Origin of the sequence: Sorangium sp. So ce726, assembly GCF_051521405.1 — a bacterium.
In the GTDB taxonomy this organism is placed as follows: domain Bacteria; phylum Myxococcota_A; class Polyangia; order Polyangiales; family Polyangiaceae; genus Sorangium.
The window spans coordinates 2,249,190-2,306,860 of record NZ_CP150349.1 but is presented as its reverse complement, the minus strand read 5'-3'; the positions used below and the strand labels follow the sequence as shown (position 1 = coordinate 2,306,860).

Here is a 57,671-nt window from a genome sequence, read left to right as displayed (position 1 = left end):
CGGCCGGCGTGTCGCGCATGCCGCGGCTGAACAGGGCGGTCGCCACGCCGATCTGCACCGCGCCCAGGAACACGAGGAGCCCGAGGTCGACGAGCCCCGGGCGGGCCGCGCCGCCCAGGGCCATCGGCAGCGCGCCGAGCCACGCGAGGACGTTGCCCCAGACGAGCACCGCGGGGTTGTCGTCCGGAGCGGCGCGGAACCTCATGATGCACAGCGCGAACGCGAGCCCGGAGAGGAGCGCCAGGGCGTTGCCGAGGAGCTGCCCCGCCGAGAGCTGATCCAGAAAGAAGAGCGCGAGGCCCAGGATGAAGATCGGGGCCGCGACCATCTCGCCGCGCGAGGGCCGCTCGCCCAGCAGCCAGGGGCTGAGCAAGAGGACGTACACGGGCGAGGTGGACTGCAGGAAGATCGCGTTCGCCGCCGTCGTCAGCTTGGTGGCCTGCACGAACAGCACCATGACGGCGGCGTAGATCGCCGCGACGCCGAGCGTGCGCCACGAGGGGAGGCGGCGCGCGCTCGGCATGGCCAGGCCCAGCGCGAGCGCCGCGATGAGCGCGCGGGCCGAGGCGACCTGCCACCCATCGAGGGAGATCAGCTTGATGGCCGCCCCTCCGGTGGACCAGAGGACCGCTGCGGCGAGGATCATCAGTCGAGAGCGGAGCATGGGCGACGAGGGCGGCGAGCCTAGCCGAACGGTCGACGAGGCGCGCAGGGGCAGATTACGCTGCTCCGCGATGCCACCCCGCCGCCCCGAGCGCGCCGACCGCGACATCGATCCTCGCTCCTGCCGCTCGGAGGAACGCCCCTCGCACGAGTCACCGTCATCGCGCGGCGCCCGCCGCCGCGCGCGGCTCCTCTCGCTCGCCGTGGCGGCGCTCGTCTCGGCAGCCCGGCCCGCGCCGCTCTCGGCGCAGCCGAGCCCCGCCGAGCAGGCGAGCGAGGCCCTCTCCGTGGCCCACGAGCGCTGGAGAGCGGCCGTGGAGAGAGACGATCTGGCCGAGGGCGCCGCCCTCGCCGACAGGTACTTTGCGCTGCTGGAGGGCACCTCCGAGCTCGATAACGAGCTCGCCCATTTCTACCTCGGCTACGGCGACTACGCGCGCGCCGAGGCGCTGCTGGTGCGGGGGCTGACGCGCGAGCAGCCCTCCTTCAACGACGAAGGGATGCTCTATGCCCGGCTCGCCAACGTCTACCTGGACCTCGGCGACCTCCAGAGCGCCGAGGAGCTCCTGAAGCGAGCCCAGCCGCTCCTCCAGGGCTGGAGCGAGTTCTATGCCGTCGACTCGCTCGCGCGGCTGTACCTGGAGCAACGCGCGCTGCGCTCCTTCGCGGAGGCGCTCGACAGGATGCGCGCGATCCTCAGAGAGGCCACCGGCGGCTCGGGGTGGGCCTACGCGATCCCGGATCTGCGCGCCGCGCAGCTCTGCTTGCGGCGCGGGCAGGTCGAGGAGGCCGAGCGGCGCCTCCTCGCGCTGCGCCCGCAGCTCGAGCCCGCGCTCCCGGCGCAGAGCGCGGTGCGCGCCGATCTGCTGGAGGAGCTCGGCGTGCTCTTCACGCGCAAAGGCGATCCTGCGGCGGAGGCGCTGCTCCTCCAGGCGCTGGTGATCCGCGAGCGGGTCTTCGCGCCGGCTCACCCGGCCATCGTCCGCGTGCTGGGGCACCTCGCGAACCTGTACGTCGCGCTGGGCCGGACCGCCGACGCCGTGCGGACGCGCGAGCGGGCCGCCGGCCTCCAGGACCGGAGCGCCCGGGTCAACCTGGCGAGGGGCTCCGAGCGGCAAAAGCGCCTGTACATGGGCCTCGTCCAGCGCGACACCGACGCGACCCTCTCGCTGCACCTCCAGGGTGCCCCGCGCGACCAGGCCGCGGCGCGGCTCGCCCTGCGGTCGATCCTCCGGCGCAAGGGGCTCGCGCTCGACGCCATCGCCGAGAGCTTCGCGTCGCTGCGGCGCAACCTCGACGCCGAGGGCCGGGCGCTCCTCGACGCCCTCACGCAGCTCGACGCGAAGCTGTCCACCGCGATCACGCGCGGCCCGATCGACATCCCCGCCGAGGAGCACCAGCGCGAGGTGCAGCAGCTCGAGGCCGAGCGCCAGAGGCTCGAGTTCCAGCTCGCCGCGCGGACGCGCGCCGCGCGCCCGGCGGACGCGAAGGAGCCGCCGATCACCGTCGAGGGCGTGCAGGCGGCGATCCCCGACGGGGCGGCGCTCGTCGAGATCGCCCAGTACCGGCCCTACGATCCGTTCGGGCCGCCGGTGAGGCCCACGTGGGGCAAGCCTCGCTACGCGGCCTATGTCGTCGGGCGGCGCGGGGACGTCACGGGGGTGGATCTCGGCGACGCCGCCGCCATCGACGCGGCCGCCGCGGAGCTCTCGCGGGACCTCTCGAACCCGGAGCGAGACCCTCGGGAGCGCGCGCGTCACCTCGATGCGCTCGTGATGCAGCCGATCCGGGGCGCCCTCGGCCCCGCGCGCTGGCTCCTCCTCAGCCCGGACGGCGCGCTGAACCTCGTGCCGTTCGCCGCGCTCGTCGACGAGGAGGGCGGCTATCTCATCGAGCGCGCCTCGTTCACCTACCTGACCAGCGGGCGAGATCTGCTGCGCACCGCGGGCGCGGTCGCGCCACGTGGACGCGTGCTGGTCATCGCCGATCCCGCGTTCGGCAGCCTCTCGGAGCTCGCGCCGGACAACGACGCCACGCGCGGCTTGCGCTCCGCCGAGCTGGCCGGGGCGCGCTTCCCGCCCCTGCCGGGCACGGAGCGCGAGGCGGAGGCGGTGCGGAGCGCGCTGGCCAGCGCGACGGTCCTGACCGGCCCGTCGGCCACCGAGGAGGCCCTCAAGCGGGCGCAGCGGCCGCGTGTGCTGCACATCGCGACGCACGGCTTCTTCCTCCCGGACCAGGGCTCCGCGGCCGATCCGGCGAACACCCGCGGCGCCGAGATCGAGGGCCACGCCTGGAGCGAGAACCCGCTCCTGCGCTCGGGCCTGGCGCTGGCCGGAGCCAACGCGCGGCGGAGCAGCTCGGACGAGGACGACGGCATCCTGACCGCGCTCGAGATCTCCTCGCTGGACCTCCACGGAACCCAGCTCGTGGTGCTCTCGGCCTGCGAGACAGGCCTCGGCGAGGTGCCACGCGGCGACGGGGTCTACGGGCTCCGCCGCGCGCTGCTCCTCGCCGGGACGGAGACGCAGGTGATGAGCCTGTGGAAGGTCGGCGACATGGCGACCCGGGATCTCATGACGTCGTACTACGCGGCGCTCGCGCGCGGCGGAGGTCGCAGCGAGGCGCTGCGGTCGGCGCAGCTCCAGATCCGGCGTGAGCGCCCGCACCCGCACGCGTGGGCCGGCTTCATCACTTCCGGCGAGGGCGCCGCGCTCGACGGCAGGCAGGTCGCGCCGAGCTTCCCGCGTGCGGCGCCGGGCCCGCGCGGGTGCGCCTGCGCGGCCGGCGAGGAGGGCTCGAGCGCTCCGCCCGCGCTCACCGCGCTCGCCGCGGCGCTCGTCCTGGTCGCACGGAAGCGCTGGCCCCGCAGGCCTGGGAATTGGTAGACGTCGACGCCGGAGCCCACCCATCGCGGGCTCGTGGAGGTCTGCATGCGTCGATCGGCGATCGTTCTGGTGCTCCCCGTCCTGACCTGGATGCTCTCCGCCTGCGGAGGCGCGCAGGCGCCCGAGCAGCCCGCTGCCAAGGAAGGCGAGGCCGAGATCTGCCCCACGGGAGATCCCAGCGTGCAGCCCTGCCCCGAAGGCTGCGTGTGGGACGAGAAGGTCCAGAAGTGCAACAAGGACCGCGGCATCATCGTGCACTACAACCCGGGCGCGGTGGCCCCCAAGCCTGTGAAGTGATCATCCCTCGTCGAGCCACGCCGCCATCTCCGGCAGGAGGCCTCGCAGGAGGCGGATGACGCGCGGGCTCGCGCGCGCACCTCCCCGACGAGCCGCCGGCGCTCCGCCTCGATCCTCCCGAGGACTCTGTCGCGCTGATCGGCGCGCGTGCCGCCTGCGCCCGGAACCGTAGCGGGGCGCGCTGCGGTCGAGCTCGTGCCCTGAGCGGCCCCGGCGCCCGCCTGCGGGGCCCCCGCGGCCCTCCTACGCAGCCACTGCGACATCCTGTGCGGCTCCGGCGCCTTCCTGCGCGGCCCCCGCGGCCCTCCTGCGCACCCGCCTTGGTGTTCTATCGTACAATCTGACGACTCCTCTGCTGCCACGACGCCCTCCTGCGCACCCAAATTTGTGTCCTATCGTACAATCTCATGGCTCCTCTGCTGCCACGGTGCCCTGCTGCGCACCCCAACTCGTGTCCTATCGTACAATCGCACGACTCCTGCTCGGTGGGTGGCTGGAGCGAATGCGCGACGGTGATGTCAGAGGCAGACCAGCGCTGGGTGCGGCGCGTGGGATGACGGTTCGGGCTCGTCTTCCTATCGCACCACGCGCTTGGAGGATCGAAGCCGGCTGATCCTTGTCGGGATCGGTCTCGCATGCGCACAAGACGGGATGAGTGACAGGGGGCGCTCGAGATGACGCATTCTCCTCGGCACCTCGGCGACAACATCCCGAGCCAGACCAACGCCCGGAGGGCGCCGTGTGCCCGCGGCTCACCGATGCGCCCCTTGTCTCGCCCTCCGCCGCCCGGGGCCCGCTCTTTCGACCCATGAACGAGGCGCCACGACGCTCGCGGGCCCGCCATTTCGGTTTGCCGCGCCACACTTCCTCGCGCTGCGATCCTGCTGCTTTTACCTGCGCGCTCAAGCGGCCTTGACGGAGGCGACCCGTTGTTCTCTTCTTCTGCTGTGTCAGCGAGATCTTCCTCGAGAGTGCATATATGCAAGAACCGATGACCCGGGGCTCTCTGATACTCAATGCAGCAGCCTACTCGGACGTGCTGTGTGACGAGGCTGGGGTCCGCCGGGTTCGTCACGGGCTCTCTCAGGAGCTCAGGAGGGCGCTGGCCACCATGTCCAGCACGGCGTGGTACCCTCGCGCCTACTACGTCGAGGTGCTGCGCGGCATCGTCCAGGTCCACAACGAGCCATCGCAGAGCTATCTGGACGTCGTGAGGTGCGGCCGGACGGTCTTCGAGAAGGAAGCGAACACCTTGATGAAGCTGCTTCTCAGGGTGATGAACACTCGGCTCTTCCTCCGGAAGTTCCCCGACTTCTGGACGCAGGATATGGTCGGCGGGATGCTGCGGGTGGATTGCTCGCAGATCGAGCGGAACGAGGTGACGATGCTCGTGACCGATGTCGCAGGGTTCGAGCACCTCGGACCGCTGAGCCTCGGTTTCGCCGGCCGTGCGCTGGAGCAGGTGACCGGCAAGCAGGTCGATGCGTCCCAGACTGGCTGGTCGTTCGAGGAGCCAGACGCTGATGAGGTCACGTTGCGCTTCTCGTGGTGAGCGCGCCGATGCGCCGGTGTGAGCGAGCGGTGACTGCCAGGCTGAGGACGCGACAACCTCCCTGAGACATAGGGCATACCAGGTCGACGCCCAGCTGGTCGACCCACGGGACGCTCTCACGCGTCGCCCGCCTGACGATGCGGTTCAGCGGCGGCATAGCGAGCGCAGCTGTCCGCTGGAGCCGCGTGCTGGGCGGGTTGGTGTTGAATCGTAAGCGCTGCATGAGGCGCCGTCGACCCCAACGCCGGTCGGCCGGTGCAGGATGGGGGCGATGGAACCGGCTCGGTCAGCTCGTCGCGCGCTGCTCCTCCGCGGGAAGCGGAGGAGGCACGGTGATCGGCCCGAGGGGAACCTTCAGCTCGTCGACGACGAGCCGGGCGCGGGTGCGCGCCCAGTACCTGGGGGCGAGTTCGAGGTAGCGCTCGCGCGACCAGTAGGGCATCACACGGATGACGTCGGCCAGGTAGGCCTCGGGGTCGAGGCCGTGAAGCTTACAGCTCGCCACCAGCGAGAAGAGGTTGGCCGCGGCAGAGGCGTGGTCGTCGCTGCCGAAGAAGAGCCAGGACTTTCTCGCGACGGCAATGGATCGCAGAGCTCGCTCGCTGGCGTTGTTCTCCAAGCGCAGGCGGCCGTCGTCGAGGAAACGCCGCAAGGGCTGCTCCTGGTTGAGGGCGTAGCCGAGCGCGGTGGAGACGAGGCCGCGCTCGCGGGGACGTGCGTGCTCGGCCCTCGCCCAGGCAAAGAACGCGTCGACCAGCGGGCGGACGACGGTGTCACGGCGCACCTTGCGCTGCGCGGGCGCAAGATCCGCGAGCTTGCGATCGGCGGCAAAGAGGGCGTTGATACGGCGCAGCCCCTCGACACCGAGCTCGTGCTTGCAGACCGCCGCCTCCCAGAAGTTGGTACGGCAGTGCGACCAGCATCCGACTTCGGTCGGAGGCGGACCGCGCTGCTCGTTGGCAGCAGCGCCCCTCGGGGGTGTGCCGCGAAAGAGGGCGTCATAGATGGCGTGGGCGTCTGCCTGAATATACCGCGAGAAGCCGCGGAACATCTCGCAGACCGCAGCGCTGGTATGCTTGGGCTGGTATTCGAAGAAGACGTGATCCTTGTCCGCGAGGACGACGAAGAAGTGACCTTTGCGGCACGGTCCGGGCTTCTTGTCCTTGCGCTCCTGGATGGATCCAGGCTGTATAGAGACCCCAGTGGCGTCGGTGGAGAGGCAGAAGGCGGTCTCGAATGCCTCGTTCCGCGCCGCTTGGACGATGGCGCCCAAGGTCGCGCCCGCGTCTTCGGCGTAACGGCACATCGTGCCGCGATCGAGCGGCGCCCCCTGAAGCTCCAGCTGCTGTTCCAGTCGATAGAACGGGACACCGAGCAGGTACTTGCTGGTGAGGATGTGCGCGATGATCGACGGTGCGAGAAACGACCGTCGGAACAGCTCCTTGGGAAGCGGCGTCGTGATGAAGGCGGTGCACGTCTCGCCCATCGGCGCCGGCTGCGGCGTGTCCAGAGTTGTGGAGGAAGCGCTCAGCTTGCCGGCCGCCGCCCTGTTCTCCGCGCTGACGCTCGCATCGGGCGTCGGCGTCTGGACTTCCTTCGCGACGACCTGCAATGGGGCGGTTTCCACTTCCCCAGAGCTGCCCACGTCCGTGACGGACCTCTCGACCTTGTACACGACACGTGCGAGCACGATGCGGCGCATTCCGCCGCGCTCGTAGCCGAGTCGCGAGGTCTCCTCGACGCCGATGCGCGTCGCCGTCGCATCGAGCTCGGGGCAGGAGAGCTCAATGCGGACGACGGGCAGGTCCGACTCGGACAGGTCGCGACGGCCCTTGCCGCCGGACCTTCGTTTCGGCCCCTTGGGGTCGTCGTGCTGCCGCTCTTCGCCGCTGTTGCGCTCGGCAGCGTCGAGCGCTTTCTCGAGACGCTGAACCTCGAGGAACATCGAGTCGAACGCGAGCTGCTCCGCGCTCACCTCGGCGCGCTCCGCCTTTGCCACGAACAGTCGATGTCGCAGAAGCTGGAGCTGCTCGAGCGCACGGGTGTAGGCGCGCCGAAGCTGCGCGAGTGCATCGCGCGCTCCCACGAGCTCGCTCTTTGCCGCGGCGAGCTCTGCTTCGAGCTGCGCGATGCGCTGCTGCTCGGGCGTCGGCCTCGACGTGTCGGCGGCGTCGTGCACGACGCCGCTCTACGAAAGTCGGGCGTCGTTGTCGAGCGGATTCGTGCGGCTCAGTGAACGCGGCGCGGTGCGCGCTTTCGCGGTTTGGACGTGGGCGCGATCTCGATGCCGTCGAGCAGCGTCTCGAGCGTGGCGTCGTCCACCTCGACGTGGGTCGCCCCCTCGGCTGGCGGGTCGGGAAGCGCGAACATGCCGCGATCGAGGCGCTTTGAAAACAGGCAGAGTCCGCTGCCGTCGAAGAAGAGAATCTTGATGGTGGTCCGCCGCTTGCCGATGAACGCGAACAGCGCCCCGCAGCGCGCCTCGTACCCCACGCGCTCACGAATGAGACCCGAAAGCCGCTCGAAGCCGTAACGCATGTCCACCGGCTCCAGCGCCACGAACACCTGCACGCCCGCCGGGATCATCGCGCCGCCCCGCCAAGGGCGCGGACCACCTCCGCCAGCAGCGTGGGGTCGAATCCCGCGGCGACTCGCACGCGCACGCCGCCGACCTCGACGACAAGCTCCGGAGCGCTGCTCGTCACGGCGGGCGCCTTCGGCACCAGACGCAGAAAGCGCGGGGGCTCGGCCCGCGACAGTCGACTCGACCAGCCGTGCAGCGTCGAGGCCGCAAAGCCGCGGCTCCGCGCAAACGCCTCCGCTGTTTCACCGCTGTCGCGCCACGCCTGAACGCGCTCGGCCCACATCGCTTCTGTCGTTCTCGTACTTGTCATGCACACCATCATGAACTGGAGCGCGCGTCCTGGGTGAGACGGCGCTTCACGCAGCGCTTACGTTGAATCGTGTGGTCTCATGGGCGTCCGGTTAGCGGAACGGGCGATTCCGCCAATAAAATCGACCGGTTGACCGTGGCCATCCGGGGACGATCGACATGACGATCGCGGGCTGCGTTCGTGACGCCATGGCGAAGCCCATCGACAAGCCCACGTCGGCGCCGCGCGCGGTGCCGGTCCCGTTCCTCGCGAAGTACCACGAACTGTTCGACGCCGACGACCTGTGGGCGGTGGCGCGGCAAATGGGAGCGGTCACGCGTGAGCGGAAGGTCGATGTAAGCGCCTTGGTGGAGGCTTCCGTCTTAGCGATGTCGGACCTGCCCGGCACGCAGACGACGATTTTTGCCAACTACCTCCAGCTGACCGGCCAGGAGCTGGCGCCATCGGCCTTCTCGGCCTTCTACGATCGGTTCACCGTACGACTTGGGCCTCACCCGCGGGGCGCGGTGCCGAGCGGAGCGAGGCTCCGCGCACCGTCGGGTGCAGGCCTTTGTTCGGCGGCCCGCGCCTTCGCCACCGTTACCGCTCTTGCGCCCCACTTCGATCTACGCAGACTCACAAGAATTGCAGGTCGAGCGCTTGCACTTTTGCGTCTCGATCACCGATGCTCAGGTTCCATCGCGCCTCCATAAACTCGAGCATAGCAATCCCTCGCCTAAGGATGCATTGCGGCGTCCAGTCCTCACCCTGGGACACATCAATTTCGGAGTAGCACCCGTACGCATACCCCTTGGTCCCAGACGTCCCAGCTTTCTTCTCGGGGAAAGGTCGATTCCCCAGAGCAGAGTTCTTCGCCGCGGAGAGCGGCAGAAGATTTCCCAGCGAATTCCGCAGAATGCCTCGCTGCCTCGCCGAAAGACGCGCAAATCGCGACTTCCAATACGAATTTGTCGCGTGCTGCGGGTAGATATGCTCAACCGTGCGAAAGTCCTGCCGGTAATCCTCGCGACGGAATTCATCCCAGTTCAGTTTGTCGCGCGTCGCTCGTGCCCTCGCCTTCAGGTGCTGCTCGTACTCGAACAAGAAATATCGCAATTGATTCCAATGATAGTAGCCCCAGCGTCGTGCCTGCTCGGCAAAGTGCATCTGAAGATTAGCGTTCCCCAGGACGGACTCCAGGTGGGAGGTCATTCTTTGCGTTACATCCGCCAGCGAGAGGACACGCGTCTTCAACCGCAGCGCCAGAGCGAGCGTGTCCAAGTCGGTCACATCAGGAGTGTAGACATCGAGAGCATCCACGAAGCGAAAGCGCTCGAGAACTTCGAGAAAATTCGAGAATTCAGGACGATGCAGCGAGTCGCAACAAACCTCAGCCGCGACGACCGTCAGCGGCAGCAATTCGCCCCAGCCAAGGCGGTTCATCCTCGTGAGCCAGATTCGCTCCGAGTCGGTAAACAGACCGTCCTGCGGATTGTATGCCTCATAGTACAGCTGCACCGCTCTCTTTAGATCATGCGCATAGTCATATAGATATCTCACAGAGAGACGGGACACGACGGAGCTTTCTACTAGAGAATCAATGTTCGCGGACGTGAATAGCTCATCAAGAAGATAGTCCTTGTATGAGTCGTCGCGGGTGTAGCGCCTGATTTGGTAGACGTCCTCATCCTCGTCCTCGTCCTCGTCCTCGCCCTCGTCTTCGTTCTCCGAGTCGCGAGTCAGTTGCGGGCCGACGTACAGGGTAAAATGCAGACGAAGAAAGTCGTCGTCGCTCAGGGGATTATGCTTATTGCGCCCCAGATAGTGATACGCCGTCTTCCATGCCTCGTTGATCACAGAACGAATCTTGTCACGCTCGGCCTCATCCGTATGAAGCCGAGTCGACAGATAGATCAATCGGTTCTTAAGGAGCTCAAGATGGGAAAGCGGCTTCCCCCTATTGTTCATCGTCTCGAATGCCACAAATACATCAATCTCCTTGGAGATTGTATAGATGTTATAAAGAAAGCGCTGTGTCAGCTTCGTAAACACGTCCTCGATCTCGCCGACGGACATGCTCTTAATCTGGTCAACCATGAAACCTTTCGCCGCGAGGAGGTTGCTGGTATAGATCGTCTCCTCGTCAAGCGAGTGATTGTCAGAGGCCTCCAAGAAGATGCGCGTCTTAAGAAACTCGTAACTCGGATTATCTCGCTCGTATCCGAATACATACGACCGTGAGACACCCTTGTCCTTGGATTCGAAGATGAATTTGCGTCTAATATCTTCGGTACTTGAATAATTGAGCTCACCAGAGGGTCCGATGCGTTCCGTGATGGCCTGAAGAAGAATGAGTGAAGTTGTAAGCCGCTGCTGGCCATCCACTACGTAATACGGTCGAAAACGCTTGGACTGGATGATCCAGAGGTCATCTGTCCAACGACGGTAGGTATCGGACTCTACATCCTCAAGCGTGAGCACCCCCGTGTAGTGATCGCGACCAGGTGCCAGCAGTATAAGATCCGTCCAAAAATCTTTGAGTTGCCTGTCCGTCCACGCGTATCCGCGCTGATAGTCAGGAATTCGGAACAGGTTTTCAGTGAACAGCTTCGAGAGTGAGAAGAGTTCCGTGTGCATATCATCCCCTTCTGGGATCTCGGTACGCGGTCTTCAGCGTAGCGGAAAGCCTTATGGTGCGGTCCACGTTGAACACGCAGTTGCGGCTGAATTTCAACGCGACGCATCACATCATGTTCGATCGGCCTACTCCGGTCTGCCGAACGTAGCGGGAGTTCAGCTGTGGCGCGAAGCGCCATCATCTGCAACTCCTTGTTGGGCAGGTGCAGACTCCACGGGCGGCCTCAACTTCGCTAGGTCCAGCCCCCATCGACGTTCCGCGCTCGCGATCGTCTTCAACAGTCCAACGTACGGATTCGCGGGGAACGCTTCCCGATCGTCGTTCACAACGCCCAGAGGCACTACATCACCGCCCAGCTTCTCGAGAAGAAACTTCATCTCGGCAGACACCGCATCGCTCGTCGCCTGCTGCCATACGCGTGCGAGCAGGTCGAGGAAGACCGTGCCTCGCGGTGTTATTTGGTAGGCTGCCGATCCTAAGGGCGCCGTAACTAGACCTGCCCCCGCCAGCAGCATGAACTTCTCTCGAATCGGTGCAGCACTGACGCCAAGATTGCGAGCCACCATGGAAAAATTCGTCGGTTCGCCTTTGACCGCTTCGCACAGGACAGCCAAGTTCAGACCCGGGATGCCGCTGGCCTTGAGAAAGAACGCGACGTCGTCGGCGCTGAGATTTCCGAGAACAACATTTAGGAGGATATCCTCCACGATCTGCGACTCCAGTACCCGCGCGACCGCCCCTCGCTCAAGCTCACTGTCTGCGTCAAAGTCAGATGGGATCCAGAGCACCTTCAACTTGAAAAGGTCCTGAGCTCGTCCACTCCGACGGTAGTCATGAATAACCTCCTCCAGTGCAAGTCGATGCCGTACTTGATCACTCGCAACATACAGCCAGATGTCAGCCTCACCGTCAGTGACCATGGTTCGAATGTCCTTCTCTAAGCCATCGGAGTGCTTCCACAGGACCTGGCCGACGAGAGGACGCTTCCAGTCACGTTCGAGCATGCATGCAAGATCGAACCGCCTACGGTCCGATTCGGTGCAGCCATAGAGGCGCAGGTGCGCAAACCGTTTCAGGACAGCGACTGTCTCGGTCTTCAAGAACGCGTGCTCAGGAGCTTCTGCCATGGCGCGTTCCAGTCACACTCTACCTAACGTCGCAACCAGCGAGGGAAAATGCCAGGAGCAGCCACCAGCCTCGCCTGGCGATACCTCTTCCCCTCCTCTCGCCCTTGCACCGATCCAGCGACTGGCCGACGGGTCCTCTACCACCTGCACGAATCGGCAGCGCAAAGGGCCGTGCACGATGCCGGACGCGGACCGCCACCTCAGCGTGGAGCGCCTTGAGCTCCGCCCCCACCCCGTCCTGTCGCCTCCATGCATCGTGGAAAGGTAGCGTACCTGACAGTTGCCCCGCCTTGTCAAGGAGACCAACGCGTTATCGTGCGGGCTCCACACCGGACGACGACGCTCGAAATCGCCGCAGTGCTTGCGCTCCAAAGGCCGACGGTGGCCACGCGGACCCCCTCGCCGGCCGCCGCGTCGCCCGCGGGGGTGCCGGGAGCGCCGCGGTGCTCGCGCCGCGCGCTTCTCCCCGGAGCGGCCGGGGCGCGGCACGCCGCCGCGAGACTACACCACGGGGCTCGCGTCGAACCTGGAGCACCGGCCCTCCGGGCCTCCGCGCTCTTCACCGAACGCGGCGAGCTCCTTCAAGGCCGCCGGATCGGCGCCGGACACGAAGAGCGACATCACGACGTCGAGCCGGAGGTCCGCGCCGTCCGCGTGGACCGCGACGGCGGCGAGCGCCGCAGGCGGGCCCCTGTCGCACGGGCATGACACCCGGCGTCGCGCCTGCGTGACAGCGTCACGACGCCGTTCCACGTTGCTCGCTCCTGATGGGCTGAAATCCGGGCGATCCGCGCCGTGCGCGCGCAGGTACGGCCAATGCACTGCTCGGAATGCGCAGGGGACCTCAACAGAAATGGAGGCGAGTATGTTGAACGATAGGCGCGTTCCGGGTGTTTTCGTCGCAGCTACGCTGCTCGCGGCAGGCTGCGCGGTCGAGGCGGGCGATGCGGGGCAGGTCTCGGAGGAGGCGTCCGCGAGCCAGGCCTCGCACGGTTTCGGGCGGGAAACGCCCCAGGAGAGCGCCGGCAACCAGCCCGCTCGGGCCATCGAGAGGATAGAGAGCAAGGTGCTGAATCGATTCGTGGTGCCGCGCGTCGGGACGGTATCGCTGATCGACGAGGATCCGAGCAGCGCGGCGCCCCAGATCGGCGTCCTGGTCGTCTCTTCGCCCGAGGACGACAAGCTCATGCCGCTCGTCCACGAGGACGGGACCGAGATCACGCCGCTCGAGTATTTGCTGAGCGCCGACGCCTCGGCCGACGTCGCGCCGCGGCTCTTCGAACAGCACGCCTCGATCACCGGCGGGACACGGATGCTCTCCGTGGTCTACGACGCGGGGCCGGAGGTGACCGCCGGGAACTGCGCAGCGGCGTCGTGGCAGAGCTATTTCGACAATGAGGCGCTCTCGTTCGGCGGCGTGGACGATTCCGAGCACCTCCCGAACATGACCACGTCATTGCCGAGCTGGACGGCGAGCGGCTACCTGGGCAAATACTCGCGCATCGTCGCGGGGGCGTGCTTCGTCAGCCAGGGCGACGGCAACGACGACCTGACGGTGAAGATGGAAAGGCGCGTCGGCGGAAGCTGGCAGACCGTGAGTGGAACGCAAGTCACGCTCAATACGACGATCAACGGCGGCAAGGATCGCTATCTTTACCTGAGCGGCTCGTATTGTTATGATCACGAACGCCGCATCACCGTCGCGGGGCGTCCCCCGGGTGGCATCTACCCGCCGGACAAGTTCCACCTCTCGGGCGCGTGGGGAGGACAGGCGAACGGCTGCTGGATCGAGTCGGGCGGCTGACGCGCGCCCGCCCCCGCGCCTTCCGCGCGAAGAACCGCCGCGCGACCCCCTCCAGAGCGCGCCCCCGTGGAGCACTCGGAGGGTCGCGCGGGGGTCCTGGAGCAGGGCGCCAGCGGTCGCTGCGGCCGAAGCACCCGCGTCAGCACAGCTGCAAGGTCACCTCGCCCAGAGCACCGAGAGATCGAGCTCGACGGCGTCGAATGGCTCGACGCGGACCCGGGCGGCGTCGCGGTGGACGACCGCAGGTCCCCAGCGGCGATCCGCGCCGAGCACGTACACCTCCAGCGTCCGCTGGATGGGGTCGACCAGCCACGCGTGCCGCACGCCCTCGCGCGCGTAGATCGGCATCTTCTCGTCGCGGTCGACGTCCTCGGTGGAGGCGCTCAGGACCTCGCAGATCCAGTCCGGGGCGAGCGCGAAGTACGCCGTCTCGGGCAGCTCGGGCATGCGCTCGCGGCGCCAGCCGGCGATGTCCGGCACGAGCGCGTCGATCTCACCTGGGGCGTGCGGGTCGGGGAAGTGCAGTTCGGGCTCGTCCAGGATCCCCCAGCCGCCGGGGCCCCCTCGCCCGCGCTGGAAGGCGCCGTGCAGGTCGGCCCCCAGCGACGACGCGGCGTTCGCATGTCGCGGCGCCGGCCGGGGCATGACGTGGAGCACGCCCCCGATGAGCTCCGCCACCTTGTTCGGCGGGACGGCCTCGAGGTCGGCGTACGTGGCGCGACGCTGCTTCTCGGCGGGCTGACCCATGACGGAAGCCTGCCCGTGGGCAGGCGGCGGGGCAAGGCGGCGAGGAGCAGGGCCAGGGCGGCGCGCCGGCCGGGTCACCGGCGCAGCGCCACGAGCGCGATCGCCAGGGCAAGCCCGAGCGCGTGCACGTGCGGATCCGGCGGCTCGATGCTGGCGACGTAGGAGCACGGGTCGGAGAGGGTCATTTCAACGCCGGCGCTGGGCGACGTCCTCCCGACGATGCCGGGATGGGGAGGGGTGAGGCACGCAGTGACGTTCGGGATGGGCGGGCCGAGGATAACTGCGTCCTGGGGCGGGAGGATCATGCGGCGAAGCTACCACGACGCAGCGCCGTTCCTCACCCTCGACGCGGTCGGAGCGCCCGCGTCAGCGCCGCGATCCCGCGGGAGCGCCACCTGTAAACCGTGCTGACCGGCGCGTCTTGCTGCTCGGCCACGTCCTCGATCGACATCTCGAAGATGTCGTGGGCAATGATCACGTCGCCCTCGTGCACGGGTAGCTGGTGCAGCGCCTCGAGGAAGGCAAGGCGCCGCTCCTCGCGCTCGATGGCCTGATCAGGAGTCGGTGCCTCGTGCTCGGCGTGGGGCGGGGTCGCGACGATCTCCTCGCGTTGCACCCGGGCACTTTCGAGGTGATGGCGGACGCGGTGATAGACCAGCGCCCGTATCCAGACACGAAGCGCTTCTGCGGGCTGCACGTCCGGGTCGGGGCGGTAGCGGTCCTCTTCGCTGGCCTCCCACGCGGCGAGGAGCACGTCCTGCGCGAGGTCTTTGACGTCCTCGCGTGTCGCCCGGCGACCTCGGAGGTAGCGCGCGACGAGAGCGCTGACGACGCCTGCTTGCGCGACAAGCTCGGCAGACGTGAGGCGCCTTGGTGCGAAGCGCCGGTTGTGAACGACGATCGCGAGAAGGAAAACGACGAGCTGAGCGAGGGTAAACGCTACTGCGTCCGTCGCCATACCGCTACCCCCTGAACAGGAACGATTGTGACGTACAGCGCGATCAGCATCGACTGCGCGAGATCCCAAGCAGTGAAGACGCCGAAGCGGTAGGGGCCCGCGAGCATCGACAGCTCGGTGATGATGATCAGGCCTGTCGCGACGTGGTGAACCTTCGCCCGCTCCCTGCCGGCGAACCACAGCAGCAGACAGCCGACGGACGTGCAAAGCGCCGCGAGCTGCAAGGCGACGTAGGCCTTGCCGAGGAGCTCACCTCGGAAGGTGGGGTATCCGGCAGCGAGGCCCGCGACCGCCACGACGTACGCGGCGAGCACTCCCCACGGGCGCCGCCGGCTGAAGATCCACACCGCGAGCGCCGCCACCCCGGCCATCCAGCCGACGAACAAGGCGCTCTCGACGTGCCCGGCGACGCGAACCCAACCCGTGAATGGGGCTCCCCCGAGCTCGGCCCGCGCCGGCTGCAAGACGTAGAGCCGGATGACCCGGCGCACGACGTCGGAGACAACCCCGTACCCGAGGAGCCATGCGATGGGGCGGTGCTCGGGGCGATACCGCGCGACGACCAAGGCCAGGGCCGCCGACAGGACGGCGAGGCCGTACAGCGAGGGGATCACCCCGCCGACGGTACGCGGGGCCTCGTTTCGGGCCAAAAACCGCGCTCCTCCGGTGCAGGAGCACGGGAGGTGTCCGGGGGCGAGCTCGCGCCTCCTACGGCTTCCGGTGGCGCCGGCGCGGTCGCTGGAGGGCTCGGGGGAGCACGGCGGTCCCGAGGCCGATGAAGACGAGGAAGTGCTGGAAGAAGCGGGCGAGGTTCAGCGGGTCGGGCGGCTCGATCGGCATGGCCGGGAGGCTATCAGCGCCGGCCCGTGGACGTCGTCCGCTTTCTTGGCCCGGCGAGTCGACCTGTGGCACGCGCGTGCGCGCGCGAGGAGCCCGTGCAGGATCAAGAGGAAAGTCGCGCCCGATCGCCACACGATCGCCGCGACGTCGCTGCATGACGAGCAGCGCGTGGGAGGCTACCAGGGCTTCCGGCCGGTGGGTGTCGATTTCGTGAGAGAAGATCCGTGGCATCCGTAAGTGGCATCGGCGCGCCACGCGGCGAGCGCCGCCGCGACAGCGACAAGGAGCTGGCCGTCGACTCCTCCTCGCCTCGCTCTGGCGGGCCGCCTCTGGGCCGCTGGCCCGCTTGGTACCCGTCGCGCCACGAGGGTGAGCGTGTGGAGGAATGCATGCTCACGCGGGCTGTTGCCCATCGCACTCCAAGGTGCGCTTGAGCGACAGCCGGACCAATCCGTTCTCTTGCAGCGCGACGCGCTCCTGCGCGATCGGAGGCCGCAGGACGTAGCGCAAGAGCGCCTCCCTCGCCGCGGCGTCGAGCCCGCCGGCGCGTGTCGCCCCATGAGTGCTCGCGCCCTGGCAGACGCTGCGTGTCAGCAGAATATTACAGCCACGGCGGATACTCACCGCCAGACGGCAGCCGGGAAGGCCTTCCGATTTTTTTCTGTAACTCCGGGGCGGGTCCGGCCACATGGGGCTCGTGGCATCGCTCTCGGAGGTCTGGATGGCGGCCCCGGCGCTCGCGGTCCAGGAGGGGGAGGATCCGGTGAGCACGCCGGTGGAGGGGGCGGAGCCCGCCGCGCGGAGGCGCGCGCTGGAGGCGCTGTACGCGGCGCACGCGCGGGCCATCCACCGCTTCCTCTGCGATCTGCTCGGGGACACGGCGGCGGCGGCCGACGCGACGCAGGAGACGTTCGTGCGGGCCATGCACCGGCTGCACACGCTGGAGACGCCAGAGCGGCCCGCGCCGTGGCTGTTCGGCATCGCCCGGCACGTGTCGCTGGAGCACCGGAGGGCGCGGCGGCGGCGGCGGCAGGTGCTCGACGACGGGCCGCTCGACGCCTGGGAGGAGCGCCCGGCCGCGTGCGCGGCGCGGGCGCCGGGGGCGTCGCGCACGCCGGAGGACGAGCTGATGGGGCGCGAGGCGCTCACGGTGCTGGCCGGGGCGCTGGATCAGCTCGGCGAGGACCGGCGCGCGGCGCTCTTGCTCCGGCTGGATCACGGCCTCAGCTACGAGGAGATCGCGCGCCTCATGGAGTGGAGCCTGCCCAAGGTGAAGGTGGAGATCCACCGCGCGCGGCAGGAGCTGCGCGCGGAGCTCGTGCGGTACGACGGAGGTGGGCGATGAGCGGGTGCCGTCCCGAGGCGGTGGAGGCGTACGCGCTCGGCGAGCTTTCGGCGGCGGAGGCGGCCGAGGTGGAGGCGCACCTCGCCGGCTGCAGCGCGTGCGCCGAGGAGCTCGCGTGGGTGCGCCGCGAGCAGGCGCTGTTCGCGGCCCGCGCGGCGGAGATCCCGGAGCCGCCGCCCTTCGAATCCATCCTGATGCGCGTGCTCGACGAGGGGCGCGTGGCGCGCGCCGAGGAGGCCGCGTGCGCGACCGCGCCGGCGGTCGACCACGCAGCAGCCCCGGCGCCAGCGCGCCGGCGCGCGGCGGGGCCCTCGGGGAGGCGGGGCAGCCGAGCGCACGCCATGAGCGCGCCGAGCCCCCTGAAGAGGTGGCTCCCGCGCGCCGCGGCCGCCGTCGCGCTGGCGCTCGGGGCCGCGCTGCTCGGGCTGCCGCGCGACGCCGCGACGCCGCTCGCGCCGGAGCCGCGCGCGGCCGCGCCGAGCATCGCCCCGAGCGCGCCGCCTGCCCCGCCGGAGATCGTCTTCGAGGAAGAGCACGGCGCGGCCTGCGGGGAGGCCTGCGATGACACGCCCGGGGGGCACGACGTCGACGTCGATCCGTCCGAGCACCCCGGCGGTGACTACCCGAGCGCCGGGCAGGCCTGCGACGACGAAATGGCGTGCGCTGATATGTCGTGTGTAACTCCCGAGCCGCAGCGGCCACAGGGGGAGTGAGGCCCGACGAAACGGCGACGCCACAATGGCGACGCGAATCCCGCGCGCCGCGGGCCGAGGAGGAACAGACCATGCGCACTTCGACCCGCTCCCCGCTCGCCTTCCCTCTCCGCGCTGCCGCCACAGCCCTCGCCCTCGTGCTCACCGCCGCGTGCAGCAATGCGCCGGACGGCACGGCCCCGATCGAGGAGGTCGCGCCGCCGGCCGCCGCGCCCCGCGCCGCGGCCCAGAACCCCGCGGCCGCGAAGGCGCCGGCACAGAAGCCCGCGGCCGCAATTGCGGCGGAGGTACCCGCGATCCACGGGCCCGGGGGGGCCTGCGATGCCGAGCCGGGCGGCGACTGCGGCTCGTGCGACGGGGCCGCAGATCACGGGCCGGAGCGTATGATCGGCGAGGAGGTCGAGCTGGTCGATATCCGCAATGCGCCGACCCGCGGCCCGGCCAATGCGCCGGTGACGCTGGTGGTCTTCTCCGATTTCCAGTGCCCGTTCTCCAGCAAGTTCGCGGGCGTGCTCGACCAGCTCGAGCAGGAGTACCCCGGCAAGCTCCGCCTCACCTTCAAGCACCGTCCCCTGCCCATCCACAAGCAGGCGCGCGTCGCGGCGCGGGCGTCCCTGGCGGCGCACGCGCAGGGCAAGTTCTGGGAGTACCAGGCGGCGCTGTTCGACAAGGCGCAGGGCGCGCTCGACCAGGCGGGCCTGGAGGAGCGCGCGGCGGATCTCGGGCTGGACGTGGCGCGGTTCGCGCGGGACATGCAGTCCCCCGCGCTGGAAGCCCAGGTGGCCGCCGATTTCGAGGAGGGCGACCGGCTCGCGATCGAGGGCACGCCCACGCTGTTCGTGAATGGCCACCGCGTCATGGGGGCGCAGCCCATCGGCGTGCTGCGCACCGCCATCGACCGCGCCCTGGCGGGGACCAAGCCGGCGAAGTGATCACCCCTCGTCGAGCCACGCCGCCATCTCCGGCAGGAGTCCCCGCAACAGGCCGATGACGCGCGGGCTCGACGCGCGCACCTCCCCGACGAGCCGCCGGCGCTCCGCCTCGCTCTTGACGAGCTGCGCGCGGCGCAGCGCCGCCCAGAGGCGCGCGCCGGCGGCGATGCTGTCGTCGCCGTGCTCCTCGGCCACGCGCCGGGCCTCCACCGCGTCCTCGAGGGCCTCCCTCACCTGCTCCAGCTCCCATTGAATCTCGGCGCGCCGGAGCAGCGTCAGCGCGTGGTATCGGTCCCCCCGCGCCCGCTGGAGCTGCTCGGCCTGATCCGCGCTCTCCAGCGCCGCGGCGGGGCGGCCTGCCCGCGTGAGCGCCGCCGCCAGGAGCGAGAGCGCCGCCGCGCGGAGCGCGGGGTCCCCGTCCTGCGCCGCGAGCTCCGCGGTCCGCTGCGCGACCTCCGCCGCCTCGGCGGCGCGCCCCTCGCGCATCAGGAAGGCCGAGAGGTTCTGCAGGAGCAGCCGGAGCTGGCCCCGCATCCCCTGCTGCTCGGCCTCGGCGACGAGCCTGCGGAGCCGGTCGATCGCCACGCCGGTCCGCCCCAGCTCGGCCTCGAGCACCGCGAGATCGCCCCCGATGTGGACCCTGTGCCACGCCGAGGCCAGCGGCGCCGCGATGCCGAGCGCGCGCTGGAGATCGCGCTCCAGCAGCTCGTGATCGCGGCGGTTCTGCGCGTAATTCAGCTCGCACCGGAGCACGCGGGCCGCGAGCTCGGCCGCGGGTCCCGCGCCCGCCGCGAGCTCCACCGCCTCGCCCGCGAGCTCCATCGCGCGATCCCCGGCCGCCACCCCTGCGAGCGCCATCCGCGCCTCGCAGCGGAGCGCAGCCTCGCCGAGCGCGTCCGCGTCGGCGAGCAGCCCCGGATCGTCGGCCCCCGCCTCGCTGAGCCCGCGCGCCACCTCGAGCCGATGGATGCGCCGGCGCACGTCGAGCGGCCCGCCGCGCGCCACGACGGCGTGCTCCGAGAGGCGCACGAGCCGCCGGCTCGCCTCCTCGAGCTTCCGTCCCTGGATGAGCGCCCGGACCGCGTCGATCTCGAGGCCGGCGCGCGCCTCGGGATCCGCCGCGAGCGCGGCCAGCCGATCCACGAACGCCGCCGCCTCCTCGAAGAGCCCTGCGGCGGCCGCTTCGGCCATCGCACGGCCGAGCCAGCGGCGCGCCTCGGCCACCGCGCCGAGCCGCTCGTAGCCCGCGCCGAGGAGCCCCGCGTCCACGCGCGCGCCCTCCGCGAGCGCGTCGAGCAGCGCCCGGTGCAGCCGCTGGAACCACGGCCGCCGCTGCGTCAGGTGGAGCGCCGCCTGCCGCAGCATCTCCTGCGGGAAGCTGTACTCCTGCGCGTCGCCGGAGGCCGTCAGCACGCCCGACCCGCCGAGCGCCTCGAGCGCCGCCTCGGCGCGCTCGTCGTCCCCCACGACGCGCAGGAGCACGTCGACGCCGAGCCCGCCGCCGCAGAGCGCCACCGCGGCGAGGGTCCGCAGGGCGCTGCGCTCGGCGGCGCTGTCGGCGGCGAACGAGGCCACCCGGGCCTCGAGCAGATCGGCCACGCCGGGGACCTCCCCCCGCAGGGCCCGATCGTCTGCGGGGCAGAGGGTCCCGTCGCGGAGCGCCAGGGCGCCGCTCTCGTGCCACGCCGTGAGCGCGTGCACGATGTAGAAGGGCACGCCTCCGGACGTCGCGACCACGGCCCGCTCCAGCGCGGGCGCGAGCGCGGCAGCGGGCGCCGCGGCCCCGCCCTGCGTGCCCTCTGGATGCAGGCCGCGGCCCACCGCCTGCGCGAGCTCGGCGGCGGCCTCAGCGTCGAGCGGCGCGAGGCCGAGGTAGGTCACGCCGGGGCACACCCGCGCGCGCACCTCGCCCAGCAGGGCGCGCAGGGGCGCCGGCCGGCTCGGCTCGCTGCGCGCGGCCGCCATCACGAGCAGCCGGCCCTGCCCCTCCGCGGCGGCGCGCCGCAGGAGCAGCTTGATCAGCTCCAGCGTCGCTGCGTCGGCCCATTGCAGATCGTCGACGAGGAGCAGCAGCGGCTCGCGGGCGCTCGCCCGCAGCAGCGCGTCCTCGATGGCCTCGACCGTGTGCGCGACCTCGTCCGCGGAGGGGAGCAGCGCCGGAGACAGCGCCCGCTCCAGCGCCGCGGGGAGGGCGCGGAGCTCGGGGAGATCGCTCTCGACGAGCTCCTCGGCGGCGCGGCGCAGCGGATAGAACGGGCTCCGTCGCTCCGGCAGGCACCGGAGCCGGACGACATGGCGCGGGTCCCAGCCGGTGCGCTCGACCGCGGCGTCGAGCAGCCGGCTGCGCCCGATCCCCTGGTGGCCGCCCACCACGATCCCGCGCACGCGGCCCTCCTGCGCGGCCTGCGCAGCGCGCGCGATCGCGTCGAGCTCGGCTCGCCGCCCGAGGAGCGGCGGCCGGCCGTCGGGCGGCGGACGTGCGGGACGTTCCTCGGGCGGCGGCCGCGCCGACCGGTCGGACCCGCGAACTGGCGGCTGCGACCCTTCCTTGCTCCCTGGCGGGGCGTGCTCGGGGTCGAGCGCGGCGAGGATGCGATCGAGCTCGCGCGCGACCTGATCGGCGTGCCGGGGGCGGCTCTGCGGATCCAGAGCAACCAGCGTTGCCGTGAGGCGAGAGAGGAGGCCGGTCGCCGTCGTCGGATCGGGCACGAGCGCCTCGAGCGGGGGAGGCGGCCGCCGCGGCACGAGGAGCCAGTGCGCGGGCTCCCCATTGCGCCGCTCGAGCTCGGCGGGGAGGCTGCCGGTCCTCAGGCGGAAGATGAGGACGCCGAGCGCGTAGAGATCGCTGGCGGGCGTGGCGGACTGGCCGACGGCACACTCTGGAGCGATGTAGCCGGGCGTGCCCGCGAGCACGGAGCCCAGCTCCCGGACGCCGCCGGCGACCACGGGCACGCTCAAGGTCATGGTCGCGCCCGCCGGCTCCTCGGCCAGCACCGTGCCGGAGTACCCGTCGACCGCCACGGTGGGCGGCGGCCCGGTGGGGGCGGTGCGCCCCCGCTCGACCCAGCTGCGCGCGTTTCCCCCGGAGATCCCGAAATCGATCAGCTTGTAGACGCCCGACCCGCGGACGACGTTGGCGGGCTTGACGTCCCGATGGACGAGCCCGGCGGTGTGCACCGCGGAGAGCGCCCAGGCGACGGCGGACGCCGCTTCGAGCACGACGCGCTCGGGGAGGCGGCCTGCCTCGCGAGCGAGCTCATCGAGGCTCGTGCCGGCCACATACTCCATCACGAGGCCGACCACGCCGAGGGCGTCGTCGCGCTGAAACGAATAGAACCGCACAACGTTCGGGTGCTCGACCCGGCAGAGCGCCTGCGCCTCGTCGAGAATCGTGTCTCGCCACGCGGCGGTCGCGTCGGGGGAGCCCGCGAGCTGCTCTGGTACGAAGAAGAGCTTGATGGCGACGTCGCGGAGCTTCCTGCCTTCGTAGACCTCCTCGGCCAGCCAGACCGGCGCGAACCCGCCGCTGCCGAGCTGCCGCACGAGCCGGAAGGGGCCGAGGCGGGCGCCCTGCCCGAGCGGGGCTCCGGAGGAATTCGGCGACAAGCTGGGCATCCGCCGCCGAGCATACCCTAGCCACCCCGGCGCTCCCGCAGGAACCGGTCGCTCACGCTCTCCCTCGTCCGCTCGTGCGTTCGTGCGCGGGCGCCTTCAGGGCGCAATCTCGCGGACGCTGCCCTTCTTGTACAGGAGTCCGTCGGAGCCCACCCCGTCGCTCCGGAAATAGACGCTGATGTTGGGCTTGCCGGTCTCCGAGCCCTCCCGGGTCGGCTCCCGCGTAAGCCTCATTGCGGGATCGATGCCCGGCCGACAGGGCTCGCCTCCCACGCCGAAGTCGGTCCCCTGGTCGACGTGCTCGTGGATCTTCACCCAGGCGCCTCCGCTCGCGCCGTCGGTCTCGTCGATCCAGAGCTCCTGCTTCACATCGCCGTTCGGCAGGTCGTAGACGAGCTGCTTGTACCCGATCCACACCTGCTCCGGCATGCCGCCTTCCCAGTACGTCTTGCTCAGGATGGCCGAGGAGGCGGGGTGATTCGTCTCCTTCTCGAAATCGATCTTGCCGTCGTAGCGCATGCGGGCGGCGATCCCGCGCGTGTCGCATTTGTTGACGTCCTCGTCGCCGATCGTGCCGTGGTTGGTGCGCGTCATGGCGACGAGGCCGCCATAAGGTGTCCCATCGTCGGCAGCCCGCAGGAAATACATCGTCACCTCGACGTCGCGCCATGAGTCGGCGAGCGCGGGGTCGTGCACGTACATCCGCGGGACGCGGCCGCTGATCTTGAGAATGCCCTGGCCATCGGTGTCATACGAGGCATCGCCGTGGTCAGCGTCGAACCAGGCATCGGCCGGGTCGATCCCCGAAAACGTGCGCGCGGCGCCGTTGTCCCAGGTCGAGAACCATGTTTTGCCCGAAGGCAGCGTGGGCCGCAGCATCGCTATCCCGAACCTGTCGCGCTGTCCCTCCTCCCCTCCCCCAGCGCCGGCCGAGCTGGACGCCTCTGCGCTGCTGGATGCGGGCGACGCCTCCGCGCCGCCGCCGAGACCTCCGCCGCCGAGGCCGCTGCCACCGAGCCCCCCGCCGCCGGAGCCGTTACCGCCCACCCCCCCGCCGCCGGATTGGCTTCCTGACGCAGGTACGTGTTCGTCCGCGCAACCGGCGCTGCTCAAGCCGACGGCAGCCGACGTGGCGGACATCGCGATCGTGAAGAAGACTCGCACGCCCTCGTGCATAACATGCTCTCAGCGGATCCGCGAGGCCATTGACGGCGAGATACCGGCTGCGACCTACCAGCCAGGTGCGTTACGGAGACAGCTAGGTTTTAGTTCGAAATTGCACCTTTCATCGTGTTTCAAGCGGCGGCATCGCGAGGGTTGTCCTCGGACGGCGATCCGTGAGGTTACCGCCTGCAATATGACGTTGGCTGCAGCGCTCCCTGTCTGCTACCTCCCGCAACACCATGGGTCAGCCGGACCTGTTCGCGAAGCGGACGTTTGCCGAAGAGACAGAGCGGGTCACGGCCGGCGCGGTGATGTGGCGGGATCCGCCCGAGATCAGGCTGGAGAAGGTGCAGGCCGACGGGCTGCTCGTGATTCGCCGCCCAGGCATCCTTGCGCATCTGCCGGCACCGTGGCCGGCCGCTCAGATGTACGAAGAAATCGTGGTGGAGCTGAAGCTCGCGGGGGACCATCTGGACATGACCGCCGTGGAGCGGGCCCTGCTTCGCCGGCAGGCCAGGCAAGTGCAACGGGTCGAGGAGCGCGCTCCGTCCTGGCCGGGCGAAACGCCGCTCTGGCTGGCGGCGCCGCACGTACCGGAGTGGCTGAGGCAGGCCCGCCATCCCGTTCGCTTCGCTCCTGGCTGCTACGCCGTGGGGCCGCTGGGGCGCTGCTTCGTGTGGGTGGCGGCGAACGAGCTCCCGCTGCGCGACGAGCTGGTGCCGTTCCTGGTCGCCCGTTCGGGGCAGCCGCTCGACGAGTTCGCCCGCTGGGTATCACAACGCCGTCCGCTTGAATGGGTGCTGTCCATGCTAAAGTACCTGCCTATGTCGACGAATATCCGCGAGGAGCTCCTGTGGAGGTTCGCGAAGACCGACGACCCGGAGATCGACGCGCGGCAGCAGCGGATCCTCGAGGTCCTGCTCGCGGCCAATCCTGGGATGAAGCAGCGGCTGGTCGACGAGGGTCGCCTCGACGAGGCACGCGCAGCCCTTCGCCGCGTGCTCGCACACCGGCAGCTCCCGCTCGCCTCGGAGGACGAGGCGCGTATCGAGGCGTGCGCCGACCTCGCGACCTTGGAGCGGTGGCACGGTCAGGCGCTCACCGCGTCCAGCGCACAGCAGGCCCTGCGCTGAGTGCCGCCGCCGGCGCTCCTCAGCACCGGAACGGCCGCGGCAGCATCAGCGGCCCTTCCGGAAAGGCCCCTCGCACCATGAGCCGCGCCGCGCCCGCACCGCCGATGGCGTCGTCGCCGTCCACGAAGACGTGCGGCTCTGCCGTCCCCGCCATGCCGAGCGCGTCCGGGCACGCGAAGAGCTCCACGCGCCGCACCGGCGCCGGCAGCCGGCGAAGGATCTCGTCGAGCGGCGGCAGCTCCGCGGCCACGACATCGTAAAGGCGCAGGACATCGCCGGCGATCTCCAGGGAGACGATGGCATCGAGATCCTGGGCGTAGAACAGCGGCCGATCCAGCTCGTTGACCACGAACACCGCGGCCGGACCGGTGACCCCCAGCCTCGTCGAGGCAGGCGCGCGGCGCGATGCGAGCCGCTGGAAGATCGCGCGATCCTCCTCATCGGCGAGCCGGAAAGGCCGCATCGGCCGCCGGTCGAGCCGCGGCGCGGTCCCGGCGACCACCTTGTGCTCGTCGACGACCCGGAAGCCGAACTGCTCGTAGAGCTCCGGCTGCGCCGTGCAGAGCAGCGCCGCCGGGTACCGCTCGTCGCAGAACGCGAGCGCCGCCCGCATGGCGGACGCATAATGCCCCTGCCGGCGGTGCGCCGGATGCGTGCAGACCGCGTGGATGCAGCCCACGTCCGTCGGTCTCCCGTCCAGCACCATGGCGAGGCACAGCACGCTGACCTGGCTCACGGGCGCGCCCTCCGCCGAGGCGACGAACGGCGTGGTCACGTCCTCCCAGGCGGCACCGAGCGCGCGCGCCCGATCGATGACCTGCGCCAGGCCGGGGAACACCGTGTCCATGAGCGCCATGAGCTGCGCGCGGAGGCCGGGTTCTGACCAGGATCTGCGCGATGTCGTCATTCGGTGCCCCTTCTAGCCATCTTCACATATCAGATCCCGGCGCGATGGCCGCGCCGCCCACATACCAGAGCACGAACAGGTCGACGCGCTCTGAAAGATGCAGAGAGCGCGATCCACCGAGACACGGAGAATCACGGCTTCAAGAGCACAGACGACCAGCGCCCGGCCTCTACTCCTCTTCCCGCCTGCCGTGTCTCTGCGGCTCGATGGCCCATGCTCGGGCCCAAGGCCCCGGTTCCAGCAGGATTGCGCCTCCGGAGCGCCCGCCCCAGGAGATCGTCAACTGCATCGCTCTGCGGGGCGGTGTGCCAAGGGGGGAACCATGAAGAGTATGCTCGTCGCCCTGTTCCTCGGCGCTCTCTCGCTGTCCGCCGTGCTGTCCAGCAGCGATGTGGCGCAAGCCCAGGACAGGGCTCGTCCGCCACGCGGCTCCTATCTCAAGACGTGCAGGAACGTCCGGACGCAGCGAGGCACGCTGTTCGCCCGCTGCGAGGATCGGAGGGGCAACTTCCACAAGACACGGATGGTGGACTGGAGGAGGTGCAGAGGAGACATCGAGAACGACAACGGCCGGCTCCGCTGCGCCCCCCGCCGCTGACGCGCGCCGCGGCCTCGCAGGGCGCCCTTCGCGAGGTGGGCTCCCTCAGCGACGAGGAAGCGGGGCCCCCGCCGGGATCCGCCCTTCCTCGACGGCCACGACGTACGGCGGCAGGCGGCCCGCCCGCACCGCGCGGACGTCGGCGCGCATCGTCGCCGCGTCGGGGTAACGCTCGACCTTGTGGAACGCGAGGGCGCGATCCACGACGTCGCATACCTCCGAGGGCACGTCCGGCGCGCACAGCGCGAGCGACGGCGCCCGCTCCGTCGCCGCGGCGATGAGCAGGCGCGCATCGGCCACGCCGCCGTGGATCGCGCGACCGGAGAGCAGCCGAAACATCGTGGCGCCCAGACCGAAGACGTCGGTCCGGCCGTCGATCTCGCGGACCATCCCCGTCGCCTGCTCTGGCGCCATGTACTCGCTCGTGCCGAGCGCCACGCCCGTCTTCGTGGCCGTCTTCTCCGGCAGCTCCCCCATCCCGAAAGGAAGCGGATCGAGCACGCGGGCGATCCCGAAATCGAGCACCTTCACCCGCCCATCGCTCCCGATATGCAGGTTCTCAGGCTTGATGTCCCGGTGAACGACGCCGTGCCCGTGCGCCACGACCAGCACATCGAGGACCCGCTCGGCGAGCGTCAGCACATAGCCCACCGCGAGCGTCCCCACGCGGGCCATGTTGTCGAAGACCGTCTCGCCCTCGAGCACCTCCATCGCAAGGTAAGCGGCGCCGTCGTCCGCGATGCCCGACTCCAGCACGAGCGGCAGCCCCTCGCAGAGCGGGCCGACAGCCGCCAGGGCGCTGCCGATCGGGCCCTCCCGCAGGAAGCGCTTCCGGAGCTCCTCGATCTGGCTCAGCGACGGGTGCAGGACCTTCACCGCCGCGACCTGGCCGTCCGCACGCCGGCCGAGGAAGACGCTCGCCATCCCGCCGCCCCCGAGCACGCGCTCCACCCTCCAGGTGCCGATCTGGGTGCCGATGCGCTGCGCCGCGAGCTCCTCGTCGTCCATCGAGCGGGCGGAGGGTAGCATCCCGTCTGCCGGAAACGCTCAGGAAAGACCGCTCCGCCGGAGGTTCCGGGCGATGACGTCGGGAGAGCAGGAACTCGGCGCTCAAGGGTGCGCCAGCGCCGCTATCCCTTCTGCGGCTTCCACGGATCGTCCTGATACAGGTAGTTCGGCTTCAGGATCTTGTTCTCCATGTTGGTGTGAAACACCGCCATGGTCGACGCCGACATCGGCGGGACGATCCACGTCCAGTCCGCGTACACCGGGCGCTCGCACTGCCGCTCCTGCTGCTCGAACTTCTTGAAGTACTCCGAGAGCGTGTGGTGGTCGAGCATCCGCACCTTGGCCTGCCGGAACGAGTGCAGCACCGCGATGTTCAGCTCGACCAGCGCGGCGTCCTGCCACAGCGTGTCGCTGCGCGACCGGTCCAGCCCGAGGCGATCCGCGATGAGCGGCAGCTGGTCGTACCGCGTCGCGTCGCTCAGGTTGCGCGCGCCGATCTCGGTGCCCATGTAAAAGCCGTTGAACGGCGCCGCCGTGTACTGGATCCCGCCGAGATCGAGGGCCAGGTTGGAGACCGCCGGCAGCGCGTGCCACTTCAGCCCGAGCTCGGCGAACCACGCATACCGCGGGTGCTCGATCGGCACCTCGAGCACCTTCTCCCGCGGCACCTCGAACCACTTCGGCCGGCCGTCGCCGATCTGGATGATCAGCGGCAGCAGATCGAAGCGCGTCCGCTCCCCGCCCGGCCAGCCCAGCGCGAGCGCCTGGTCCGTCAGCTCCACGTTCCCCGGATCGCCGAGGATGCCGCCCTCCGGGAGCCGGTAGCCCGCATAGCGGACCAGCTGGCCGTTCCAGATGCGGATCCGCGGCTCACCCGGCCTGAACACCGACATCGTCGCCCGGACGTCGCCCCCGTTGGTCGCCAGATCGAGGTGCTCCACCAGCGCCTGGAAGATCTCCTCCTCCGTCTTCAGGTGGCGCAGATCGCGCACGTGGAGCGTCGACCAGAAGAAGCGCCCGATGCAGCGCGAGCTGTTGCGCCACGCGAGCCGGGCGCCATAGGCGAGCTCGTCGGGCAGGTGCGTGTACGTCCCGTGCTTCTCCAGGCTCGCGCGCACCTCCTGCCAGCGCTCTTCCACCGCCGAGGGCACCCCGAGCTCCGCGTAGCACTGGCGCAGGAACGCCTCGGCCTCGGTCGGCACCGCCTCGGGCGCAGTGCGGGTCACGTGAAACGACCCGTGCTCGACCGGACACACCCCGCCGGCCGCGCGCGCCCCGCCGGCGCGCCGGAGCGGCGTCGGGCGGACCTCGCCGGCGGTGTCGACGTTCGAGCTGAACAGCTCCTGCTGGATGGCGTCCGGCGGCCAGCCCACCGCGCGCAGGTGCTCCTGCGCGTCGCGCATGAAGGCATCGGGACCGCACACGAGCGCCTGCGATCCCGGCCGGTAAGGATACAGCTCGGCCACCTGCTCCCTGGACAGCCGCCCCTCCGCCTTCGTCGCGCGCAGGCGGAACGCGACGCCGGGCGTGCGGCCGGCGATCGCGCGCAGATCCTCCTCGAAATAGGCGAAATCCGCGGCGCGCGACGCCGACCAGTCGAGGAGGAAGGCCCGCGCGTCGGGGCGGCCGGCCCCCCCGTCGAGCGCCCGCAGCATCGCCATCGCCGGCGTGACACCGATCCCGCCCGCGAGGAACACCACCTGGTCCACGGGCGGCGCCGGAAGGACGAAGCTGCCCTTCGGCGCCGACGCGCGCAGCAGCGAGGCCGCGGCGCGCTCGCACAGCCACCGCGAGAACACCCCGAGCTCCTCGCGCTTCACCGTGATCTCGTAGTCACCGCCGGCGCGCGCCGGCGCCGAGAGCGTGTACGCGCGCGCCACCCAGCGCCGATCGAGGTAGCCCTGCACGAGCACGTGCTGCCCAGGCACCGACGCCGCCGGCGCGCCGCCGACCGGCGAGAGCGTGATCTGGAAGATCCCGGGGGAGAGCTCCCGCGCGGCCTTCACCTCGGCCTGCTGGAGGCTCGATCCGCCGAACATCTCGGCGACCGCCGGGGCGCAGCCGCCGCAGATCTGGCCCGCCCGCGTCCGCTCCGACAGCTCGGCGGGCGTCGCGCACCCGGCCTCGATGAGGCTCGTGATCTGCCCGCGCTTGACCCCGGCGCAGTTGCACACGACCTCGTTCGGCTCGAACAGCGCCGCGGGCTGATCGATCTTCAGCTCGCCGAGCTCCCGGAACGTCGTGAGCTGCCAGCCGGGCAGCGGGCCGCGCTCCATGAGCAGCCGCATCGCCGAGGGGAGGTCGTTCCATTCGCCCTCGACGTGCAGCCCCGTGAGCTCTCCGCTCGACAGGAGCAGCGCGCGGCGCTTGCCGCGATCCCCGCACGGCACCCACCGGAGGCTCTCCGTGGGCGCGTCGAGCCACCGCGCCGAGACGCCGCTCCCGTCGAGCGCGCGGGAGAGCGACAGGACGCGGCCGCCGCCGTCCACGATCTTCGAGATCGCGGCCTCCTTGCCGGCCAGCGCGCCCATCGCGGCGCTTTGCTCGACGACCCCCTCGCGCCGGGAGAGCAGCCCCTGCCCGGGCAGGAGGTGGACGTTGGCGAAATCGAGCGCATACCGCTCGGCCCAGGCATCCACGGTCGCGGGCGGCAGCTCGAGCCAGGCCTCGTCGGACCCGCGGACGTCCGCGGGGATGCCCTCCCTGGCCAGGCTCGCCCAGCCCTCGATCAGCGCCTCGGCCGCCGCCTTCCGCAGGCCCGCCTGGACGAGCGCCGCCACGGCCTGATCGGCCGGCGTGTCCACGTACCGGAGCTCGAACGAGTCCTCGCGCAGCAGCTGCTGGACCAGGTTGTCGAGCCGCCCCCGCAGCCCGGCGGTGAACTCCTCGAAGTCGACGGTCCCGTCCCCGGTCGTGTCCGCGGCCAGGAGCAGCGCCTTCGCCTCGTCGGCCCGCATCCCGAGGCCGGTGAGGTACGGCAGGAGCTCATCCTCGCTGAGCTTGCGGTTGTGGTCGCGATCGATCTCCTCGAACCGGCGCCAGGCGAAGCGCTCGCTCGTCAGGCCGGCCCGGAGGCCGCGGGAGAGCGCGGCCGCCACCTCGGCGCCCGAGCACGCGGCGGGGCCACAGACGACGGGCGCCGGCGCACCGGGCTGCTCGAGCGCGCGGATCGCCCTGCGGGCCACGTCCGCGGGCGCCACCCAGGGCAACGCGCCGCCGCCGAGCGGCAGCGGCAGCGTGCGGCGGAGCCGGATGTCGTCGCGCCAGAGGTTGAGCGCGCTCAGCAGAGGTCCGTGCCAGACCGTCGTCACCGCCTGGCCGGAGGCGCGCACGGACGCCTCAGCGTCGCGGATCTGCTGCCCCACCCGGCTCGTGGGCGGGAAGTACGGCGCCACCCAGAGGAGGTGCGACGCGCCCACCTCCCTCGCCGACGCGACGAAGGTCCGCGCGGCCACGAGCGGATAGGCGAGATCCGCGATGCCCATCACGAGCGCGACGGCCGGCTCCACGGGCTCGATCGGCAGCGACTGGAGGAAGGAGGCGAGGTCGTTTCTGGGCTCGGAACAGACGATCTTGAGAAAGCTCATGGTGCTCGGCAGGGGCAGCCGCGGAGGAACGCAACCGCCCTCGCGGCCGCCAGGCGGCATCGAGGGCTGATGGCTGCGCACAGGCGCGGAGCGCTCCGCGCCAGGATACGGCGCATCACCCGGCCGGCCGAAACCCGAAAACGCCCGCGCGATCCAGCACACACTGCCGCACCCGGGTCACCAAGGTGCGCGCGGCATCGGGGGATTCCTTGTTTTGCCTGGAGGAGATCCGTCCGCGCGTAACAAACTGCCCCATGGGGCACTTTGGTGCGCCGGCCTCCGCTATCACCGCGTCCGGACACGACGCTGCCGCGTCCAGCGCTCGACGATGCCGCCGCGGGTAGCCGCGGGGCGCCACCGAGACCTCGCGCGCTCGCACGGGCCAACGGGCGAGCGATCTCCGCTTTGTTCGCGGGAAATCCGACCTGAAGGGAGACCAGGCGAACGAGCGTACCGGCGCCGGTCGCGTGTGCTCGAGCTCCGTTCTGCGTGCGCTCGTACCTCCTGTGGCTGTGTACGACTGCGGACCGGACATACGGGCACGATCCTTGAATTCGCTCGCTCAGCGCAGCCATGAAGACCCTTACTTCGGATCGACCCCTGGCGATGAGGAGCGAGCGGACGCGGTCATTGGCTGCGTCCCGTCCCGCGGCGTCCACCGCGCGTCATCCCGTCCTGCAGGGCGTGACGATGGCGCCAGCGAGCGTCTCCGAGGCGCTGATCGCGCTGGAGACGGTCGCCGCGCGGCTGCGCGAGAGGAACGACCCGCGGGCCGTGTTCCCCGACGTCTACGCCGTGATCACGCGCCGCGTGAAAGAGGCGGTCGTCGAGGGCTCGGACAGCCGGTTCCTCGAGCCGGCGTGGATCTCGCGCCTGGCAGGGATCTTCTGCGAGTACTACCTGACGGCCCTCGCGGCGTCGCTGGAGGGGCGTTCGACGGGCGTCGAGGCGTGGGACGTCGCGTTCCGTTGCGCCAGCGCGGGCGGGCCGGCGGCGGCGGTGCACGGGCTGCTCGGCATCAACGCGCACATCAACTACGACCTGGCCCTCGGGCTCTACCGGAACATCGTCCAGCACGGCGCGGCGCAGGACGCCCGGCTTCTCGGCCGCTACCGTCACGACCACGACCTTGTGAATGAAATTCTCGCGGCGGCGATGCCGGAAATCTTCGAGATCCTGCGCGCTCGTTATGGTTGCCCGCTCGCCCGAGTCGCGACCTTCAGCCGGGACGTGGAGCGCGCCGTCTCGAGCGTCGTGATGTCCCTGCTGAGGTGCTGGCGCGACCGGGTCTGGACCGACCTGCTCTCCTTGCTCGCGACGCTCGGGCACACCGGCGAGACGGGCAAGCGCGCGGTCCTCGCCCGGATGGACCAGCGTTCGGGGAAGATCGCCCGTACGTTCGCGGCGGGCCATGGGGCGCTCCGCGTCGGGGCCCCGCTCGCCCGCGGCGCCGCCCTCACGCTGGCCCTGGCTGCCTGACGCGGGCCATCCCCGCGAGCTGCCCGCAGGCGCCGCCCACGTCGCGCCCCCGCGGCCGCCGCACCAGCGTCGTCACGCCATGGCCGGACAGCCGCGCCACGAAGGCGTCGAGCCGCGCGGCGGACGGCGGGCGCAGCGCCGGATCCGGGCCGGGGTTGCAGGGGATGACGTTCACCCTGCACCGGAGCCCGGCGACATAGGCCGCGAGCAGATCCGCGTCCTCCGGGGCGTCGTTGAATTGATCGAAGAGCACGTACTCGAAGAGCACGCGCCGCCCCTGCGGCAGCGCCCGCGCGATCGCCTCCTTCAGCGCCGCCATCGAGAAGCGCGCGTTCACGGGCATGATCGCCTGCCTGCGGGCGTCGTCCGGGGCATTGAGGCTGACGGCGAGCTCCGCCCGCGCCTCGCGGAAGAACGGCTCGATCTTGTCCGCCACCCCGACGGTGCTCACGGTGACGTGCGACGGCGCGAACCGGAAGGCCCGCGGATCGGTGAGCAGCCGGATGGCCTTCAGCACCTCGCCGAGGTTATCGAACGGCTCCCCCATCCCCATGAAGACGAGGTTCCTGAGGGGCGCGCCGCCGCGCTCGGCCGCGAGCGCCCGGGCGATCCGGACCTGATCGACGATCTCGCCGGCGGCGAGCTGGCGCTCGAGCCCGAGGCGCCCCGTCTCGCAGAACGAGCAGGCCCGGGCGCAGCCGACCTGGCTCGACACGCAGAGCGTGGTGCGGGCGGGCCCCGGGATGAGCACCGACTCGATGAGCGCGCCGTCGCGCGCGCGCAGGACGAGCCGGAGCGTGTCGTCCTGCGCCGGCGCCCGCTCGGCGATCTCGAGCGACGGAGCCGGATCGAGCGCGAGCAACGCCTCGTGCGCCCAGGCCCCGGCGCCCAGGGCGGCGAGCGCCCGCGCATCCCAGGCCGGAGCCGGCGCGCCCGGCTCGGCGCCGAAGGCGTGGCGCACCACCTTGCCCGAGACCGCGCGCGCCGCCGACGCCGTGCCGCCGGCCCGGCGGAGCAGCTCCGCGAGCGAGGCGGCGTCGTGATCGGCGAGCCGCGCGCCGCCCCGCGCGCTCCTCCGGATCAGCGGGCGCCCTGCGACCTGCGCCGGCGGGTCGCCGGCGCGCAGGGGCGACGCCATCTCTTCGGGGATCTCCGGAACGCGCATGCGCACCCGCTAGCACGCCGGGCGCGGCGCCGCGCGGCCCAGCGACGCCGCGCCCGGCGCGGCCGCCTCGCCCGGACGGCCGCCGGAAAGACCGCTCGCCGGGCGCTCCGGCCGGCCGAGCCCTGACGCCAGCGCATCCGCCGAATGGACGCTCGCCGGGCGCTCCGGCCGAGCCCCGGCGCCCGCTGCCCCCACACAGTTCAGCGCGAGCTTGTCAATCGCATGTCGATCGCCACTCAAAAGACAAGCGAGAACTCGCCCGGCGCCCCGCATTCGACACGAAACCTGCACGTCGCCTGGGGCCATCAGGTGGCCAATCTGTGGACAAGCATGTGGACTTTCAAACCGGGCTCAGGAACGTGATTTTTGGGTTGCAGATTGGTTCCGAAGGAGGGAGTTTAGCGCCCGGAAGTTGGGAGGCGCGCCGGGCCACGGAGCGCCAGAAATCGCAGAAAAATCAGTTGCATCGGTGTGGGCGGCGCGTCCATGCCCGGGCTGGCTTCGGCTGGCGCCGGCGCTTGGAGGGGCTGCCGCCCCGCGATGAGCGCAGGACCCGGCAGCTCGGCGAAGGTGCCAGGGTCCCACGGGGTTTCCACAACCTGGGAACAACCTGTGGATTATTTGTCCCTCCTGCGCGTGGCATGTTCCAGGATCGGGTGAGCGGGGTTCCAGCCCACAAGCTTTTCTGGCGCTCGCGGACACACCGGTGGGCTACGTTGCGCGCCGATGTCCGCACGCAACGGCCCTGTTTCCTGCGCGCCGCGCGCGCTCCTCGCGATCGCGGGGAGCCTCGCCGGGTGGCTCGCTGCGGGCTCCGCGGACGCGCAGGCTCCGCCGTGGAATGCGCAGGCGGAGGCGGCCCTGAAGGAGGCGATGGGGACCGACTACTTCGAGACGCGGTTCGTCCAGGCGGAGCGCAAGCTCCGGGCCGCGCTCGACGCCTGCGGCGAGTCAGGCTGCTCGCCCGCGGTCAAAGCGAGGCTGCTGATCGCGCTGGGCACCGTGCTCGCTCAGAGCAGAAAGGGGCTGGAGGACGCGCGCGGCGCCTTCGCGGACGCCCTCCGCATCGATCCCTTGGCGAAGCTGGACCCGGATCTGGCGAACCCAGACGCCTCGTCCGCGTTCGAGCAGGCGCGCGCGGCCACGGGCGCCGGGGCGGCCGGGTCGCCCGCGGCGGCTGGAACAGCCGGATCGCTCCCGGCGGCCGGGGCGCCCGAGGCGGCGGAGGCGCAGCTCCAGAGCGCGCCGCTGCCCGAGCAGCACGTCCGCACGCCCGTCCCGCTCTATGTCGAGGTCTCCACCGACCTGCTGCCCAGCGTGAAGCAGGTGACCGTCTGGTACCTGGCGCCCGGGGAGCGCGAGTACCGCTCCCTCGTCATGAAGAAGCTGCGGGGCCAGGGGTTCGGCATCAACGTGCCCTGCGCCGCGGTGGGAAGGACGGGGGAGCTCCGCTATCACGTCGCGGCCGTCGACGAGGACGGCGCGATCCTCGCGAGCGCGGGCACCCGCGACGCCCCGCTGGTCACGCAGATCAGGGAGAGCATCACCTCGGCGCCGCCCCGCTGGCCCGGACACGCCCCGCCGGCGGAGTGCGCGGCCCCGGAGCAGCAGCGCCCGCGGCAATGCCTCGACGACCGCCAGTGCAACCGCGGGCTCACCTGTGTCGGCGGCGCGTGCGTCGCGCGACCCGCAGCGGAGGCTGCGCCGGACGTCCGGAGGAGCTGGGTCGCCCTCACCTTCTCACCCGACGTCGCGCTGCTCTCCGGCCGGGACGTGTGCACCGTCGCGTCGCAGCAGAGCGACCATTTCGTCTGCCTGCGCGGCGACGGGACCCGGTACGACGGCACGCCGACGCCGGGCGTCGCGAACGACGTGAACCTCGGCTTCGCGCTCGCGACGTTGCGGGTGGCGATCGCCTACGATCGGCTGGTCCTCGACAACCTCACGGTCGGCGGCCGCGTCGGCTTCGCGGCCGGCGGCACGACGGAGGGCGGCGCCTCGTTCCTGCCGCTCCACCTCGAGGCGCGCGCGCAGTATTTCCTCGGCGCGCGGCCCTTCGAGCAGCTCGGAGCGCGCCCGTTCGTGCTCGCCGCGGCCGGGGTCGCGCAGATCGACACCGAGGTCGACGTGGAGGTCCTCGAGGACGCGACCGCTTGCGGGGCCGACCCGTCCGACAGGACGAGCCCCTGCACGAGGCCGGGAGCGAGCGGGAGAGTCGAGGCTCGGCGACAGACGCTCATCGCGACCCGGCAAGCGGGCCAGGGGTTCGCGTCGGTCGGCGCGGGCGTTGCCTATGCGCCGATCGAGGCCCTCTCGCTGAACCTTGCGCTCCGCGCGAGCCTCACCTTTCCTGCCGTGACCACCGTCCTCTCCCCGGAGGTCGGTCTTTCCCTGGGGTTCTGAATGGCTGACACGTCGGATCTGCGCCGGGGGGCGACTCCCCCGGGCGCGCTGCGCAACCCGAAGATCGACGCGGCGATCGAGCGCGCCGTACAGCTCGGCGATCCGGCCGAGCTGCTCGCGCTGCTCGATCGCAGCTCCGGGCTGCCCGCCCGGCGCGGCGGGGTGAGGGCGCCCGGCCCCGACCTCGGGCCGAACGCTCCCTTGCCGCGCGTGAACATGGATCTCGCGCGGGCGGTGGGCGCGGCGATCGCGGACCGCGGCGTGCCGGCCGAGCGGCTCGTGCGGGCGCTCTGCTCGACCGCCGAGGAGTACGCGCTCATCGTGGCGGCGCAGGCGCTCGCGTCGCTCGCGGTGCAGGGCGCCGCGCGGGCGGGCGGAGCGGGGCAGGCGCCGCGCGCCGGCGGCGGGCGCCGCGGGAAGGGCGGGTTCGATCCGCTCGAGGCGCTCGAGGAGCTGGCCGAGGACCCGCGGCGCGTCGTGCGCGACGGGGTGGTGGCGGCGCTCCGCGCCGTCATCGCGGCGCGCGGCGACGCGGTGGTCGGCGAGCTCTCGTCCTGGACCGACGGCTACCTGCAGGCGTACGTCGCGCTCGAGGCGCTCGCCGAGCGCACGCTGCTCGCCAGGCTCTCGGCGGGCGCGGAGGTGGTCGGGCGCCTCGAGGAGGCGTTCGTGCTCTCGGATCGCTCCCCGCGGGCGGACGAGCGGCTGCAGGGCCTGCGCCTCCTCCGGCAGGGGATGCCCGCGCAGATCGCGGCCTTCGCCGGCCGCTTCCCCGAGGTCGTGCGCTGGATCGAGGAGAAGACGCAGGCGGAGCGCCCCGAGTCGCGCGACGTCGTGGCGGACGCGATCGCGGCGCTCCGGAAGGCGTCCTTCTCGGTTGCGGAGGTCGACCGCCTGTCCGCGGCGCTCAGCGCGACCGCCCCGCAGCCGCGCTACGCGGCGCGCATCGTCCAGGGGACGCGCAAGCGGAGCAAGGGGCGGCGGTAGGGGGCGGTCGGGCCTGGGCCGCCGGAGCGAAGCGCGCCGAAACGCAGGAGATCAGGCGGCCTGCTGCGACCCCTCCGTCGCTCCGACGCCGTCCTGCTGCTCCCTGGCGGCCTCGGTGAACAGGAACTGCAGCGCTCCCGGCGCGCGCCGGCGCCACGCGTCCTCGGAGTGGGTCCCGTCCTCGTCCAGACAGAACAGCAGGTTGTCCTCCCTGTAGCCCTGCTGGCGAAGATGCTCGACCAGCCGCGCGGCGTCGCGCAGCACCGAGCCGCCGTCCTCCTGAGCACCGGCGTCGACGTACAGCCTCGAGCTCGCCGGGACGGCCAGGGACGCGAGGACGTCGAAGATCTTCCGCTCGGCGAACCAGAGCGATGGCGACATGCAGAGCGCGGCCCCGAACACGTCGGGGCAACGCCAATGAGCATAGAGCGCCGCGAGGCCTCCCATGGAGGAGCCGCCGATCGCGGTGCTGGCCGGGTCGCGCCTCACCGCGAAGCGCTCCTGTACGGCCGGAACGATCTCGGAGGTGAGCCAGCCCAGAAAATCGTCGAGCTTCCCTTCGCTGCCGTCGCCCGGGAACGGCGACAGCTCCGTCAACCGATCGGCCCCACCGTGATCGATCCCCACCAGGACCGGCGCTTCGAGACATCGATCTGCGAGATCACGGACGGCCTCGTGAAGGTGCCACCCTCCGCTGTAGGAGGGGTCGTCGTGAAAGACGTTCTGCCCATCGAACAGGAAGAGCACAGGCGATGGCCGCCCGTCACGCGCCCCCTCGTCGGGCAGGTAGACACGCACGTTGCGCTCCCCCTGGAAGCCGGGAATTCGGTACGGACCAAGGAGATAGATGACATGTGTTTGCGCGGAGGTCTGCTGTTCCACCGTCCCGGTGTGAAGCAATCACCAGGCCGCTACTCGACTGCTGCTCTCAGGCTGCGGCGCGCGGCGCGGTCCGGTTCTCTCCGGCCCAGACCGCGCCGCGCCGCCATGGCAGAACGCCTCACGCGTGGCACGCTGCTGCGAGCAGGCGGCCGCCGCCGCGGGTGCCCAGCCTAATTGCAGCTCGCCTCGGAGGCGCCGCCGAACACCGTGGTCCAGTAGGACCCGTAGGTCCCGCCTCCGGTCGCCCGCCCGATGCCGATGACCTTGTAGGCGGAGCCGAGCATGTTCTTGTTGTGGCCGTCCGAGTTCTTCCACTGGGTGAACGTCGCCTGCGCCGCCGAGTTGCCAGCGGCGATGTTCTCGGCCATGGCGGTGCCCCCACAGCCGAGCTCATAGCAGGCGTTGCACATGCGGGTCCAGGGCGTCCGGCCGTCGAGGCTCGTGTGCGAGAAATAGTTCTGATCGCGCATGTCCTCGCTGTGCCCCTGAGCAGCGCGGCTCATCGAGGTGCAGGCCGAGAGCGCCCCGAGGCCGTTCTGCGCGCGATACTGGTTGATGATGGTGAGGAACGCCTGCTCTTCGGTATCGAGCGGAGTCGTGCTGGGCCCGGCGCCGCTGCACATCTGGCAGGTGCCGCAGTCGCTCGAGCAGCTCGAGCAGTCCTCGCCGGCGCCGCAAACCCCATTGCCGCAGACCTCACCGCCCGTCGAGCCTCCCGTGCCACTCGTCGCGCCTCCCTCGCCTCCCGCGCTGCCCGTCGAGCCTCCCGCGCCTCCCGCGCTGCCCGTCGAACCTCCCGCGCCTCCCGTGCCGCTCGTCGCGCCTCCCGCGCCTCCCGTGCCGCTCGTCGCGCCTCCCGTGCTGCTCGTCGAGCCTCCGGTGCCGCTCGTCGAGCCTCCCGCGCCGCTGCCCGGCGTCGCGGGGCCGCACGCCGCCTGCACGTAGAGCCGCTTCGCGGTCCTCCTGCACGGATCGCCGGAGAACGTCGCGTTGCTCGCCCGCACGGTACAGCTCGCCTTTCCGACGCAGGCGCGCTCCACAACGGCCTTCGACGTCGGCGCGTTGCACGAGGTGGCCGCGTAGCCGCCGCAGACCCCGCGCGGCCTGCCATAACTCGCGAACTGGATCGCCGTGATGACCTCGCCGGCAGGACAGGAGAGCTCGACGTCCGCGCCCTCCGACGCGGTATCGCAGACCGCCCCCACGAGCGGCGCCGACTGGTCCTCCGACAGCTCCACCGACGGCTCCTCGTCGACCTCGGTCGAGGCGAGGCAGCCGACGGCAGAACAGCCAGCGATGAAGGCGAGGACAAGCGTCCTGTGCAAAGCGCTCATATGCATGCTCCTTGATTCTCCAAGCCCGTCCGAGCCCGATCCACCCCTGCGCCGCGGCTCGCGCCGGCAATGACGCCGGGGCACACGACACCTCGACGGGCCACCCCAGTACAGCGTTGTTCAGGGGGCGGAGTAGCGCACAGCGCGATCCCACGCAGCGCAGCGCCTCCCTTCGATTCGCTCACACCACGGTGTCACCTGGCCGCTGGCATGTCCAGATACGAAACACTCCGGCGCGCATGATTTGCCGTCGAATCATTGGATCTTTTCAAGATCCGTGAAACCAATCTTCGCGACGCTCGGCGACACAGGATTTCTTCATGCAAAAACGGTGTGAGACATGGACCCAGCAGGACACACCATCTGCCTTGGTCCGAAGGGTGGGTGTCCGTACGCCGACAGTTAACCGCGATCAGCAGCCCGGCTGAGCGGCAACATCATGCGAGCCTCGAGCGGCCGGGTTCGTCCATCGATGTGCTCCCCGGGGGGCGGCGGCCGCATGTCAGCAGCGTGTCAATCGAACGCCCGTGACATTCCCCGCGACTCCCCTGCTCTTCGGCACTCCGCCACGCCGCGCAGCGCGCCTGAGGGCCCTCGCCCGCTCACGTCCACGGCAGAGGTCGTCCCTGCGCGCGCGGGGTGCCTGCGTCACGCGCGGGGCGGTGGATGTGGCCTCTCGCCGTACGCGCGCGCCATCCCACCCGCGCGGCATGGCGGCTGTCGCGCTCATGGGAAGGCGCCCCGACGCCCTGACAACAGCGCGGCGACCCCGCAGCACGGCCGCTCGACTGCGAACCGCGAGGCCGCACCTGCGGCGGCTCCTGTGCTATGACCGCGAACCATGCGCCTCAAAGACCGCGTTGTCTTCATCACAGGAGCTTCCCGCGGGATCGGCCGGGCCGTCGCCCTCGCCTGCGCGCGAGAAGGCGCGGATATCGTCGTCGCCGCGAAGACGGAGGTCGCCGAGAACCCGCGCCTCCCGGGCACGATCCACGACGTCGCCCGCGAGGTCGAGCAGCTCGGCCGCCGCGCGCTGCCCATCAAGCTCGATGTCCGCGACGACGAGGCCTGCAGGAGCGCCGTCGCCACGGCCGTCGAGCGTCTCGGACGCATCGACGCGCTCATCAACAACGCGGGCGCGCTCTGGTGGGCCGACGTCGTGGACACACCCATGAAGAAGTTCGACCTCATCATGGGCATCAACGTGCGCGCGTCGTTCGCCCTCTCGCAGGCCGTCCTCCCCCAGATGATCGCGCAAAAATACGGCCACATCATCATGATGTCGCCCCCCGTCGACGCCGAGGCCTGCGCCCACCACGGGGCCTATGCGGTCTCCAAATTCGGCATGACGATGATCGCCGACGCCATCGCCGGCGAGTACGCGGAGCACAACATCACGGCCAACGCCCTCTGGCCCGCGACCGCGATCGAGAGCTTCGCCACGATCAACTTCGGCCTCGGCGGCCCGGAGCTCTGGCGCAAGGCGGATATCCTCGCCGACGCGACGCTCGCGCTGCTCTCGCGCGAGCCGTCGGCCCGGCGCGGCAAGGCGTGGATCGACGAGGCCCTGCTCCGCGAGGAGGGCGTCACCGACTTCTCGAAGTACCAGTGCGTGCCCGGCGTGGAGCCGCCGCACTTCCCCTTCACCGCGATCCCCAAGGCAACAACCACGAAACAATGAGGCGCGACCCGTGACCCGCGAGGACGACAAGAAGACGCGCCCCGCCGCCGGCGGCATCGATCCCGGGCCAGAGCTCGCCGCGGTCTTCGACGACCTGGAGACGCTGCTCAAGAACGGCGACGTGATCGAGGTGCTCACGGCGCGCGGGATCAACGCGAGCCTCGCGCTGCTCGCCGCCGACGCGCTCCGCGCCTACCTTGCGGGCCGCAAGGCCGACGCGGCGGAGGACTTCGCGACCGTCGCGGAGGAGATCCGCGGCCGGCTCGCCGCGAGCGCCGAGGCGCCGGGGTCGGACGACGGATCGCCAGGGGAGCCGTCACGCTCGAACGGGAGGCGCTGAATGGGCACGAGCTTCGAAGCAGAGCAGACACCGAAGCCAGGCGAAGGCGCGCGGCCGGCGCCGCCCTGGGAGCCGGCCGCGGCCCTCTCCGGCGCCGACTACTCGGCCGTCGAGCTCGCGCAGGGCGACGACCGCGTGTTCCTCCTCGAGCAGCGCGAGCTGCCCGAGCGCGAGCGCTACGTCACCGTGACCGACGCCGCCGGCGTCGCCGAGGCCATCCGGACCATGGTGATCCGCGGCGCCCCGGCCATCGGCATCGCCGCCGCGTACGGGATGGCGCTCGCCGCGCGCGCCGCCCGCGACGAGGGCGCCTCCAGCTACGTCGCCGCCATGCGGGCGGCGGGGGAGCACCTCGCCTCCGCGCGGCCTACCGCCGTGAACCTCGGGTGGGCGGTGCGGCGCGCGATCGCCACGGCCCTGCAGCACGCCGGGCGCCGCGGCGACGAGCGCTCGCGGGAACTCGCCGAGCTCGCCCGCGAGATCCACCGGGAAGACGTCGCCGCCTGCCACCAGATGGGCCGCGCCGGCGCGGCGCGCCTGCCGGAGTCGGGCACGGTCCTCACCCATTGCAACGCGGGCGCGCTCGCGACCGGCGGCTACGGCACGGCGCTCGGCGTGATCCGCGCCGCCATCGAGGAGGGCAAGGCGCTCCGCGTGCTCGCGTGCGAGACCCGCCCGTACCTCCAGGGCGCCCGCCTCACCGCCTGGGAGCTCCAGCGGGACGGCATCCCCGTCGAGGTGATCTCCGACTCGATGGCCGCGTGGTTCATGCAGAAGGGCGAGATCGGCGCCGTCGTCGTCGGGGCCGACCGCATCGCGCGGAACGGCGACGTCGCGAACAAGATCGGGACCTACGGCCTCGCCTGCCTCGCGCGCCACCACGGCATCCCGTTCTACGTGGCCGCCCCGTGGAGCACGATCGACCTCGCCACCGACAGCGGCGCGTCGATCCCGATCGAGGAGCGGAGCCGCGACGAGGTCGCCGTCGTCGGCGGTCGCCGCGTCGTCCCGCCCGGCGTGCCCGTCCGGCACCCGGCCTTCGACGTCACCCCCGCGGAGCTCGTCACGGCCGTCTTCACCGAGCGCGGCAAGCTGACGACGCGCGAGATCAGCCGCTCCGTGCCGCCGGCGCCGCCGGCCGGTTAGCGCCCGCCGCCGGGAGCATGGCTCGGCCAGCGCGGATCGCGGCGTGAACCGCTCCGGCGCTCGAGGGCCGCGGCGCCGGCGCGCGCCTTCCCCCCTCGCGCTCCCCCGCCGCATGGGCTAAGGACACCCCTGATGGCGCAGTTCTCGCCCAAACCTGAATGGCTCAAGGTCCGCGCTCCCGGGGGTGACACGTACCACCACCTCAAGGAGACGTTCCGCAAGCTCGATCTCCACACGGTCTGCGAGGAGGCGCGCTGCCCGAACGTCGGCGAGTGCTGGCGCGAGGGGACCGCGACGGTGATGCTCCTCGGCGACGTGTGCACGCGCGGCTGCCGCTTCTGCGCGGTCACGACGGGCGATCCGCGCGGCGCGGTCGACGTGCGGGAGCCGGAGCACGTGGCCCGCGCCATCGCCCGGCTCTCGCTCCAGTACGTCGTGATGACGATGGTCAACCGCGACGACCTGCTCGACGGCGGCGCCGAGCACGTCGCCCGCACGGTGAGCCGCCTGCACGCGCTCCGGCCCGACCTGCTCATCGAGACGCTGGTCGGCGACTTCCAGGGCCACATGAGCGCCGTCGACATGGTGGTCGACGCCGGGCCCGACGTCTTCGCCCACAACGTGGAGGTCGTCCGCCGCATCACGCGTGTCATCCGCGACGTCCGGTCGAGCTACGACCAGTCGCTCGACGTGCTGCGGCGCGCGAAGGAGCGCCAGCGGCGCCTCGCCGCCGACGCCGCGGAGGCCGGCGCGCCCGCGCCGCGGCGGCTCACGAAGAGCTCGGTCATGGTCGGCATCGGCGAGACCGACGACGAGGTGCTGGAGGCGCTCCGCGACCTGCGCGCCGCCGGGGTCGACATCGTGACGATCGGCCAGTACCTCCGCCCCTCCTCGAAGCACGCGCCCGTGCAGCGCTTCGTCGAGCCGGAGACGTTCGCCGCGTTCGAGCGCGCGGCGCTCGAGATGGGCTTCCTCTACGCCGCCAGCGCGCCGCTCGTGCGGTCGAGCTACAAGGCGGCCGAGGTCTTCGTCCGCAGCCTGATGGACCGCGGCGGCGCGGCGCTGCCCGCCGGCGCCTCCCCGGCCGGCGCCCTTCCAGGCGAGGATCCCGCGGGCGCGGCGACCATCGAGGCGCTCCTCGAGGAGCGCCTCGCCGTGGCGCGCCGCGAGGCCGCCCGCCTCACCGCAGAGCTCGACCCGGACGAGCCCCGTCCGCCCGGCGGCCCAGCGACGGCGTCGGCAAGCGCCGCGCGGCTCGTCCCGGCGACCTCCCTCGTCCGCCGCTAGAGCGGCGCCCACCCGAGCGGCGCCCACCCGAGCGGCGCCCACTCGATCTGGGACACGGGCTGGCATATTGGATGGCAGACTGAACGCATTCACCGCGGGGGGGCGTGGGCTGGCAAGCGCAAGCGCCTTGACGCTCTCCGGCGTTTGGCCGAGCGTGGTGCTCGGCAGGAGGGTCCAACACCACGATGTCCGCTCCCATCAACAGGCGCCCCGGCGGCATCGCTCCAGGCGCCTCGCGCCTCGGCCCGGAGACGCCCCGCATGCGCGTGGCGTCGATCCTGGCCCAGGCGGCGAGGGCCTACAGCGCGCGCCCTCCCATCGAAGACATCACGATGCCCACCGGCTTCGATCCCGCCGCGGTGGCGCTCTTCGAGACGATCATCGAGGCCGCGTTCCTCGTCGCGAACGCTGACGGCCACTTCGACGACGAGGAGCGCGGACGCTTCCAGGCGATCGTCGCCGGCGCCTGCCAGAACCTCGTCCACGAGAAGCAGCTCGAGGCGCTCCTCGCCGATCTCGGCGAGATGCTGGCCGAGGACGGGCTGGAGAAGCGCATCAGCATGGTCGCCCGCACGATCGCGCGGACCGAGCACCAGCGCGAGGTGCTCCGCGTGGCGGCCTCCATGGCGCACGCCTCCGGCGGCGTGAGCGCGCAGGAGCACGGCGTGCTCGAGCAGCTCGCGCGCGGCTTCAAGCTCGACGTGGCCGCTGTCGACGAAGCCCTCGCGCAGGCAGCCGAGCCCGTGAACGTCTAGCGTGGACATCAGCGCCGCCGCGTACGGCGGGAGACGCGCATCAGGGCGCGCGCGGGTTCGAGCTCGCCGCGGCGAGTCAAACCCCGAGCGTGATCGCTGCGACGAGTCAACGTCACATCAACGTCACGCGTAAAGCGAATGAACGTACGCCGCGTCTGGGCACTGGTCTCGGGCAGCGCCTTTGGTTAGTGTCCCGCGAACCGATGAGCACCGCGACGTACTCCACCGACCGCCCGCCGAACGTCTCAGGGGCAAGCCTCGAGCCGCAGGCTGCCGTCGCGCGGCACCCGCTCGATACGTGTGCCGACGACGTGATCAAGGTCCTGCGCGACGACGGCTCGCTCGACCCCGCGCACGATCCGAAGCTCGAGCCATCGGAGGTGATCGCCCTCTACAAGGCCATGATGCGCACGCGCCTGCTCGACGAGCGGCTCGTGGCGCTGCAGCGCCAGGGGCGCATCGGGTTCCACATCGGCTCGCTGGGTGAGGAGGCCACGGTCCTCGGCAGCGTGTCCGCGACGCGGCCCCAGGACTGGGTGTTCCCCTGCTACCGCGAGTTCGGGGCGGCGCTCTGGCGAGGGCTGCCGCTCCAGCGGTACATCGACAACATGTTCGGCAACGCGAACGACACGGTGAAGGGGCGGCAGATGCCGGACCACTACACCTACCGCGAGGGCCACTTCGGCTCGGTGAGCTCGCCCATCGGCACGCAGATCACCCAGGCTGTCGGCTTCGCGTGGGCCGCGAAGCTGAAGCGCGACGAGCTCGTCTCGCTGGCCTACTTCGGCGACGGCGCGACGAGCTCGTCGGATTTCCACAGCGGCCTGAACTTCGCTGGCGTGTTCAAGGTGCCGGTCATCTTCCTCTGCCGGAACAACGGCTGGGCGATCAGCGTGCCGACCGAGCGCCAGACGTCGAGCAACACGTTTGCGGCCAAGGGCGCCGCGTACGGCGTCCCCGGGGTGCGGGTCGACGGCAACGACGTGTTCGCCGTCGTGAAGGTGATGCGCGACGCGATCGCGCGCGCCTCGCGCGGCGAGGGCGCGACGCTCATCGAGGCGATGACGTACCGCCTGTCGGGCCATTCGACGAGCGACGATCCCAAGGCGTACCGCCCCGACGCATGGCTCGATCCGTGGCGCCGGCTCGATCCGATCGCGCGGCTCCGGCGGCACGTCGAGCGCACCCAGGGCTGGACGGAGGCGCAGGATCGCGAGATCGAGGCGGCGGTCGACGCGGAGGTCAAGGCCTGCATCGCGGTCTCGGAGAAGGTCCCGCCGCCGCCGCTCGACTCGATGTTCGAGGACGTCTATGCGGAGCCGCCCTGGCACCTCGTGGAGCAGCGGGAGCAGCTCAAGGCGGGCCCGAGGCCCAAGGGCCACGGCGGCCACTAGGCAGCGTGGACGGCGGCGTCCGCGTGGCGGCTTGCCGGACGGCGGCGCGGCGGGGGTGGCGCCGCTGCCCGTGATCGGCGGGGACCCCCGGGGGGCGGGGCGCCGGTGAGGTTGTACCCCCACCTGTTGGCCGAGAGACGGAGACGAAGAGCATGCCTCAGATGAACATGGTCCAGGCGATCAACGACGCGCTACGCCACGAGATGCGGCGGGACTCGCGGGTCGTCGTGCTCGGCGAGGATGTCGGCAAGGTCGGCGGCGTGTTCCGCGTGACCCAGGGCCTGTTCGACGAGTTCGGGGATGACCGGGTGATCGACACGCCGCTCTCGGAGAACGGGATCGTGGGGACGGCCATCGGGATGGCGCTCTACGGGCTCGTGCCGATCCCGGAGATCCAGTTCGCCGATTTCATCTATCCCGCGTACGACCAGATCGTGTCCGAGCTGGCGAAGTACCGCTACCGCTCGGGGGGCGAGTACCCGTCCAAGCTGGTCATCCGGACGCCGTTCGGCGGCGGCATCCGCGGCGGGCACTACCACTCGCAGTCGCCCGAGGCGCAGTTCATCCACGTGGCGGGCCTGAAGGTCGTGTGCCCGTCGAACCCGGCCGACGCGAAGGGGCTCTTGCTCTCGTCGATCCGGGACCCGGATCCGGTGCTGTTCTTCGAGCCGAAGCGCATCTACCGCGCCGCGAAGGGCGACGTCCCCGACGGCGAGTACACGGTCCCGCTCGGCCAGGCGAAGGTGGTCCGGCCGGGCTGGCACGTGACGCTCGTGGTCTGGGGCGCGATGCTCTACGAGGCGCTCGACGCGGCGAACCAGGCGGCCGCGCAGGGCATCGAGTGCGAGGTGATCGACCTGCGCACGCTGTGGCCGCTCGACATCGATACGGTGATCGAGTCGGTGAAGCGGACGGGCCGGTTCATTGTGGTGCACGAGGCGCCGAAGACCTGCGGCCTCGGGGGCGAGCTCGTCGCGCTGGTCAACGAGAAGGCGTTCCTCCACCTGGAGGCGCCGCCGCTCCGGGTCACGGGCTTCGACACCCCGTTCCCGTACACCCTCGAGAACGAGTATCTCCCTCTGTCCCATCGTATCCTTCCGGCGATCCTCGAGACAGCGAGGTACTGACGCATGGGCAAGTACGAGTTCAGGCTTCCGGACATCGGCGAGGGCGTCACCGAGGGCGAGATCGTGACCTGGCTTGTGTCGCCGGGCGACATGGTCGCCGAGGACCAGCCGATGGTCGAGGTGATGACCGACAAGGCGACGGTGACGATCACATCGCCGCGCTCGGGCCGGATCGTGGAGACGCGGGGCAAGGTGGGCGGGGTCGTCCCGGTCCACTCGGTGCTCGTCGTGTTCGACCTCGACGACCGGCCCGCGGCGGCGGCGCCGCCCGCGTCGGGGGCGGGGGTGCGCCAGGCTGCCGCGAATACCGGCCCTGCGGAGCCGCCCGCAGCGGCCGCGAAGACTGCGGAGCCCGCGGCGACGGCGGTCGGCGACATCCGGGAGGACCTCCCGGGGATGAACCTGGTGGCGCCGGCGCGGTCCGCGTGGGCGAACGGCAGCATCGGTGCGGGGGCGCGCGCGGCGGCCTACTTCAACGAGAAGCCGCTCGCGACGCCCGCGACGCGCAAGCTGGCGCGCGACCTCGGGGTCGACCTGCGGCGCGTGCCGCCGACCGGCCCGGCGGGCCGGGTGACGAAGGACGATGTGCGGGCGCTCGAGGCGCCCGAGGAGGCGGCCCCGGCGCTGCCCGAGGCGGCGCCGAGGCGGGGGGCGGGCGCGGCAGCCCCGGCGCGGCCCGAGGCGGCGCCGAGGCCCGGCCAGCTGGACGAGGAGCCGGGAGCGGCCCGGCCCGAGGGAGAGCGCGGCCGGGGGTTGCCTTCGGCGCCGGGCGACGAGCGCATCCCGCTGCGGGGCGTGCGCAAGCGGATCTTCGAGGCGATGTCGCGGTCGAAGCACACAGCGGCGCACTTCACCTTCGTCGAGGAGTGCGACGTCTCCGCGCTGAAGGAGCGCCGCGCGCGCCTGCGCCCGCTGGCCGAGAAGGCGGGCGTCAAGCTGACCTTCCTGCCCTTCTTCGTGAAGGCCGTTGTCGCGGCGCTGAAGAAGCACCCGACGTTGAACAGCGCCTTCGACGAGGCGGCGCAGGAGATCGTCGTCAAGAAGAGCTATCATATCGGCATCGCGTCCGCGACCGAGGCCGGGCTCATCGTGCCGGTCGTGCGCGACGCGGATCGCCGGAGCGTGCTGGAGATCGCGCAGGAGATCGCGCGGCTCGGCGAGGACACGAAGTCAGGGCGGGTGAAGCCGGAGGATCTCGGCGGCTCGACGTTCACGATCACGTCGCTCGGCCAGCAAGGGGGGCTGTTCGCGACGCCGATACTGAACTTCCCGGAGGTCGCGATCCTCGGGATCCACCAGATGAAGCAGAAGCCGGTGGTGCGCGACGGGCAGATCGTGATCGGCGAGGTGATGCTGGTGTCGCTGTCGTTCGACCACCGGATCATCGATGGTCACGTGGGGGCGGCGTTCGCCTACGAGATCATCGGGTACCTGGAGGATCCGGATCGGCTGTTCCTGGAGATGAGCTGAGCGGCGAATACGATCTGTGGTCCAGGGTCGTTCCTGAGCGCGCGGGGCGAGGGTCTTGCCGAACCGCCCGGCCCCCGGGGAGGGTGCTCGTGGCGTGGGCGCGGGGTGGGGCCCCGCCGAACTCGCCTGAGCCATCTATCCTCCGGCTCCGCCGGAGGATAGATGGCTATTGGGCTCAGATAGCGGCCCATCCCCACCCCGCGCCCACGCCACGAGCACCCTCCCCGGGGGCCTACCGATGACGCAGGATCAGGGCCCATGTGGCCAGAGCCTCGAGGGGACCGATATCCTTGTCGATCTTCCGCCCTGCCGTCCGGAGGGGCGGATGGGTCGAGGGCCCCCTGGAAATTGGCCTCTCTACCGTCTGGGTGCCCTGCCGGGATCTCCGGAGCACGCAAATAACGACGAGCGAGCTCTGCTCAAGACGAAGACGCGGTGACCACCAAGCTGCGCGCCGCCATCCAGACGCCCGTGCTGCTTGCAAAGGGGCGAAAGGCTTCGCTCAGCGCCCGCTCGAACGCGGGCTTGAGCGAGGGGTCCGTGTCCGCCATGAAACGGGCCGATGGCCCAATTTGCATCGAGTACTCCACTGCCTCGGCGATGTCTCGCGCCGCTCCCAGTTGAATCATCGTCTCGCGGGGTTCGATGTTCACGCGCTTGAAACCCGCAGCGCCGAGCACCTGCTGAACGAACGCGGGAGCGGAAAAGTAAAACGGCCCAGGCTGGCCGGGTTGCAGCAGCGCGGGCATCGGATGCTCGGGCGAGACGCTGCGCGCCGCCATGAGTGGCACGTGAGCCCAGTCATTGCGCTCCAGCTCTTGCCAGCACACGAAAGCCAGGCGCCCGCTCGGTCGCAGGCTCTCACGCATCTCGCGGAAAGCCGCGACGGCATCTGGAAAGAACATCACGCCGAAGCGTGAGTAGATGGCATCGAACGGCACCTTGAAGGTCTGACGTGCAGCGTCTCCCAGGATGATCTCGACGTTGCCGAGGCCCGCTTGCGCGACGCGCCCGCGCGCGGCCGTCACCATCGGCTCCGATATGTCGACCCCGACGACCGTCCCCGTCGCTCCCACGCGGACCGCGAGTTCGATGCAGCTCTGGCCCGCGCCACAACCCACGTCGAGCACCCGCTCGCCCGCTTCGAGCTGCAAGCGATCCAGCGCCGGGCGCCCGAGGGGCTCCAGCTGCGCGTCAGTTTGCGCCTGCAACTTCACCCACGCTTGCCCGCTCGATTCTCGCCATGCGTCCTGAGCTTGCATCACGCCGTCCCTCTGCCGCAGAGGATATGCGCCTCGGCCGGCGGAACGCAAGCCGGCTCAGCGGGAGTCAGGCGTTCGCATGGAGATGCCCTGTGGCACGTCGAAGACGTGGGCGGACGGAAGGATCGCAGTCGTGCTACCATTCCGCACTTTCAAGGCGCCAGGCGATGAGCGGCGGCGCGCCGTTGGGCGCTGGGCCGGACACCACCGCGCCGGGCGGCGCAGCGGCGGACGCCGGGGCGGCGGTGGGCAGGGAACACCGTCTGCGGCCGGCCTCCGGGCGGGGCCTCGGGCTTGATCGAGGCCAAGGCGGCAGCGCTGCCTTGTCGCGCGGGGCCGGAACCGGCAACATCGCGCGCCGTGATCGCGATTCCCAAGACGCTCGAGGACGCGCTGCGCGACCGGTTCGTGGTGCCCTTCGTCGGCGCCGGCGTCTCCATGGCCGCGCTGGACCGGAACGGGAAGCGGATGTTCCCCAGCTGGGGAGACCTGCTCCTCGGGGCAGCCGCGCGCCTCCGCGAGGACGGCAAGAGGCCCGAGGCCAACGTCGTGGAAGGGCTGCTGGAGAAGCGGGCGCCCGACTACTTCGAGGCGGCCCGGCACGCGCGCGAGGGCATGGGGCCGGGCTGGTACCGCTACCTCCGCCAGGTGCTGGATCCGCCGGGCAATCGCATCGACACCGGCTCTCTGTCGCTCGCGCGCGCCGTCTGGCAGCTGCCGAGCAGGCTGGTGATCACGACCAACTATGATCAGATCCTCCGCTACGCGCTCGACGATCCCAACGATCTCGTGCAGATCAGCGTCGACGCGACGGCGGAGCTGTCCGCCATGCTGCGCGACGAGATCGATCGCCCGACGGTCTGGCACCTGCACGGCTTCATCCAGCAGCCGCAGCGGCTGATCCTGACGCCGGACGGCTACCGCGAGCTGTACCCGAGCCAGGAGGACGAGGTGCGCTACCGCGGCGCGCTGCAGGCGCTGCGGCACCTTCTCGCGGCGCGCACGTTCCTGTTCGTCGGCTTCAGCCTCGACGACGCGATGTTCGGTAACCAGATCGCGTGGGTCCAGGAGGCCTTCGGCGGCGCCGCGGGGCCGCACTACATGCTCGTTCGGGCGCGCGAGCTGCGCGACACCCAGCGGCGCCTGAGGGACCTGAGCTGCATCGAGTTCCTGACGTTCGAGGAGTTCGGCGATCCCCTGGTAGCGCTGGTCCACGCCCTCGGTTCCGCGGGGAATCGGGAGCCCAGCATGCCGCCGCCGCTCATGGCGGGCGCCCCTCGGCCCACCGCGCGCCTCGAGGTGGCGGCTGCCCCATCCACCGCCCCCGCTGGGCCCCTCGCGTTCCTCGCCGACGAGGTGATGATCCCCCCCGTCACCCGGGTTGTACACCGCGGGCTCCTCCCTGAGGCAGCGCTCGCCCCGCCCGCCACCGCCGCCGCCGCGACGCCTCGAGGTTTCGAGACAACCGCCGGGGACGGCGGCATGGACATGGCGCTTGTGAGGCAGAGCTATCGGCTCGTCCACCAGTATCAGCGCCGCGTCTTCGATCGGCTGTCCGAGCTGTCCGATGCGCTCGCGGGCATCGGGCTCGCGTTCGAGCGCTGGGACCCGTCCCTGTTCTCGCGTCACCCGAAATCGACCTCGGAGTTCTTCCGGCGCAAGTACTGGGCCTGGGATTTCCTGCCCGGGTATCGCCTCCAGCTCGTCTGGCAGTCATCGGCCAGCACCTCGCGGAGCGTGGTCCTCGAGGTGGTGTCGGACACGGGCTTCACGCGCGACGGCGCTGAGGAGCCGGATCCGGCGCGCTTCGGCGGCGCGCGCGCGGCGGGCTCCGAGCTGCAGATCAGCCTGATGCGCTCCTCCGTTCGGAACCTGCCGTGGAACCAGATCTGGTCGTCCTTGAGCGGGCAGGAGGACACCATCTACGACGGAAACGATCACGAGCTCGACGCCGGCGGGCGCCCGTGCACCTACCGCTATCTCCGCGTCGATCTCGGCGCTGCGCTGGACAAGGAGGCGTTCAGCGAGCGCGTCATCGCCCCTGTCAGCGCCTGGCTCGCTCGGTGATCGAGAGCCTCGGACGAGCGCGCCCCGCGCGGGTGCGTGGCTGTCGGGCGCGGGCTCGCGGCGCTCCGGTGGGGCTTGGCCGCAATGCTGGAACGCTGAGCGCGTTGAGGACCCGAGAGAAAACAACAGGGAGACGGGGAGGCGGGGAGGAAGAGAGAGAAGCAAGCTGCCGCTGGCGTGGGAGCACATGGCATCTGAGTCGCCATCGCTTCTCGACACGGAGAGCACGCTGGAGGATGCTATGCACTACATAGTTATCCTGGCCGCATCAGGCCGTCTCTTTCATGGTATCCCAGAGGCTCCCGGCATGTACCCCAGGCAGATCCTCTGACAGTATGTGGATGAGCGCATCGCGCAGCGCGACAGACACCGCGTCACGGAAAGCCTGCTCCTCACGCTGGTCGTCGCCGATGATGCGCCTGAAGGTCCAGCCGTCGGTCGAATGCGCCTGCCCAAGATTGCGCGTGGCGTATACACAGAACAGCGCGTCGTCAACACATGCCGCGATCATGGATATGCGCCTCTGCCCTGTGTCCCGATACGAATCAGCCGGATTGTCGAACACCAACCTCGCCGATGGCGTCACCAAGGCATTGTTGATCAGCATGTCGCGACCATACTGCATGGTACAGCCGCCAAGATCCGCGTACGACAGCACCTTGCGCACCTTCTCGAACAGATCGTTGACCACGGCCACAAAACGCCCCGACGCAATCGACGCGATACGCGTATCCGCCTTTGCAGGGCTTTCGCCGCGTACATCTGCCATGCGCTTCAATCCGCGGAGCACGATATCGAGATCGGCCTCGGTCATGTTCGACTCTCCTCCGTCTTGCTCCATACGCGGACCACGGCGTGGACGTAACTCGTCGCCAGTCCAGCTGCAGGCGTTCAGGAGGTCGGTGTGGCTGGATGAGGCGGATGAGCGCGGGATGAGACGGGCTACCGGAGCCTACGGAGGAGCCTGCCGGTGTTGGATCGCATGCTCGGCCTCCATCGTATACCGGCGGCTCTCGGCCTCGTCGGGTTCGAGCCCCAGCTCACCATAGCGATAGGCCATCGCCAGCGCCTGGAGCGCCGCGGGGTGCTCGTGCTCGCCAGCGCTCTCGTAGAGCTCCACGGCTTTTCTGTCATTCCTCGGCACGCCGGCGCCTGCGCGATATGCATTGGCGAGCAGGAACATCGCGTCCGGCGACCCTCCGCGCGCCGCGATCTCGAACCAGCGCGCAGCCTCCGCAGGGTCCACCTTCACGCCATCGCCGTTCTGGCTCATCACGCCGAGGAAATACGCGGCGCTCGGGTGCTGCGAGGGGGCGGCTCGCAGCAGCCAGGCGCGGGCGCGCGCCGTGTCCCGGGGGACCGACGGGAGCCCCTTCAGGTAGATCCTTCCGAGCGAGACCTGCGCCTCGACGTCTCCCTTCTCGGCCGCCCGCGCGAGTGAATCCATCCCGGCGAGGACCTCCCCGGGATCCGCGAGCGTGAGCAGGCGAAAGCCGAGCGCCCGCGCCTCCATGCCGCTCGCGGGCGGCGCCTCGGATCGCGACGGCGACGAGGGCACCGCGGCGGCCGTGGGCCGACCCGCCTCGGGACGATCGCTCTCGCCCAGCCCTCCAAGGGAAAGGGCGGCGGCGCCACCGAGCACGAGGGCGCCGCCAATCAGCACAGCGAGCCGCACGGGAGGCGGGACGCTCACCGGCTCAGATCGATGGAGTAAACCGAGAGCATCTTGCCGCTGCCGTCATCCTGCGCGACGAGCGAGAGGTTGGTGAGCCCGGCGGCCTCGGCCTTCGGGAGCGCGTTCTGCGCCGAGGTGAAGGTCACGGGGCCCGCCGTCGTGACCCGGGCAAAGCGCCAGCTGCGGGCAGAGCCGTTCTGGGCCCGCGTGAGGCTCTCGATCTTCTTGATGTACGCGATGAGCACGTCGCGGTTCGTGTCCGGCGCGGCGTAGATCGTCTTCGAGCCGTCGAGGCCAGGGAAGCTGCCGCCGCCACTCGCGCGGTAGTTGTTCGTGGCCACGATGAACTCCGCGGCCAGATCCATGGGCTCCCCGTTCCACTGGAGGTTCTTGATCCGGCCGCTGGCCTTCATCCCCGTCGGCGGGAGCGGCTGCGTCACGTCGATCTCGTACGTGATCCTGCTGTCCGTGAACATGTCGAAGTTGTATCCGGGCATCGCGGTGTTGATGAGCGGCTGCGCCTCTGTCTTGCTCGGATCGATCTGATTGAAGCGCGTCGCGGCCCTCTCCAGCCAGTCGAGGATGACCGCGCCGGTGACCTTCACCGCCTGGACCGTGTTCGCGTACAGGTAGAGATCGGCCGCGTTGTTGATCGCGACGCTCCCCACCGGCACGTCGGTGTAGTCGTTGCCGCCCTGGAAGCCGGACTTGAACGGCGCGCTCACAGAGAGCACCGGGAGCGACGCGTACTGCGGCAGGTTCTCCTCGATGTAGTGGGCGACGTAGTCCGCCTGGGCCTGGTTGACGATCTGGATCGCGCTGCCGTCCCCCACGTCCGCGAACATCGACGACATCGCGAAATCGGTCGTGCCGATGGGCGTCTTGACGTAGGCGACCGTCGCCTGGTGCTCGGTGTCGAGGAGCGGCGCGATGGAAGCGTCGGCCGCGACGAGGACCTTCGTCTTGTCCGGCTGCGCGTCGCAGAGCGTCGCGAACGCGCAGGACGCCCCCGTGCGCCAGCGCTGCATTGCATCACACGCCTCGGGGAGCCCACCCTTGCAGGTCGTGGCGATCGGCCGGGCCTCGACGACCGTCTTCGCCTTGTCGACTGTCCAGCCCTCACCGTCGTGGGTGAGCCCCAGCTTGATGACACCGAGGTGCTGGCCCCAGAAATTCGCCATGACGGCGGGGACGCCGCCGACGGTGCCCGCGACCTTGTCGACCTCCGGCAGGCTGAACTGCGGCACGGTGCTGCTCGGGTTGGGGAAGATCTGGTGCGAGTGGCCCATGAGCATCGCGTCGATGCCGGGCACCTGGACGAGGTGCCACGCCTGGTTCTCGATGGTTGGCGTGTAGGCCGAGTCGTCGAGGCCACCGTGGACGATGGCGACGACCAGCTCAGCCCCCCTGGAGCGGAGATCCTCCACCAGCGGGGCCACGACCTCCTTCACCCCCTTCGTGAAGACCTTGCCGTCGAGCCATTTCTTGTCCCAGCTCAGGATCGTCGGCGGCGTGACGTCGATGAAGCCGACCTTGACCGTGCTCTCGATGGCTCCGCCGCCCGGCGCCGTCGCCTTGATGGTCTTCTCGACGAGGACGGTGTTCGGGAAGAGCGTCTCGTTCGTCTTCAGGCTGAAGACGTTGGAGTTCACCAGCGGGAACTGGGGGCCCTCGCAGGCCGCCGATCCAGCGAGATCGAGCCCCTCGACGTCGAACGGGGTGTGGGTCACCTGCGAGAGAAACGCGAGGCCGAAGTTGAATTCGTGATTGCCGATCCCGCCGACGTCGAACCCCAGGTGGTTCATCGCCTTGTACATGGCCAGCGTCTCGCTGCACGCGATCGGCTCGACGAGCGCCTGATAATCGGCGAGGACGGTGCCCTGGATCGTGTCGCCGTTGTCGATCAGGAGATTGTTCGAGAACTCGGCTCGCGCCTGGTTGATGAGGGTCGCCGTGCGCTCGAGGCCGATCGATGGCTCAGCGACCAGCTTGAAGTAATCGAAGCCGAGGATGTTGGTATGGAGATCAGTGGTCTCGAGCAGCGCGAGGTCGGCCGTAGATCCGCTCGGCGTCGCGGGCGCCCCTCCCTCGCCGCCTCCCCCCTGGTCGCCTCCTCCCGCGCCGCCGCCCCCCTGCTCGCCTCCTCCAGCGCCGCCTCCTCCTTGGTCGCCTCCCCCCTTACCGCCTCCTCCCTCGCCGCCTGAGCCAGAGGAGCTGGAGGAGCTTGATGAGGAACTGGAGGTCGATGAGCCCGTGCCGCCCTCGTCATCGCCGCACGCGGTCAGCGCGCCCATGGCCAGGATCACCGAGGAAACCGACGCTATCCGTCCGATTCGACCTGTCATCGTGAACACCTTTCCGAGCGCCGCCTCGGCCGATGCCGCTTCGCGCGCAACCAGCCATGTTGAATCGGGGCGGTCGAGTTTTGGCACCTATGCACGCCCGGATCAAGGGCGTCGATGTGATTCTCGGCATGTCAGCAGCACCGGAGAGGCGATGCGGCGGAAGAATGCTTGAACGGCGCGCCCTCTGCGCGCCGCTGCGTCAATCCGATGAACTGTTGGCAACAGTCTCGTTAACGCTCTCCACGTGCGAAGGACCGCGTGGAAGGGCGCCCGCCCGCAGGCTGTGGAGTGACGGATCGGGGCCGCGGCAGGACGTCGATCGAGGGCCGGTGTCTCAGCCACACTGGCACGGAGGGGGCAGCGCCCCCTCCGTGCTCCCGGAGCTCCCGCGGGGGACCACGCAGGCCATCATGGCGCCTGTCCCCCGCCCTGGATTGGCATCAAAATACGATCGTCCAGCCCGGACTGCTCACTTGCTGCTTCGTATAGGACACGCCGTCGACCTTCAGCCCTTCGGCGTTGAGCAGCGTGATGAGCCCGCCCTTGTTGGAGAGCACCATCGGAGCCTGGACGACGACCGTCGTCACCGCACCTGGCTGAAGCTCTCCGGCGAGCGCCATCTTCGACTTGGCCTTGTCGGCCAGCGACCAGCCAGCGAGGTTGATCTTCTGGTTCGACGTATTCAACAATGTAACGGTCTCCCGTTCGGGTGTGCGCGTGTCGTTCACGAGGGCGGCGACGATCCGCACGATGCCGTCGGGCTGCTCTACCGTGGGGAGTCCACCACCTCCACCCGTCACATCAGACGGCGGTCCGGACACCGGGATGTCGAGCGTGTGCCCTGTCTTGTCATCGGTGTGCCACGCCTGCGTCTGAAACTTCATGAAGATCGCGACCCACTGGTCCCCACGCGGGAAGTGGATGAGGAGGCCGCCGTCCTGCCAGACGCCATCGTCCTTCTTGAAGCGGGCGTCGTTGCCCTGGTTCATGTGGATATCGTGGATGCCGTTTCCGGGCAGGAAGCCGAAGATCTTGTCCTTCGTCCCGTTCTCCGGACCCCAGCGCTCCCCGAAGGCGTACAGAAGCGCCGTCTCGTCGGCCATCGCCCGCTGCACGTAGTGATCGAGCTTCTCGTTGAGGTCGTTGTCAGGGCCCGGGGCGGAGAATGGCAGCGGAACGAACTCCTTCCGATCCACGAGGTTTCCGCGGATAAAGTCGAGCCCGAGCCCGCCCGGCTTGCTCTCCAGCCGATGGAAGCCCGGCTTCAGCTCGTGGATCTCTTGAAGCAGCGGGTGCGCGAAATGGGACTTGACGACATATTCGACCTGGGAGCCGTCCTGCGACTGCACATTCACCGCGATGCGGTAGTCGATCGTGTCGTCCACGACGTGGATCTGATAGTGCGGGTTCGCACCCGACGCGAGACGCCGATCGATCACTGTACCCTTCAATACGCCATAGCTCTTCAGCGGCATGTTGCCTCCCG

46 protein-coding genes (1 of these 46 only partly in view) are annotated in these 57,671 nt (G+C 70.4%); 21 read left to right on the top strand and 25 right to left on the bottom strand.

Annotation, left to right across the window (positions count from 1 at the left end):
• On the bottom strand, window positions 1–646 hold the 5' portion of the coding sequence (locus WME79_RS08750) for a DMT family transporter (RefSeq protein ID WP_437534161.1). 191 nt of this gene lie to the left of the window's left edge; the window shows 646 of its 837 coding nt (coding positions 1–646); its start codon is at window positions 644–646; its stop codon lies off the left edge, out of view.
• An 88-nt stretch (window positions 647–734) separates the two neighbouring features.
• On the opposite strand from WME79_RS08750, the gene WME79_RS08745 reads away from it, so the two are divergent.
• The 3 genes from WME79_RS08745 to WME79_RS08735 all read left to right on the top strand — a co-directional run bounded on the left by WME79_RS08745 (window position 735) and on the right by WME79_RS08735 (window position 5,397).
• Window positions 735–3,548, top strand: coding sequence for a CHAT domain-containing protein (locus tag WME79_RS08745; protein ID WP_437534160.1), 2,814 nt, complete (start codon window positions 735–737; stop codon window positions 3,546–3,548).
• A 45-nt stretch (window positions 3,549–3,593) separates the two neighbouring features.
• The gene (locus WME79_RS08740; protein ID WP_437534159.1) at window positions 3,594–3,845 is read left to right on the top strand and encodes a hypothetical protein; all 252 of its coding nucleotides are present in this window, start codon (window positions 3,594–3,596) and stop codon (window positions 3,843–3,845) included.
• A gap of 1,111 nt (window positions 3,846–4,956) precedes the next feature.
• The gene (locus WME79_RS08735) at window positions 4,957–5,397 is read left to right on the top strand and encodes a hypothetical protein (protein WP_437534158.1); all 441 of its coding nucleotides are present in this window, start codon (window positions 4,957–4,959) and stop codon (window positions 5,395–5,397) included.
• A gap of 286 nt (window positions 5,398–5,683) precedes the next feature.
• On the opposite strand, the gene tnpC is transcribed toward WME79_RS08735, so the two are convergent.
• From tnpC to WME79_RS08705, 6 genes are all read right to left on the bottom strand, one after another.
• A complete protein-coding gene (gene tnpC / locus WME79_RS08730; RefSeq protein WP_437528960.1) occupies window positions 5,684–7,576 on the bottom strand; it encodes an IS66 family transposase in 1,893 nt (630 codons plus the stop codon).
• Window positions 7,577–7,626: 50 nt separating this feature from the next.
• A complete protein-coding gene (gene tnpB / locus WME79_RS08725) occupies window positions 7,627–7,956 on the bottom strand; it encodes an IS66 family insertion sequence element accessory protein TnpB (RefSeq protein ID WP_437528963.1) in 330 nt (109 codons plus the stop codon).
• A gap of 23 nt (window positions 7,957–7,979) precedes the next feature.
• Window positions 7,980–8,291 carry an IS66 family insertion sequence element accessory protein TnpA gene (gene tnpA / locus WME79_RS08720; protein ID WP_437528966.1) on the bottom strand — a complete coding sequence of 104 codons (312 nt, stop codon included), beginning with the start codon at window positions 8,289–8,291 and terminating at the stop codon, window positions 7,980–7,982.
• Window positions 8,292–8,906: 615 nt separating this feature from the next.
• Entirely contained in the window at window positions 8,907–10,907 is a 2,001-nt protein-coding gene (locus WME79_RS08715; RefSeq protein WP_437534157.1) for a DUF262 domain-containing protein, read from the bottom strand.
• Window positions 10,908–11,063: 156 nt separating this feature from the next.
• Window positions 11,064–12,035, bottom strand: coding sequence for a hypothetical protein (locus tag WME79_RS08710; protein WP_437534156.1), 972 nt, complete (start codon window positions 12,033–12,035; stop codon window positions 11,064–11,066).
• Between the two features lie 501 nt (window positions 12,036–12,536).
• Complete coding sequence (locus WME79_RS08705) at window positions 12,537–12,788, bottom strand: hypothetical protein (protein WP_437534155.1); 252 nt, start codon at window positions 12,786–12,788, stop codon at window positions 12,537–12,539.
• A 112-nt stretch (window positions 12,789–12,900) separates the two neighbouring features.
• On the opposite strand from WME79_RS08705, the gene WME79_RS08700 reads away from it, so the two are divergent.
• The gene (locus WME79_RS08700) at window positions 12,901–13,839 is read left to right on the top strand and encodes a hypothetical protein (protein WP_437534154.1); all 939 of its coding nucleotides are present in this window, start codon (window positions 12,901–12,903) and stop codon (window positions 13,837–13,839) included.
• A 156-nt stretch (window positions 13,840–13,995) separates the two neighbouring features.
• Here WME79_RS08700 and WME79_RS08695 read toward each other — a convergent pair whose 3' ends face one another.
• The 5 genes from WME79_RS08695 to WME79_RS08675 all read right to left on the bottom strand — a co-directional run bounded on the left by WME79_RS08695 (window position 13,996) and on the right by WME79_RS08675 (window position 16,384).
• Window positions 13,996–14,586 carry a Uma2 family endonuclease gene (locus tag WME79_RS08695; RefSeq protein ID WP_437534153.1) on the bottom strand — a complete coding sequence of 197 codons (591 nt, stop codon included), beginning with the start codon at window positions 14,584–14,586 and terminating at the stop codon, window positions 13,996–13,998.
• A gap of 74 nt (window positions 14,587–14,660) precedes the next feature.
• The gene (locus WME79_RS08690) at window positions 14,661–14,891 is read right to left on the bottom strand and encodes a hypothetical protein (RefSeq protein ID WP_437534152.1); all 231 of its coding nucleotides are present in this window, start codon (window positions 14,889–14,891) and stop codon (window positions 14,661–14,663) included.
• A 32-nt stretch (window positions 14,892–14,923) separates the two neighbouring features.
• A complete protein-coding gene (locus tag WME79_RS08685) occupies window positions 14,924–15,544 on the bottom strand; it encodes an RNA polymerase sigma factor (protein WP_437534151.1) in 621 nt (206 codons plus the stop codon).
• Window positions 15,526–16,194 carry a hypothetical protein gene (locus WME79_RS08680; protein WP_437534150.1) on the bottom strand — a complete coding sequence of 223 codons (669 nt, stop codon included), beginning with the start codon at window positions 16,192–16,194 and terminating at the stop codon, window positions 15,526–15,528. The genes WME79_RS08685 and WME79_RS08680 overlap by 19 nt, the downstream gene beginning before the upstream one ends.
• Before the next feature lie 58 nt (window positions 16,195–16,252).
• Window positions 16,253–16,384, bottom strand: a complete 132-nt coding sequence (locus tag WME79_RS08675; RefSeq protein ID WP_437534149.1) for a hypothetical protein — start codon at window positions 16,382–16,384, stop codon at window positions 16,253–16,255.
• 688 nt (window positions 16,385–17,072) lie between these two features.
• On the opposite strand from WME79_RS08675, the gene WME79_RS08670 reads away from it, so the two are divergent.
• From WME79_RS08670 to WME79_RS08660, 3 genes are all read left to right on the top strand, one after another.
• A complete protein-coding gene (locus tag WME79_RS08670) occupies window positions 17,073–17,729 on the top strand; it encodes an RNA polymerase sigma factor (protein ID WP_437534148.1) in 657 nt (218 codons plus the stop codon).
• A complete protein-coding gene (locus WME79_RS08665) occupies window positions 17,726–18,442 on the top strand; it encodes a zf-HC2 domain-containing protein (protein ID WP_437534147.1) in 717 nt (238 codons plus the stop codon). The genes WME79_RS08670 and WME79_RS08665 overlap by 4 nt, the downstream gene beginning before the upstream one ends.
• A gap of 71 nt (window positions 18,443–18,513) precedes the next feature.
• Entirely contained in the window at window positions 18,514–19,374 is an 861-nt protein-coding gene (locus tag WME79_RS08660) for a DsbA family protein (protein ID WP_437534146.1), read from the top strand.
• Here WME79_RS08660 and WME79_RS08655 read toward each other — a convergent pair whose 3' ends face one another.
• Complete coding sequence (locus WME79_RS08655) at window positions 19,375–22,980, bottom strand: serine/threonine-protein kinase (protein WP_437534145.1); 3,606 nt, start codon at window positions 22,978–22,980, stop codon at window positions 19,375–19,377.
• Between the two features lie 105 nt (window positions 22,981–23,085).
• A complete protein-coding gene (locus WME79_RS08650; protein WP_437534144.1) occupies window positions 23,086–24,036 on the bottom strand; it encodes a hypothetical protein in 951 nt (316 codons plus the stop codon).
• 356 nt (window positions 24,037–24,392) lie between these two features.
• Between WME79_RS08650 and WME79_RS08645 the strand changes: the two genes are divergently transcribed.
• The gene (locus tag WME79_RS08645) at window positions 24,393–25,286 is read left to right on the top strand and encodes a hypothetical protein (RefSeq protein ID WP_437534143.1); all 894 of its coding nucleotides are present in this window, start codon (window positions 24,393–24,395) and stop codon (window positions 25,284–25,286) included.
• 19 nt (window positions 25,287–25,305) lie between these two features.
• Here WME79_RS08645 and WME79_RS08640 read toward each other — a convergent pair whose 3' ends face one another.
• On the bottom strand, window positions 25,306–26,193 hold the full coding sequence (locus WME79_RS08640; RefSeq protein ID WP_437534142.1) for a GNAT family N-acetyltransferase: 888 nt from the start codon (window positions 26,191–26,193) through the stop codon (window positions 25,306–25,308).
• Between the two features lie 322 nt (window positions 26,194–26,515).
• Between WME79_RS08640 and WME79_RS08635 the strand changes: the two genes are divergently transcribed.
• Window positions 26,516–26,791 (top strand): hypothetical protein, encoded by a 276-nt coding sequence (locus WME79_RS08635; RefSeq protein WP_437534141.1) that lies wholly within the window; start codon window positions 26,516–26,518, stop codon window positions 26,789–26,791.
• A 45-nt stretch (window positions 26,792–26,836) separates the two neighbouring features.
• Here the strand turns inward: WME79_RS08635 and WME79_RS08630 are convergent, their stop codons facing one another.
• On the bottom strand, window positions 26,837–27,820 hold the full coding sequence (locus tag WME79_RS08630) for a serine/threonine-protein kinase (RefSeq protein WP_437534140.1): 984 nt from the start codon (window positions 27,818–27,820) through the stop codon (window positions 26,837–26,839).
• A 101-nt stretch (window positions 27,821–27,921) separates the two neighbouring features.
• Window positions 27,922–31,386 (bottom strand): nitric oxide synthase oxygenase, encoded by a 3,465-nt coding sequence (locus WME79_RS08625; RefSeq protein ID WP_437534139.1) that lies wholly within the window; start codon window positions 31,384–31,386, stop codon window positions 27,922–27,924.
• A gap of 690 nt (window positions 31,387–32,076) precedes the next feature.
• On the opposite strand from WME79_RS08625, the gene WME79_RS08620 reads away from it, so the two are divergent.
• Window positions 32,077–32,865: a DUF5995 family protein gene (locus tag WME79_RS08620; RefSeq protein WP_437534138.1), complete on the top strand. Its 789-nt coding sequence runs from the start codon at window positions 32,077–32,079 to the stop codon at window positions 32,863–32,865.
• On the opposite strand, the gene rlmN is transcribed toward WME79_RS08620, so the two are convergent.
• On the bottom strand, window positions 32,843–34,030 hold the full coding sequence (rlmN, locus tag WME79_RS08615; RefSeq protein WP_437534137.1) for a 23S rRNA (adenine(2503)-C(2))-methyltransferase RlmN: 1,188 nt from the start codon (window positions 34,028–34,030) through the stop codon (window positions 32,843–32,845). The two genes, WME79_RS08620 and rlmN, sit on opposite strands and share 23 nt — an antisense overlap.
• A gap of 726 nt (window positions 34,031–34,756) precedes the next feature.
• On the opposite strand from rlmN, the gene WME79_RS08610 reads away from it, so the two are divergent.
• Window positions 34,757–36,433, top strand: a complete 1,677-nt coding sequence (locus tag WME79_RS08610; RefSeq protein WP_437534136.1) for a hypothetical protein — start codon at window positions 34,757–34,759, stop codon at window positions 36,431–36,433.
• Window positions 36,434–37,420 (top strand): hypothetical protein, encoded by a 987-nt coding sequence (locus WME79_RS08605; protein ID WP_437534135.1) that lies wholly within the window; start codon window positions 36,434–36,436, stop codon window positions 37,418–37,420.
• 51 nt (window positions 37,421–37,471) lie between these two features.
• Here the strand turns inward: WME79_RS08605 and WME79_RS08600 are convergent, their stop codons facing one another.
• Both WME79_RS08600 and WME79_RS08595 read right to left on the bottom strand, forming a co-directional pair.
• The gene (locus WME79_RS08600) at window positions 37,472–38,302 is read right to left on the bottom strand and encodes an alpha/beta hydrolase (protein ID WP_437534134.1); all 831 of its coding nucleotides are present in this window, start codon (window positions 38,300–38,302) and stop codon (window positions 37,472–37,474) included.
• Window positions 38,303–38,472: 170 nt separating this feature from the next.
• Window positions 38,473–39,636 (bottom strand): CAP domain-containing protein, encoded by a 1,164-nt coding sequence (locus WME79_RS08595; protein ID WP_437534133.1) that lies wholly within the window; start codon window positions 39,634–39,636, stop codon window positions 38,473–38,475.
• An 841-nt stretch (window positions 39,637–40,477) separates the two neighbouring features.
• On the opposite strand from WME79_RS08595, the gene WME79_RS08590 reads away from it, so the two are divergent.
• From WME79_RS08590 to WME79_RS08555, 8 genes are all read left to right on the top strand, one after another.
• Window positions 40,478–41,317, top strand: a complete 840-nt coding sequence (locus WME79_RS08590) for an SDR family oxidoreductase (RefSeq protein ID WP_437534132.1) — start codon at window positions 40,478–40,480, stop codon at window positions 41,315–41,317.
• Between the two features lie 10 nt (window positions 41,318–41,327).
• A complete protein-coding gene (locus tag WME79_RS08585) occupies window positions 41,328–41,657 on the top strand; it encodes a hypothetical protein (RefSeq protein WP_437534131.1) in 330 nt (109 codons plus the stop codon).
• The gene (gene mtnA / locus WME79_RS08580; RefSeq protein ID WP_437534130.1) at window positions 41,658–42,803 is read left to right on the top strand and encodes an S-methyl-5-thioribose-1-phosphate isomerase; all 1,146 of its coding nucleotides are present in this window, start codon (window positions 41,658–41,660) and stop codon (window positions 42,801–42,803) included.
• Window positions 42,804–42,935: 132 nt separating this feature from the next.
• A complete protein-coding gene (gene lipA, locus WME79_RS08575; RefSeq protein WP_437534129.1) occupies window positions 42,936–44,090 on the top strand; it encodes a lipoyl synthase in 1,155 nt (384 codons plus the stop codon).
• Window positions 44,091–44,275: 185 nt separating this feature from the next.
• On the top strand, window positions 44,276–44,845 hold the full coding sequence (locus WME79_RS08570) for a tellurite resistance TerB family protein (protein WP_437534128.1): 570 nt from the start codon (window positions 44,276–44,278) through the stop codon (window positions 44,843–44,845).
• Between the two features lie 203 nt (window positions 44,846–45,048).
• The gene (locus WME79_RS08565) at window positions 45,049–46,239 is read left to right on the top strand and encodes a thiamine pyrophosphate-dependent dehydrogenase E1 component subunit alpha (RefSeq protein ID WP_437534127.1); all 1,191 of its coding nucleotides are present in this window, start codon (window positions 45,049–45,051) and stop codon (window positions 46,237–46,239) included.
• A 152-nt stretch (window positions 46,240–46,391) separates the two neighbouring features.
• Window positions 46,392–47,366 carry an alpha-ketoacid dehydrogenase subunit beta gene (locus tag WME79_RS08560; RefSeq protein ID WP_437534126.1) on the top strand — a complete coding sequence of 325 codons (975 nt, stop codon included), beginning with the start codon at window positions 46,392–46,394 and terminating at the stop codon, window positions 47,364–47,366.
• A gap of 3 nt (window positions 47,367–47,369) precedes the next feature.
• Window positions 47,370–48,836, top strand: coding sequence for a dihydrolipoamide acetyltransferase family protein (locus WME79_RS08555; protein ID WP_437534125.1), 1,467 nt, complete (start codon window positions 47,370–47,372; stop codon window positions 48,834–48,836).
• A 419-nt stretch (window positions 48,837–49,255) separates the two neighbouring features.
• Here the strand turns inward: WME79_RS08555 and WME79_RS08550 are convergent, their stop codons facing one another.
• Complete coding sequence (locus WME79_RS08550; RefSeq protein WP_437534124.1) at window positions 49,256–50,053, bottom strand: class I SAM-dependent methyltransferase; 798 nt, start codon at window positions 50,051–50,053, stop codon at window positions 49,256–49,258.
• A gap of 405 nt (window positions 50,054–50,458) precedes the next feature.
• On the opposite strand from WME79_RS08550, the gene WME79_RS08545 reads away from it, so the two are divergent.
• Window positions 50,459–52,165, top strand: a complete 1,707-nt coding sequence (locus tag WME79_RS08545) for an SIR2 family NAD-dependent protein deacylase (protein WP_437534123.1) — start codon at window positions 50,459–50,461, stop codon at window positions 52,163–52,165.
• 268 nt (window positions 52,166–52,433) lie between these two features.
• On the opposite strand, the gene WME79_RS08540 is transcribed toward WME79_RS08545, so the two are convergent.
• The 4 genes from WME79_RS08540 to WME79_RS08525 all read right to left on the bottom strand — a co-directional run bounded on the left by WME79_RS08540 (window position 52,434) and on the right by WME79_RS08525 (window position 57,660).
• On the bottom strand, window positions 52,434–52,979 hold the full coding sequence (locus WME79_RS08540) for a hypothetical protein (protein WP_437534122.1): 546 nt from the start codon (window positions 52,977–52,979) through the stop codon (window positions 52,434–52,436).
• A gap of 138 nt (window positions 52,980–53,117) precedes the next feature.
• Window positions 53,118–53,858 (bottom strand): tetratricopeptide repeat protein, encoded by a 741-nt coding sequence (locus WME79_RS08535; RefSeq protein WP_437534121.1) that lies wholly within the window; start codon window positions 53,856–53,858, stop codon window positions 53,118–53,120.
• Window positions 53,855–56,185, bottom strand: a complete 2,331-nt coding sequence (locus WME79_RS08530; protein ID WP_437534120.1) for a 5'-nucleotidase C-terminal domain-containing protein — start codon at window positions 56,183–56,185, stop codon at window positions 53,855–53,857. Before WME79_RS08530 ends, WME79_RS08535 begins: the two co-directional genes overlap by 4 nt.
• A 440-nt stretch (window positions 56,186–56,625) precedes the next feature.
• Window positions 56,626–57,660, bottom strand: coding sequence for a DUF2278 family protein (locus WME79_RS08525; RefSeq protein ID WP_437534119.1), 1,035 nt, complete (start codon window positions 57,658–57,660; stop codon window positions 56,626–56,628).
• Window positions 57,661–57,671 lie beyond the last annotated feature (11 nt).

What these genes read in the sequence shown, in the direction of transcription:
- WME79_RS08675 (WP_437534149.1), bottom strand. Translation starts at nt 16,384, where the DNA reads ATGCCGATCGAGCCGCCCGACCCGCTGAACCTCGCCCGCTTCTTCCAG.
- WME79_RS08740 (WP_437534159.1), top strand. Translation starts at nt 3,594, where the DNA reads ATGCGTCGATCGGCGATCGTTCTGGTGCTCCCCGTCCTGACCTGGATG.
- WME79_RS08635 (WP_437534141.1), top strand. Translation starts at nt 26,516, where the DNA reads ATGAAGAGTATGCTCGTCGCCCTGTTCCTCGGCGCTCTCTCGCTGTCC.
- WME79_RS08660 (WP_437534146.1), top strand. Translation starts at nt 18,514, where the DNA reads ATGCGCACTTCGACCCGCTCCCCGCTCGCCTTCCCTCTCCGCGCTGCC.
- lipA (WP_437534129.1), top strand. Translation starts at nt 42,936, where the DNA reads ATGGCGCAGTTCTCGCCCAAACCTGAATGGCTCAAGGTCCGCGCTCCC.
- WME79_RS08640 (WP_437534142.1), bottom strand. Translation starts at nt 26,193, where the DNA reads ATGACGACATCGCGCAGATCCTGGTCAGAACCCGGCCTCCGCGCGCAG.
- WME79_RS08710 (WP_437534156.1), bottom strand. Translation starts at nt 12,035, where the DNA reads ATGGCAGAAGCTCCTGAGCACGCGTTCTTGAAGACCGAGACAGTCGCT.
- WME79_RS08625 (WP_437534139.1), bottom strand. Translation starts at nt 31,386, where the DNA reads ATGAGCTTTCTCAAGATCGTCTGTTCCGAGCCCAGAAACGACCTCGCC.
- WME79_RS08530 (WP_437534120.1), bottom strand. Translation starts at nt 56,185, where the DNA reads ATGACAGGTCGAATCGGACGGATAGCGTCGGTTTCCTCGGTGATCCTG.
- WME79_RS08565 (WP_437534127.1), top strand. Translation starts at nt 45,049, where the DNA reads ATGAGCACCGCGACGTACTCCACCGACCGCCCGCCGAACGTCTCAGGG.
- WME79_RS08715 (WP_437534157.1), bottom strand. Translation starts at nt 10,907, where the DNA reads ATGCACACGGAACTCTTCTCACTCTCGAAGCTGTTCACTGAAAACCTG.
- WME79_RS08590 (WP_437534132.1), top strand. Translation starts at nt 40,478, where the DNA reads ATGCGCCTCAAAGACCGCGTTGTCTTCATCACAGGAGCTTCCCGCGGG.
- WME79_RS08605 (WP_437534135.1), top strand. Translation starts at nt 36,434, where the DNA reads ATGGCTGACACGTCGGATCTGCGCCGGGGGGCGACTCCCCCGGGCGCG.
- WME79_RS08700 (WP_437534154.1), top strand. Translation starts at nt 12,901, where the DNA reads ATGTTGAACGATAGGCGCGTTCCGGGTGTTTTCGTCGCAGCTACGCTG.
- rlmN (WP_437534137.1), bottom strand. Translation starts at nt 34,030, where the DNA reads ATGCGCGTTCCGGAGATCCCCGAAGAGATGGCGTCGCCCCTGCGCGCC.
- WME79_RS08610 (WP_437534136.1), top strand. Translation starts at nt 34,757, where the DNA reads ATGTCCGCACGCAACGGCCCTGTTTCCTGCGCGCCGCGCGCGCTCCTC.
- WME79_RS08690 (WP_437534152.1), bottom strand. Translation starts at nt 14,891, where the DNA reads ATGATCCTCCCGCCCCAGGACGCAGTTATCCTCGGCCCGCCCATCCCG.
- WME79_RS08525 (WP_437534119.1), bottom strand. Translation starts at nt 57,660, where the DNA reads ATGCCGCTGAAGAGCTATGGCGTATTGAAGGGTACAGTGATCGATCGG.
- WME79_RS08745 (WP_437534160.1), top strand. Translation starts at nt 735, where the DNA reads ATGCCACCCCGCCGCCCCGAGCGCGCCGACCGCGACATCGATCCTCGC.
- WME79_RS08560 (WP_437534126.1), top strand. Translation starts at nt 46,392, where the DNA reads ATGCCTCAGATGAACATGGTCCAGGCGATCAACGACGCGCTACGCCAC.
- WME79_RS08685 (WP_437534151.1), bottom strand. Translation starts at nt 15,544, where the DNA reads ATGGCGACGGACGCAGTAGCGTTTACCCTCGCTCAGCTCGTCGTTTTC.
- WME79_RS08735 (WP_437534158.1), top strand. Translation starts at nt 4,957, where the DNA reads ATGTCCAGCACGGCGTGGTACCCTCGCGCCTACTACGTCGAGGTGCTG.
- WME79_RS08555 (WP_437534125.1), top strand. Translation starts at nt 47,370, where the DNA reads ATGGGCAAGTACGAGTTCAGGCTTCCGGACATCGGCGAGGGCGTCACC.
- mtnA (WP_437534130.1), top strand. Translation starts at nt 41,658, where the DNA reads ATGGGCACGAGCTTCGAAGCAGAGCAGACACCGAAGCCAGGCGAAGGC.
- WME79_RS08695 (WP_437534153.1), bottom strand. Translation starts at nt 14,586, where the DNA reads ATGGGTCAGCCCGCCGAGAAGCAGCGTCGCGCCACGTACGCCGACCTC.
- WME79_RS08620 (WP_437534138.1), top strand. Translation starts at nt 32,077, where the DNA reads ATGGCGCCAGCGAGCGTCTCCGAGGCGCTGATCGCGCTGGAGACGGTC.
- WME79_RS08665 (WP_437534147.1), top strand. Translation starts at nt 17,726, where the DNA reads ATGAGCGGGTGCCGTCCCGAGGCGGTGGAGGCGTACGCGCTCGGCGAG.
- WME79_RS08670 (WP_437534148.1), top strand. Translation starts at nt 17,073, where the DNA reads ATGGGGCTCGTGGCATCGCTCTCGGAGGTCTGGATGGCGGCCCCGGCG.
- WME79_RS08595 (WP_437534133.1), bottom strand. Translation starts at nt 39,636, where the DNA reads ATGAGCGCTTTGCACAGGACGCTTGTCCTCGCCTTCATCGCTGGCTGT.
- tnpA (WP_437528966.1), bottom strand. Translation starts at nt 8,291, where the DNA reads ATGACAAGTACGAGAACGACAGAAGCGATGTGGGCCGAGCGCGTTCAG.
- WME79_RS08645 (WP_437534143.1), top strand. Translation starts at nt 24,393, where the DNA reads ATGGGTCAGCCGGACCTGTTCGCGAAGCGGACGTTTGCCGAAGAGACA.
- WME79_RS08570 (WP_437534128.1), top strand. Translation starts at nt 44,276, where the DNA reads ATGTCCGCTCCCATCAACAGGCGCCCCGGCGGCATCGCTCCAGGCGCC.
- WME79_RS08540 (WP_437534122.1), bottom strand. Translation starts at nt 52,979, where the DNA reads ATGACCGAGGCCGATCTCGATATCGTGCTCCGCGGATTGAAGCGCATG.
- WME79_RS08630 (WP_437534140.1), bottom strand. Translation starts at nt 27,820, where the DNA reads ATGCTACCCTCCGCCCGCTCGATGGACGACGAGGAGCTCGCGGCGCAG.